This window comes from Allochromatium humboldtianum (assembly GCF_013385175.1).
Lineage (GTDB): Bacteria > Pseudomonadota > Gammaproteobacteria > Chromatiales > Chromatiaceae > Thermochromatium > Thermochromatium humboldtianum.
Map to the genome: position 1 here is coordinate 171,317 of NZ_JABZEO010000008.1, position 42,921 is coordinate 214,237.

General features: G+C 65.4%; 30 protein-coding genes and 1 pseudogene (1 of these 31 running past the window's edge). 12 read left to right on the top strand and 19 right to left on the bottom strand.

The genetic code is table 11. The features are described from left to right. The 3 genes from recB to HW932_RS13385 all read left to right on the top strand — a co-directional run. Window positions 1–2,176: the 3' portion of an exodeoxyribonuclease V subunit beta gene (recB, locus tag HW932_RS13375; protein ID WP_176976993.1), read on the top strand. The gene continues 1,661 nt to the left of window position 1, outside the view; 2,176 of the gene's 3,837 nt are visible here — the last part of the coding sequence; its start codon lies beyond the left edge, outside the window; its stop codon occupies window positions 2,174–2,176. Between the two features lie 2 nt (window positions 2,177–2,178). Beyond that, complete coding sequence (recD, locus tag HW932_RS13380) at window positions 2,179–4,359, top strand: exodeoxyribonuclease V subunit alpha (RefSeq protein ID WP_246296816.1); 2,181 nt, start codon at window positions 2,179–2,181, stop codon at window positions 4,357–4,359. A 117-nt stretch (window positions 4,360–4,476) separates the two neighbouring features. Then, window positions 4,477–5,034, top strand: coding sequence for a cytochrome b (locus HW932_RS13385; RefSeq protein ID WP_176976994.1), 558 nt, complete (start codon window positions 4,477–4,479; stop codon window positions 5,032–5,034). A gap of 11 nt (window positions 5,035–5,045) precedes the next feature. On the opposite strand, the gene HW932_RS13390 is transcribed toward HW932_RS13385, so the two are convergent. The 5 genes from HW932_RS13390 to hemB all read right to left on the bottom strand — a co-directional run bounded on the left by HW932_RS13390 (window position 5,046) and on the right by hemB (window position 12,472). Further along, a complete protein-coding gene (locus HW932_RS13390; RefSeq protein WP_176976995.1) occupies window positions 5,046–5,918 on the bottom strand; it encodes an NAD(P)-dependent oxidoreductase in 873 nt (290 codons plus the stop codon). Continuing rightward, window positions 5,918–6,745, bottom strand: a complete 828-nt coding sequence (gene aroE / locus HW932_RS13395) for a shikimate dehydrogenase (protein WP_176976996.1) — start codon at window positions 6,743–6,745, stop codon at window positions 5,918–5,920. The genes HW932_RS13390 and aroE overlap by 1 nt, the downstream gene beginning before the upstream one ends. 72 nt (window positions 6,746–6,817) lie before the next feature. Next, on the bottom strand, window positions 6,818–10,144 hold the full coding sequence (locus tag HW932_RS13400) for an EAL domain-containing protein (protein ID WP_176976997.1): 3,327 nt from the start codon (window positions 10,142–10,144) through the stop codon (window positions 6,818–6,820). An 80-nt stretch (window positions 10,145–10,224) separates the two neighbouring features. Next, on the bottom strand, window positions 10,225–11,421 hold the full coding sequence (locus HW932_RS13405; protein WP_176976998.1) for an AMP-binding protein: 1,197 nt from the start codon (window positions 11,419–11,421) through the stop codon (window positions 10,225–10,227). Between the two features lie 37 nt (window positions 11,422–11,458). After that, complete coding sequence (hemB, locus tag HW932_RS13410; protein ID WP_176976999.1) at window positions 11,459–12,472, bottom strand: porphobilinogen synthase; 1,014 nt, start codon at window positions 12,470–12,472, stop codon at window positions 11,459–11,461. A gap of 317 nt (window positions 12,473–12,789) precedes the next feature. On the opposite strand from hemB, the gene HW932_RS13415 reads away from it, so the two are divergent. Both HW932_RS13415 and HW932_RS13420 read left to right on the top strand, forming a co-directional pair. Continuing rightward, window positions 12,790–14,106: a DEAD/DEAH box helicase gene (locus HW932_RS13415; protein WP_176977000.1), complete on the top strand. Its 1,317-nt coding sequence runs from the start codon at window positions 12,790–12,792 to the stop codon at window positions 14,104–14,106. A 128-nt stretch (window positions 14,107–14,234) separates the two neighbouring features. Further along, window positions 14,235–14,516, top strand: a complete 282-nt coding sequence (locus tag HW932_RS13420; RefSeq protein WP_176977001.1) for an RNA recognition motif domain-containing protein — start codon at window positions 14,235–14,237, stop codon at window positions 14,514–14,516. A gap of 174 nt (window positions 14,517–14,690) precedes the next feature. Here the strand turns inward: HW932_RS13420 and hcp are convergent, their stop codons facing one another. The 4 genes and pseudogenes from hcp to radC all read right to left on the bottom strand — a co-directional run bounded on the left by hcp (window position 14,691) and on the right by radC (window position 19,305). Next, complete coding sequence (hcp, locus tag HW932_RS13425; protein ID WP_222932373.1) at window positions 14,691–16,319, bottom strand: hydroxylamine reductase; 1,629 nt, start codon at window positions 16,317–16,319, stop codon at window positions 14,691–14,693. Between the two features lie 116 nt (window positions 16,320–16,435). Beyond that, a complete protein-coding gene (locus HW932_RS21850; protein WP_246296818.1) occupies window positions 16,436–18,304 on the bottom strand; it encodes an aryl-sulfate sulfotransferase in 1,869 nt (622 codons plus the stop codon). Window positions 18,305–18,449: 145 nt separating this feature from the next. Then, window positions 18,450–18,704 (bottom strand): annotated as a pseudogene (locus tag HW932_RS22120) (hypothetical protein); the annotation flags it as partial. After that, the gene (radC, locus tag HW932_RS13435; RefSeq protein ID WP_176977003.1) at window positions 18,631–19,305 is read right to left on the bottom strand and encodes a RadC family protein; all 675 of its coding nucleotides are present in this window, start codon (window positions 19,303–19,305) and stop codon (window positions 18,631–18,633) included. The gene radC and the pseudogene HW932_RS22120, both read right to left, overlap by 74 nt. Window positions 19,306–19,411: 106 nt before the next feature. On the opposite strand from radC, the gene coaBC reads away from it, so the two are divergent. Then, a complete protein-coding gene (gene coaBC, locus HW932_RS13440; protein WP_176977004.1) occupies window positions 19,412–20,623 on the top strand; it encodes a bifunctional phosphopantothenoylcysteine decarboxylase/phosphopantothenate--cysteine ligase CoaBC in 1,212 nt (403 codons plus the stop codon). After that, entirely contained in the window at window positions 20,607–21,065 is a 459-nt protein-coding gene (gene dut / locus HW932_RS13445) for a dUTP diphosphatase (RefSeq protein WP_176977005.1), read from the top strand. The genes coaBC and dut overlap by 17 nt, the downstream gene beginning before the upstream one ends. Window positions 21,066–21,086: 21 nt before the next feature. Here dut and HW932_RS13450 read toward each other — a convergent pair whose 3' ends face one another. Further along, a complete protein-coding gene (locus HW932_RS13450; protein WP_176977006.1) occupies window positions 21,087–23,153 on the bottom strand; it encodes a methyl-accepting chemotaxis protein in 2,067 nt (688 codons plus the stop codon). A gap of 230 nt (window positions 23,154–23,383) precedes the next feature. Between HW932_RS13450 and argB the strand changes: the two genes are divergently transcribed. Beyond that, window positions 23,384–24,280, top strand: coding sequence for an acetylglutamate kinase (gene argB / locus HW932_RS13455; RefSeq protein ID WP_176977007.1), 897 nt, complete (start codon window positions 23,384–23,386; stop codon window positions 24,278–24,280). Window positions 24,281–24,371: 91 nt separating this feature from the next. On the opposite strand, the gene HW932_RS13460 is transcribed toward argB, so the two are convergent. The 6 genes from HW932_RS13460 to HW932_RS13485 form a co-directional block, all read right to left on the bottom strand. After that, on the bottom strand, window positions 24,372–24,770 hold the full coding sequence (locus HW932_RS13460; protein WP_176977008.1) for a hypothetical protein: 399 nt from the start codon (window positions 24,768–24,770) through the stop codon (window positions 24,372–24,374). A 73-nt stretch (window positions 24,771–24,843) separates the two neighbouring features. Then, window positions 24,844–26,283, bottom strand: a complete 1,440-nt coding sequence (gene ntrC, locus HW932_RS13465; protein ID WP_176977009.1) for a nitrogen regulation protein NR(I) — start codon at window positions 26,281–26,283, stop codon at window positions 24,844–24,846. Then, entirely contained in the window at window positions 26,276–27,355 is a 1,080-nt protein-coding gene (gene glnL / locus HW932_RS13470; protein ID WP_176977010.1) for a nitrogen regulation protein NR(II), read from the bottom strand. Before glnL ends, ntrC begins: the two co-directional genes overlap by 8 nt. 158 nt (window positions 27,356–27,513) lie before the next feature. Then, window positions 27,514–28,032, bottom strand: coding sequence for a DUF4124 domain-containing protein (locus HW932_RS13475; RefSeq protein ID WP_176977011.1), 519 nt, complete (start codon window positions 28,030–28,032; stop codon window positions 27,514–27,516). Window positions 28,033–28,073: 41 nt separating this feature from the next. Beyond that, window positions 28,074–29,477, bottom strand: a complete 1,404-nt coding sequence (gene glnA, locus HW932_RS13480; protein ID WP_176977012.1) for a glutamate--ammonia ligase — start codon at window positions 29,475–29,477, stop codon at window positions 28,074–28,076. Window positions 29,478–29,956: 479 nt separating this feature from the next. Beyond that, window positions 29,957–31,111 (bottom strand): cation diffusion facilitator family transporter, encoded by a 1,155-nt coding sequence (locus HW932_RS13485; protein ID WP_176977013.1) that lies wholly within the window; start codon window positions 31,109–31,111, stop codon window positions 29,957–29,959. 191 nt (window positions 31,112–31,302) lie between these two features. Here HW932_RS13485 and glyQ point away from each other — a divergent pair, with 191 nt between their 5' ends. Genes glyQ through HW932_RS13505 form a run of 4 tightly spaced genes read left to right on the top strand, consistent with a single transcriptional unit; the run spans window position 31,303 to window position 35,617 of the window. Beyond that, a complete protein-coding gene (glyQ, locus tag HW932_RS13490) occupies window positions 31,303–32,208 on the top strand; it encodes a glycine--tRNA ligase subunit alpha (protein WP_176977014.1) in 906 nt (301 codons plus the stop codon). A gap of 21 nt (window positions 32,209–32,229) precedes the next feature. Further along, window positions 32,230–34,305 carry a glycine--tRNA ligase subunit beta gene (gene glyS, locus HW932_RS13495; RefSeq protein ID WP_176977015.1) on the top strand — a complete coding sequence of 692 codons (2,076 nt, stop codon included), beginning with the start codon at window positions 32,230–32,232 and terminating at the stop codon, window positions 34,303–34,305. 31 nt (window positions 34,306–34,336) lie between these two features. Next, window positions 34,337–34,900: a D-glycero-beta-D-manno-heptose 1,7-bisphosphate 7-phosphatase gene (gmhB, locus tag HW932_RS13500; RefSeq protein WP_176977016.1), complete on the top strand. Its 564-nt coding sequence runs from the start codon at window positions 34,337–34,339 to the stop codon at window positions 34,898–34,900. Window positions 34,901–34,909: 9 nt separating this feature from the next. After that, the gene (locus HW932_RS13505) at window positions 34,910–35,617 is read left to right on the top strand and encodes a lysophospholipid acyltransferase family protein (RefSeq protein WP_176977017.1); all 708 of its coding nucleotides are present in this window, start codon (window positions 34,910–34,912) and stop codon (window positions 35,615–35,617) included. Window positions 35,618–35,665: 48 nt separating this feature from the next. Here the strand turns inward: HW932_RS13505 and HW932_RS13510 are convergent, their stop codons facing one another. From HW932_RS13510 to HW932_RS13520, 3 genes are all read right to left on the bottom strand, one after another. Then, window positions 35,666–39,781, bottom strand: a complete 4,116-nt coding sequence (locus HW932_RS13510) for a DNA gyrase subunit B (protein ID WP_176977018.1) — start codon at window positions 39,779–39,781, stop codon at window positions 35,666–35,668. 200 nt (window positions 39,782–39,981) lie between these two features. Then, entirely contained in the window at window positions 39,982–40,896 is a 915-nt protein-coding gene (locus tag HW932_RS13515) for a CHAD domain-containing protein (RefSeq protein ID WP_176977019.1), read from the bottom strand. A gap of 28 nt (window positions 40,897–40,924) precedes the next feature. Continuing rightward, window positions 40,925–42,793: a methyl-accepting chemotaxis protein gene (locus tag HW932_RS13520; RefSeq protein ID WP_176977020.1), complete on the bottom strand. Its 1,869-nt coding sequence runs from the start codon at window positions 42,791–42,793 to the stop codon at window positions 40,925–40,927. Window positions 42,794–42,921: the final 128 nt, after the last annotated feature.

The window sequence follows — 42,921 nt, forward strand, 5'->3', positions numbered from 1 at the left end:
CGCCGAGGCCGCCGCCCGCGCCATCGCCGATCTGCTCCGGCTCGGACAGGAGGGACGCGCCCTGCTGCCTGTGGGTCAGGACGGCGAACGTCCGCTCGAACCCAGCGATCTGGCGGTCCTGGTCAACAATCGCAACGAAGCCGACGCCATCCGCACCGAGCTGCGCCGGCTCGATGTGGCCAGCGTCTACCTCTCCGAGCGCGGCAACGTCTTCGACACCCCGATCGCACGCGATCTGGCGGTGCTGCTGCGCGCCATCGCGGACCCCTTCGACGACCGGCTGATGCGTCAGGCGCTGGCCACCCGTCTGCTCGGCCAGGGCTTGACGGATCTGGACCGGCTCAATCGCGACGAACTCCATTGGGAGACCCAGGGCGAGCGGCTACGCGACCTCAACGGACGCTGGCGTCGTCAGGGATTCCTGCCCATGCTCTACCGGCTGATCGGCGAGTTTCGGATCGCCGCCCGCCTGCTCGGAACCACGGACGGCGAGCGCGCCATGACCGATCTCCTGCATCTGGGCGAACTGCTCCAGCGCGCGAGCGAGGAGGTCGACGGCGAACAGGCGCTGGTGCGTTTTCTCGAAGAAGCGATCGCCGACAGTGACGCAGCCACCGGCGAGACATCCGAGGCGCGCCAGCTACGGCTCGAAAGCGATGCGCGTCTGGTGCGTGTCGTCACCATCCACAAATCCAAGGGACTCGAATATCCGCTGGTGTTCCTACCCTTCATCGCCGACTGCCGGCGCACCCAGTCCAAGGATCGACCGCTCAAGACCCATGACGCCGCGCATCGGCTCCAGGTGCATCTGGGCGGAGACGACGCGCTCGTCGCCCAGGCCGACCGCGAGCGTCTGGGCGAGGATCTGCGCAAACTCTACGTGGGGCTGACGCGCGCGCGTCACGCCAACTGGCTGGGGCTGGGGGCGATCTCGGATCTCGAACACTCGGCGCTCGGCTATCTGCTCGGACTCGACGGCCAGGCGGTCGAATGGTCCGGGGACGATCAGCCTGAAACCGAGGGTTCGGGGAGCGAGGCCCATGCAACCGGCAACGGCGATCTGGCCGCCCGACTGCGCCGACTGTCCTGCGTGACCCTGATCGACCCGCCCGCCGCCGATCCTGCGCCCTATCAGGCCGAGGCGGAGGTCGAACTCGAAGCCGCCCGCCCCGCGCCCGACTGGCGCCCGCGTGCCTGGTGGATCAGCAGTTACTCGGCGTTGAGCCGGGGCGCGCAGTTGGCCGAGAGCGATGGAATCGAGGACGGGGCATCCGCGACCTCCCAGCCCGTGTCACCCGTCGATTCGGTCGAAACGGCGAGCGATGAGACCGCACGCGAGGAGTCGAGCGCCGGCGAATCCCAGGAGATCCAGTCTCCCCCAGGCACCTTGCACGCCTTCCCGCGCGGCGGACGCTATGGCACCCTCCTGCATGGGCTGCTGGAATGGGCGGCGACTCAGCGCGCACCGAAGCGAACCGATCACCCCGACGCGGGCCGACACGGCTTCGCCGCCGCGCTCGCCAGAGCCGACGCACGGCGCCGGATGCTCGAACAACGCTGCACACCGCGCCGACTGGGCGACTGGGTCGAACCGCTCGACGCCTGGCTGACCGAATTGCTCGACCGCACCTGGCGCCTCGACGCCTTCGCCCTGTCCGACGGCACGGTTCCACAGCTACGACTCGCCGACCTCGATCCCAGCCGCTATCAGGTCGAACTGGAGTTCTGGATCGAGAGCCGCGCCGTCGATCTGCGCCGACTCGATCAACTCGTCACTCAGCACACGCTCGCCGGTCTCGAACGCCCCCAACTCAACACGACCTACCTGAACGGGATGCTCAAGGGCTTCATCGATCTGGTGTTCGAGCACCAGGGGCGCTATTACATCCTGGACTGGAAATCCAACCAGCTCGGCCCGGACGACAGCGCCTACACCCCGGAGGCGATGCGCGCGGCCATCGCCGAGCGGCGCTACGATCTGCAATACGTCCTCTACCTGCTCGCCCTGCACCGTCAGCTCAAGGCGCGTCTGCCGGACTACGACTACGACCGCCATCTCGGCGGGGCGATCTATGTCTTTCTGCGCGGCGGCCAAGCGGCGAGCCAGGGGCTGTTCATGGACCGTCCGCCCCGAGATTTGATCGAAGCGCTCGACCGGCTCTTTGCTGAGGCGTGACCATGGACAAGACGATGGATACCGACACCCTGCTGTCACGACTGAATGCCTGGACTGAGGCCGGCGCCCTGCGCCCGCTGGATCTGGCCCTGACGCGCTTCATCGAGAAACAGACGCCCGAGAGCGATCCGGCGGTGCTGCTGGCCGTCGCCCTGACCAGCGAGCGCAACGGGCATGGTCATGTCTGTCTGGATCTGACCGGTGCCCTGGAGCATCCGCACGCCCTGCTCGCGCACCGCAGCGATTGGCTGACGCCGCCACCCGGTCCAAGCTCCGAGCTGGCCGAACAGCTTGCGACCCTGACGCTGAATGACTGGATCGCGCGTCTGGCGCACAGCGGCGCTATTGAGGATCGGCTCGGCATTGGATCGAGTCCCGACCCGGACACGACGCCCGTGACGTCCGCAAGGCAGGAGATCGCCGCGACGCCGGAGTCCGAACAAGCCCCGCTGATCCTCGCCGGCACGCCCGAACGTCCGTTGCTCTATCTGCGCCGTTACTGGACCTATGAGCAGCGCATCCGCGCGGGCATCGAGGCGCGTCTGAGCCGACCGCTCACCCTGCCCGAGGATGCCACGCGCACCCTGCTCGACCGGCTCTTCGCCGAGCAGGACGCCGACACGCCGCCCTGGCAGCGGATCGCCTGTGCGCTGGCCGCGCGCCGTGCCTTTGCCATCGTCACCGGCGGTCCGGGCACCGGCAAGACCACTACGGTCGTGCGTCTGCTCGCCCTGCTGCAAGGACTGGCGCTGGAGGCTGGCGGACCGCCGCTGCGCATCCGTCTGGCCGCCCCGACCGGCAAGGCCGCCGCACGACTCAACGAATCCATCGCCGGTCAGGTCGCCAGTCTGCCCTTCGACCGATTCCCCGGCGGCGAGGACGCGCTACGCCCGGCGATCCCGACCCAGGCCACCACCCTGCATCGCCTGCTCGGCACCCGGCCCGACAGCCGCCACTTCCGCTATCACGCCGGTCAGCCGCTACCGGCCGACATCGTCGTCGTCGACGAAGCCTCGATGATCGACGTGGAGTTGATGGCGGCGCTGCTGGAGGCGCTACGTCCGGACGCACGCCTGATCATGCTCGGCGACAAGGACCAGTTGGCCTCGGTCGAGGCCGGCGCGGTGCTGGGGGATTTGTGTCGACACGCGCGCGAGGCCCATTACACCCCGCAGACACGCGAGTGGCTGGAGCGCGTGACCGGCGCGCGGCTTCCCGAGGATCTGATCGACCCGGCCGGCCGACCGCTGGATCAGGCCATCGTCATGCTGCGTCACAGCTACCGTTTCCGCGCCGAGGGCGGCATCGGCGCCCTGGCCGAACTGGTCAATACGGGGGTACTGGATGGTCAGCCGGTGCGCGATCCACTGACGGCGCTCGATACGCTCTTCGCCCGTCAGTCCGATCCGGCCACCCGCACCGATCCGGGTCTCGGCCACATCCGGCGGATTCGTCTGACCGGCGAACAGGACACCCAGCTCGACCAACTGGTGCGCGCCGGCTATTGGCGCGGTCCGGATCACTCGGGCTATCTCGCGGTGCTGCACGCACAGCGCCCTTCGGACGATGCGGCTCCCGAAGCCTTCGACGCCTGGGCGCGCGCCGTGCTCAAGACACAGGCGGGATTTCAGCTGCTCACCCCACTGCGTCAGGGACCGTGGGGCGTCGAAGGTCTGAACCGGCGCATCCAGCACCTGTTGAGCCAGGGCGCGAAGGCCCCCATCGCCGGCGCCGACGAGCGTCAGTGGTTCGAGGGACGTCCGGTACTCATCACCCGCAACGACTATGGTCTGGGTCTGATGAACGGCGATATCGGTCTCACCCTGCGCGTGCCGTCCCGACGCGGCGAGGGTGGCGGCGCGTCCATGGTGCTGCGCGTGGCCTTTCCGGCCGGCGACGGCACGGGCGCCATTCGCTGGATCCTGCCGAGCCGCCTGCAAGCGGTCGAGACCGTGTTCGCCATGACGGTGCACAAGTCGCAGGGATCGGAGTTCACTCATACCGCGCTCGTGCTGCCGGATGTCTCCAACCCGGTGCTGACGCGCGAGCTGATCTATACCGGCATCACGCGCTCCAAGTCGGTCTTCACCCTGCTCCACAGCCGTGATTCCGTGGTGCGCGAGGCGCTCGGGCGGCGGGTGGAGCGTGTCAGCGGGCTGTCGATGGCGCTGGACCGGGACTGAAGGCCGAACCGTTACAACCCTGAAAGATCCATGGTTTCTGCCGATTCGTATGCGATCATTGGCGCCTTAGACGCTTCAAGCGCGTTCCCATCCACCCAACAACAGGATCGACACCTCATGTCACGCCCGCACCCCCAGCATTACGACCTCATCTCCCAGCTCTTCCACTGGCTCGTGGTGGCGCTGATGATCGGACTCATCGGCACCTTCTACCTCCATGACCTCACGCCCGAATCCTCGGAGCTGCATCTGTCGTCCATCAAGCTGCACATCTCGCTCGGTCTGCTGATCTTCGTCGTCGTGATCGCCCGTATCGGTTGGTCGCGGATGGTCGGCGCACCCGAGCCGGTCTCCAGCTCGCGTCTGATGCAGCTCGCCGGCAAGGGCTTCCATGTCCTGCTCAATCTGGCGACCCTGCTGATCCCGATTTCGGGCTTCCTGCGGGTCGCCTCCAAGGGCCGGGACGCCGAGTTCTTCGGGCTGTTCCAGATTCCCTCGCCGATCGGAGAAGCGCCGGTCCTGAACGACCTCATGCACATCCTCCATGGCACACCCATGGAGATCCTGCTCTATGTGCTCGTCGGTCTGCATGTGGCCGCCGCCCTCTGGCACCAGTACATCCTGCGCGACCACGCCCTGGAGCGCATGCTGCCCTGGGCGCGCCGCGCCGCCTGAGCGGCGGTCGGCTAATCCTCCGTCCGACGCGGCGCGAGCGCTTCGTAGAGCGCCGAATAGTCCGCGTCGGCATAGCCCATGCCCTCGGCCTGGAGACAGCCGGACTCGATGGCTTCGATCAGTCGCGTATCGAGTCCCGCCTCATCGGCCACGCGCCGGAAGAGTCCGACATCCTTACGCAAATGCTTGAGCGGGAAATTGGCCGCGCCATAGTCGTGGGCCAGATACTTGTCGAGTTTCTTGTCGAAGGTCTTGGCATGGAGCGCACTGGCGCCTAACAGCTCCATGAAAGTCTCGACCTCCAACCCCTCGCGGCGCACCAATCCCAGGCTCAGCGAGAAGGTCGCCGTCAGCCCCGCGATCAACTGGTTCATGGCCAGCTTGAGCGTCGCGCCCTGCCCGACCTCGCCGATCAGGCGCGGATCGCGGCTCAGGTCGCGAAACACGGGCAGGCAGCGTTCGTAGAGATCCGGATCGCCGCCGGCCATGAGGATGAGCGAACCCTCGCGCGCCTCGGGCAGACTGCCGAGCACCGGCGCTTCCAGATACTCGCCGCCCTGCGCCGCCACATGATCGGCGATCTCCCGGCTCTCACGCGGGGCGATGGTGCCCATCTGCACCAGGATGCGTCCGGCGAGCGCGTCGGCGTCGCCCTGCTCGAACAGGGTATCGAGGATGGCGCGCGCATCGCTCAGGAGCAGCAGCGTCATCTCGGCGGCATCGATCGCCTCCCAGGCGCTCGCCGCCAGGGTCAGACCGCGCTGACGCGCGGACTCAGCCCGCTCGGTACGGCGATTCCAGCCGATGACTTCATGCCCCTGGCGCTGGAGTCGCAGCGCGATCTCCGAACCCAGAAGCCCCATGCCCAATACCGCGATCTTCATCAGTGCGACTCCGGTTGACGTAGCGATTCGATGACGGGCGCGGTATCCGGTCGCACACCGCGCCACAGCCAAAAGGACTCGGCCGCCTGCTCGATCAGCATCCCCAGACCGTCGAGCACGCGCGCCGCGCCATGCTCGCGACCCCAGCGGCAGAACGGCGTGGGCCGGTCGCCGTAGAGCATGTCATAGGTCCAGCCGCCGGCGGCGAGACAGTCGTCCGGGATCGCCGGCACGGCGTCGGCCAGTCCAGCCGAGGTGGCGTTGATGATGAGGTCGAAGCGCTCGCCCGCCAAGCCGTCGAATCCACAGCCTTCGACCGGACCAAGCTCCGAGCCGAGCCGCGCCAGCTCCAGCGCCTTGGACGCCGTGCGATTGGCGATGACCAGACGGGCCAGTCCGGTCCCGAGCAGCGGCTGGAGCACACCACGCGCCGCCCCGCCCGCGCCGAGCATCAGAACGCGCGCGTCGGTGAAGTCGAAGCCGTGGTTGTCGCTCAGATCGCGCACCAGCCCGACTCCATCGGTGTTGTCGCCCCGCAGCCGACCATCGTCGAGCCGGATCAGGGTGTTGACCGCGCCGGCGAGTTCGGCGCGCGCACTGCGCTCGTCGGCCAGCGCCCAGGCCTGTTCCTTGAACGGCACGGTGACGTTCAGCCCCAGTCCGCCGGACTCCAGGAAGCGGCGCACGTCGCCGGCGAAGTCGTCGAGTGCGCCGAGCAGGCGTCCGTATTCCAGATCCTGCCCGGTCTGACGCGCGAAGGCGGCATGGATCGCGGGCGACTTGCTGTGGGCGATGGGGTGGCCGATAACGGCGTAATGGTCGGTCATGGTCGGTGCAGGATCCTGATGTCGCATATGGAGTCTGGGCGTCTGTCGAGTCTAACGCAGACCGCGCCGGTTTCAGCCGAATTCGGCCAGCGCCTGATCGGGCGGAATCGGACGCGACCACAGATACCCCTGCCCCCAGTCGCAGCCGATCTCGGCGAGGCGTTCGAGCTGGCGCGGCGTCTCGATGCCCTCGGCGACCACCTCCTTGCCGATGGAGTGCGCCATGGCGATCATGCCGGCGACCAGGTTGCGGTCGCGCGAGGACTCGATACCGCTGATGAACTCACGGTCGATCTTGAGACTGCTGATCGGCAGCTCGCGCAGATAAGCCATGGAGCTGAAGCCGGTGCCGAAATCGTCGAGCGACAACTGGATGCCGCCACGGTGGAGAATGTTCAGCGTCGACTTCAGGCTCGGTGTCATGCGCAACAGCATCGATTCGGTGATCTCGATCTCGATGAGATCCGGCGGCACGTCGGCGGCATGCAGATCCTCCAGCAAACGACGCGCGAAGCCGCGCGCCTCCAGATCGGCCGCCGAGACGTTGATCGCCAGCCGGACCTCGGCGCCCTCATATTCGAGATGCCGGCGCAGTCGGCGGATGGCCAGGCGCAGCACGGCCGCCGTCACCGCGCCGATCAGTCCGTTGCGCTCGGCCGCCGGGATGAAGTCGCCCGGCATGATCAGGGTTCCGTCCTCGGTGCGCCAGCGCGCCAGCACCTCGAAGCGCGGCGTCCCGGCGCGAGCGGCGATGGCGATCTGCGGCTGGAGCAGGATCTCGACGGCGTCCATGGGCGAGCGCCCGAGCACGGCACGGTCGATCTCCAGACGCTTCAGCGCCCGGCGTTCCAGATCGCTGTCGAAGTGACTGGCGCGGTTGCGCCCCTCCTCTTTCGCGCGATAGAGCGCCAGATCGGCCTGCTTGAGCAGCTCGCCCGGCTCGGAGTCGGGGCCGCCCATGGCCAGCCCCAGCGAGCTGGTGATGCTGAAGCGATCCTCGCCGACGACGATGGCGCGCCGCAGCGCCTCGACGATCCGCTCGGCCTGCGTCGAGGCGACGGCCCTGTCCGTGGTATCGGGCAGCAGGAGCGCGAACTCGTCGCCGCCGAGACGCGCCACTAGTCCTGACTCGGGCAGCTCGGCGCGGATGCGCTTGGCCACGGCGCACAGCAGCACATCGCCCTTGTCGTGACCGAGGGTGTCGTTGATGGTCTTGAAGTGGTCGATGTCCATGAGCGCGACCGCAAACATCTGGCCGGTACGGCGGCTGGCTTCGATCACCTCGACGAGCGCCTCGCGAAAGCGCACCCGGTTCGGCAGCCCGGTGAGCGCGTCGTGCAGGGCGCGATGACGCATCTCCTCGCGCGACTGGTGCAACTGATCGCGCTGACTGGCCAGCGACTGGGCGAGCCGTTCGAAGTGCGCGGCATTGGCGACGATGACTCGCTGGATGAGGTTCTTGAGCGCCAGCCCGGTGGCCAGCGACACCGCCGACCAGGGCAGCGAGTGATGGGTGCGCTCCTCGCGCCAGACCTGGAAGTCGCGGGTCGGCCAGCCGAGCGGGCGCTCGCCGTCACGCATGGAGAACGGCAGTGCGGCGGGATCGCCGCCCCACTCGACCGTGTATTTGACCCGCTGGCGCCCGAACAGCAGGATGTTCTCGCGCGGCTCGTCGATGAAGATCGCCAGCACGCCGGCGAGCCGGTCCGGATAGGCGGCCGCCGGCTCGAACTCGCCGGAGAGACAATCGGTATTCCAGACCGGGCCGGGCCGGGTGCGCAGAAAGGCCAGCAATTCGGCGACCCGCTCGGGCGCGAGACTGCAATTCTGGCCGAAGAACAGCGGCTGGCCGTGACGGTAGATCTGCGCCATGTCGGCGTCGACCAGTTCGCACAGCTTGTGCTCCTTGCCGATGAAGCTGTCGGGAAAGGGCTGCTCGACGTCGATCTCGCCGACGATGGTGTTGACCCTGGACATGCCGAGCTGGGTGGCGAGGTTGCGCTCGCGCTCATCGATCAGGGCGACCCGTGCCGCCAGACAGCCGGCCAGTTCGATGAGTCGGCGCCGGACCGAGACCGTCACCGGATGGGGCGCGCGATGATGGAAGATGACCAGCCCCCAGAGCCGCTCGTCCTGGACGAGCGAGAGTGACATCGAGCCATTGACGCCGAAGCGCTGGAGATAGTTGCGATGGATGGGCGACTGGGCGCGCAGATGGGCGATGCCGATGTCGAGGCTGTCCGGGGCCGCCGACCGGCTCAGGAGCGGCACGTCGGGGTGATCGCGGCTCGGCGCATAGCGCATGGGCGTCTCGCGATAGAGCGCGCGCGCCTGACGCGGGATGTCGGTGGCTGGATAACGCAGCCCCAGGATCGAGGGCCAGGTGTCCGGCTCCAGGCTCTCGGCGATCACCACGCCCGAATCGTCGGGGTCGAAGCGATAGACCACGACCCGCTCGAAGCCGGTCAGATAGCGAAAGGCGGCGACAGCCTCCCGGCAGACCGTTTCGACAGCGTCGCTCGTGCGCAGTCGCCGCTGGAAGGCCGCGACATCGAAGCCGCGCAGACGCACGTCCATCTCCATCTCGCCGTGCGGCTCGATCTCCAGCAGCAGCCGATCCCGCCAGCGATGCAGACGCACATCGAGCGGCAGCTCGCCATGCGGTGCGCGGACCTGGAAGAAGGACGGCTGGAACTCTATCGTGTCCGGATCGGCGGTCAGGACGGCATGCAGCTCGGCGGCGTCCTCGGTCGGCAGGGCGTGCGACAGGGGGGCGTCGAGCAGGGTCTCGGCGTCGAGGCCCAGATACATCTCGGCATTGGCGCTACAGGCCAGGATGTGGTGCGTCTCGGGATCGACCACCAGCAGACAGCCGAAGGGCTGGATGGCGCCGCAGGTGCTGATGGGTTCGCGATCGCATTGCGAGAAGTCGAAGGAGACCGCCGAGAGCGCGGCCATGCGCTCGCAGAACTTGCCGGCGATCAGCTCATAGGCGACGCCTTCGTTGCGCGGCGGCAGGCGGTCCTTGGGCTGGACGATGATCCAGAACTCGCCCGGACGATCGGAGGCGCGCATGGTGATGCGCACCCGCACCGGGTCCATGTTGAAATCGAACACGAACTCGAAGGTCGTCTCCAGATGCCCGGTCAGGACGCCGCGCCGAAAGCGTCCGTAGAACTCGGGTACCACGGTGCAGGGCGCGACCTCGGAGAAGAAGTTGCGCCCAAGTACCGACTCCGCCTCGCGTTTCGAGAGCGTCGACTGCGCACGGCTGTAGAAGAGGATGCGCCCCTCGGCGTCGACACGAATGGTCCCGGCCGGCAGCCGGTCGAGCTGCTCCTCGGTGAGGGCGTCGAGCTGATGCGGGGCGTGGATGTCGATGGCGTCTTCGAGATTCATCGAATTGATCAGGCGTTGTGAGCGGTTGGGAGTCGGCGGGCCTGAACGCGCATCGCCGGTGGGCGCCGATCGATGCACACTCAATCCCAGTCGGCGAGCTTGCCGAGTGCCGAGCGCGGCAGGCTCGGGCCGAGCGTGATGGAACGGGGCCGCTCGGGAGGCGATAGATGTTCGGCGAGCCAGGCGTCGAGTCGTTGCGGCAGCCCGTCGTGGTCGGTGCAGCCAGTGCTGGGCACGACGAAGGCTTTCAGGCGAAGGTTCGGCTCACACCCATCGGGACGCACCAGGGCTTCGGCGACCTCGGGGTGGCGTTCGAGACAGGCGCGCACGTGATCGGGAAAGACGTTGATCCCGCCGACCTGGATGGCGCCATCGCGTCGACCGAGCACCAGGATGTGCTCGGGATCGAGCCATTGGACACGATCAGGCAGTTCCAGCGTCAGCGGTTCGCCCGCTGCATCCAGGCGGCGGATACATTCGGGCGAGTCCGGATCGCGTGACCAGTGGGGCAGCAATCGAAACGGCGCTCCGGGCGCCTCGCGCCAGCCGATGCCGGCCGTCTCGGAGGAACCGTAGATCTCGATCAGCCTGGAGCAACCGCACGCGCGCAGCCGGTTCCAGAGTTCGGGCGGACAGGGACTGGTGGAGCTGAGCGCCGCCACATCGGGCGCCATCTCCAGCGGTCCGCGCGTGGCCAGGTCGAAAAAGGCCGGATGTCCCAGGATCAGGTCGCCCGGACACGCCCGGCGCAGGACCGCCGCTGGCAGCGTCTGACGGGTGTCGAGCACCGGGACGCCGAGGCAGGCCGGCAGCATGAAGGCGAACAGAAAGCCGTAGATGTGATGACTCGGCACGGCGCGCAGGATACGCCGGCGATCGCCCAGGAGCGTCGCAAAATAGGTGGCCTCCTGCTCCAGCAGCTCCATGCTGTGGAGGCACAGCTTCGGCTGGCCGGTGGAGCCGGATGTCATGAAGCCGATCGATCCGTCCTCGACGGCACGACTCTCCAGTACGATCCCGACCCAGTCGGACAGGCGGCGACGGGTCGTCAAGGCCGCCTCATGTCCGGTCTCGTGCAGATGGAACTGGACGGCGACCATGGTGGCCAGATCCAGGAACTCCAGCGAATCGAGCTCCAGCGCTCCAAGGTCCGGATCGGGCGCGCGCAGACGCGCCGTGTCCTGAAGCCCAGGACGCAGACGCGCCAGCTCCGCCTGGATCAGATCGAGCAGCAGCGCGCGGACGCTGTTGGGGTTCCACCAGGGTTTCAGGGCCACCGTGACAGTCTCGCCCAGCGCCAACGCGCGTGCGACCTTACTCGGCCAGCCAGCGTGCGATGTCTTTGGCGTAGTAGGTCAGGATGCCGTCGGCGCCGGCGCGCTTCATCGACACCATGGCTTCCAGCACGACCGCTTTCTCATTCAGCCAGCCGTTCATGCTCGCCGCCTTGAGCATGGCGTACTCGCCGCTGACGTGATAGACGAAGGTCGGCGCGCCGAACTGATCCTTGATGCGGCGCACGATGTCCAGATAGGGCATACCGGGCTTGACCATCACCATGTCGGCGCCCTCGGCCAGATCGAGCGCGACCTCGTGGATGGCCTCGTTGGAGTTGGCCGGGTCCATCTGATAGGTGTACTTGTTGCCCGCACCCAGATTGGCCGCCGAGCCGACCGCGTCGCGGAAGGGGCCGTAGTAGCTGGAGGCATACTTGGCCGAGTAGGCCATGATGCGGGTGTGGATGTGGCCGGCGGCCTCCAGCGCCGCGCGCACCGCGCCGATGCGACCGTCCATCATGTCGGAGGGCGCGACGATGTCGGCCCCGGCCTCGGCGTGCGAAACGGCCTGACGCACCAGGACATCGACGGTCTCGTCGTTCATCACATAGCCGGCCTCGTCGATCAGACCGTCCTGGCCGTGGGTGGTGAAGGGATCGAGCGCGACATCGGTCATGACGCCCAGCTCGGGCACGGCCTCCTTGAGCGCGCGCACCGCGCGTTGCGCCAGACCATCGGGATTGAACGCCTCGCGCGCGTCGAGCGACTTGACCTCCATCGGCGTGACCGGAAACAGCGCCATCACCGGAATGCCGAGCTGATAGGCCTCGCGCGCCGCTTCGACCAGCAGATCGATGCTCAGCCGCTCCACGCCCGGCATCGAGGGCACGGCCTCACGCTGCCCTTGGCCTTCGAGCACGAACACCGGCCAGATCAGATCGTTGGGGGTCAGGGTGTTCTCGCGCATCAGACGGCGCGAGAAGTCGTCGCGGCGCATCCGGCGCATACGGGTGATGGGATAGGCGGAACGGGGGGTGTCGAGATCAGCCATGGTATCGAGGAACCTCGGGGGTCGGGTCCGGTGCGTCCGGGACCATCCCGGGCGCTGCACAGGCCGCCTAAAATAGCTCAGCCGTCTGCTCGGCTCCAGTCTTGGCGTTCTGTACCCATTGAACCGCGTCGAAAATAACGGTTGCATTCGCCGGGGATTCGCGTATGGTGGCGACTCTACACCACGCGCCATCCGGTCGGCGCGGCCCGTCTCTCGGTTGATCTCCCGCCCAAGGCTCACCCGTCGCGACTCTCACGTACCCTACGCCTAGACCGGCCCAGACGAGTATTCCTGGGTAGGCCGACCCAGGAGCATTCATGTCGTTTTCCGCGCTCGGCCTCTCGGCCGAACTGCTGCGCGCGATCGCTGCGCAGGGCTACACTCAGCCCACGCCGATCCAATCCAAAGCCATTCCCGCCGTTCTGGCCCGCCGCGACGTACTCGCCGCCGCCCAGACCGGCACCGGCAAAACCGCCGCCTTCACCCTGCCGATGCTGCATCTGCTGAGTCAGTCCGCCCAGCGTCAGCGTGCCCCGCGCGCCCTGGTCCTGACTCCGACCCGCGAACTCGCGGCTCAGGTCGGCGAGAGCGTCAGCACCTATGGCCAGCATCTGCCGCTGCGCGCACTCCAGATCTTCGGCGGCGTCGGCATGGTGCCCCAGACCACGGCGCTGCGTCGCGGCGTCGACATCCTGGTCGCCACACCGGGTCGGCTGCTCGACCACGTCGGCCAGGGCAATGTGGATCTGTCCAAGATCGAATTCTTCGTCCTGGATGAAGCCGACCGCATGCTCGACATGGGCTTCATCCACGATATCCGCCGCGTGCTCAAGCTGCTGCCGTCCAAACGTCAGAACCTGCTGTTCTCGGCCACCTATTCACGCGAGATCGAGCAACTGGCCGTCGGTCTGCTGCGCGACCCGCAGCGCATCGAGGTTGCTCCGCGCAACACCGCCGCCGAGACCGTGACCCAGGTGGTCCATCCGGTCGCACGTGACGCCAAACGCTCGCTGCTCTCGCATCTGATCCTTCAGGGCGACTGGCAGCAGGTGCTGATCTTCACCCGCACCAAGCACGGCGCCAACCGGCTGGCCGAACAGCTCGGACGCGACGGCATCACCGCCGCTGCCATCCACGGCAACAAGAGTCAGGGCGCCCGCACCCGCGCGCTCGCCGACTTCAAGGCCGGCTCATTGCGCGCCCTGGTCGCGACCGACATCGCCGCGCGCGGACTCGACATCGACCGCCTGCCGCATGTGGTCAACTTCGAGCTGCCGAACGTGCCCGAAGACTATGTGCACCGTATCGGCCGCACCGGACGCGCCGGCTCGGATGGCACCGCCGTGTCGCTGATCAGCCCCGACGAACGTGGACTGCTGGCCGGTATCGAGCGTCTGCTCGGACGGCGTATCGACGTCCAGCGCATCGACGGCTTCGAGGAACGCGGCTCGACCGATGAGACGCTCCAGGCCGATCTGCGCCGCCAGTCGCAATCGCCGCGCAAGCATCACGCCCGCCCGCGTTCCGACGGACGCGACCAGAACGGCAATCGCGCCCAGACCCAGCATCCGCGCAGTCATGCGCGTAAGCCCGGCGGACGTAGCGGCGGCTCGCGTCCGCGCGCGACGGTTTGAGGTAGGTTCGAGATTACAGTTTCGCGGAACGGCTCAGGCCGAACCGCTGCCACTCCAGCCGGCGGGCGCATCGGCCGGCAGCGGAGCTCCTTTTAATCGATGCGCAGTTCCCCAAGAGACCGAGACTGATGAATATTTATGTTGGCAACCTGGCCTATAGCGTGACCCAAGACGATCTGCGCGAGGCTTTTGGTGCCTACGGCAATGTCGAGAGCGCGAACCTGATCACCGATAAGTTCACTGGTGATTCCAAGGGCTTCGCTTTCGTCGAAATGCCCAGCAATTCCGAGGCCGACGCGGCCATCAAGGGTCTGAACGAGACCCCGCTCAAGGGGCGTCCGCTGCGCGTCAACCAGGCCAAGCCGCGTTCCGACCGTCCGGCACGTAGCGGCGGCGGCTCGCGCTGGTAACAGCCGGATCCGGCTCAGGCCGGACGACTGAAAAAGCCGCACTCGCCGGATGGTCCTGGACCGACGGCGGGTGCGGCTTTTTTGCGTCTGATATCTGGCTGTTTTGCAATCGGCGAAACACGCGTGCGGCGAGTAAATCTCGTGATTCACTCGCCTGTTCAGTGCGCCCTATATTCAGGCGGCCGCCATCATCGCCCGCACGTCCTCTTCCACCTCACCGATCGGCTTGATGTCGAAATTCTCGATCAACACCTTGGCCACGTTCGGCGACAGGAAGGCCGGCAGGGTCGGCCCGAGCCGGATGTGCTTCACGCCCAGATGCAGCAACGCCAGCAGCACGATGATCGCCTTCTGCTCGTACCAGGCGATGTCGTAGGAGATCGGCAGCTCGTTGATGTCGTCCAGGCCGAAGGCTTCCTTGAGCTTGAGCGCGATATAGGCCAGCGAATAGGAGTCGTTGCACTGCCCGGCGTCGAGCAGACGCGGGATGCCGCCGATGTCGCCGAGATCGAGCTTGTTGTACCGATACTTGGCACAGCCGGCGGTGAGGATCACGGCTTCCCTGGGTAGCGCCCTGGCCACATCGGTGTAATAGGAGCGCTGCTTGTGACGCCCGTCGCAGCCGCCCATGACGACAAAGCGCTTGATGGCGCCGGACTTGACGGCCTCGATCACCTTGTCGGCCAGCGCCATCACCTGCGCATGGGCGAAGCCGCCGACGATCTCGCCCTGCTCCAGCTCGGTCGGGGGCGCACAGGTCTTGGCGCGCTCGATCAGCGGCGAGAAGTCCTTGGCCCCGCCCTCGGGACGGTCGGCGATGTGCCTTGCGCCCGGCCAGCCGGCCTGTCCGGTGGTGAAGATCCGATCGCGATAGCTGTCCTTGACCGGGGTGATGCAGTTGGTGGTCATCAGGATCGGGCCGTTGAAGGAGGCGAACTCCTTGTCCTGCTCCCACCAAGCGCCGCCGTAGTTGCCCACGAAGTGCGCGTACTTCTTGAACGCCGGATAGTAATGCGCCGGCAGCATCTCGCTGTGGGTGTAGACGTCGATGCCCGTGCCCTCGGTCTGCTTGAGCAGTTCCTCCATGTCCTTGAGGTCGTGGCCCGAGATCAGGATGCCGGGATTGTGGCGCACGCCGAGATTGACTGTGGTGATCTCGGGGTGGCCATAGGTCGTGGTGTTGGCCTCGTCGAGCAGCGCCATGGCGGTGACGCCGAACTCGCCGCACTTGAGCACCCAGCCGATCAGGCTCTGGATGTCTGATTCGGTCAGGCTGGCGGCCAGGGCTGCGACCATGAAGTCATAGAGTTCGGACTTCTCGAAGCCGAGCACGGCCGCATGATCGGTATAGGCAGCCATGCCCTTGAGACCGTAGACCAGGAGCTCGTGCAGCGAGCGCACATCCTCGTTGACCTGCGACAGCACGCCGACGACCAGCGCCTTGGCCTCGTATTGGTCGGGGGCGCCGGTCCAGTTGACGGCATCCAGGTCACTGGAATAGCCAATGGCGGCCTTGAGCGCATCACGGCGCGCGATGATGGCCTGGATTCTCGCTTCCAGGCGCGCATCGTCGAAATTGGCGTTGGTGATGGTCACGAACAGCGCTTCGGCGACGAAACGCCCCACGCCCGGATCGGGCTTGCCCTGCCTGGCCGCTTCCTCGGCGACGACCGCCAGTCCCTTGAGCAGATAGACCAACAGATCCTGCAAATGGGCGGTCCTGGAATGCTTGCCGCAGACACCCTTGGTGGTGCAGCCAAAACCCTTGGACGCTTCTTCGCACTGGAAACAGAACATGCTCATGGCAAACTCACTCTCGCTTCGGATCAACAGGATCGTTCGATGGCGCGAGCATCTCATCTCGAGCCATCGGGCGACTTGATGTGAGTCAAGTGGCGCCTGCCGATGGAGACGCGCACCTACCAGGTGGACAGCCGGCGCGGATGGCTGTTCCAGGCCGGTGTATCCCAGGACGGCGGAACCGAGTAGAGGTCGCGTAGACGATAGGAGCGGTAGTGGAACATATCGAGTTCGATCCGGCGTCGCGTCGCCCCATCCGGTCCGACGTCCAGAAAGGTCGTGCGCGGCTCAGCGAAGCTGCCGAGCATTCCGGAGTTGAACCAGTAGCCGCCGTCCAGCAGTCGCTGCGCCGAACCGACCGCGAAGGCGAAGTCGCCGAGATCCTGATCGAAGACCAGCTCGGCCGTCATCGCCCGCTCGTCGATCTCCCACACCTGACCCCGACTCTGGCAGTCGGGCGGCGGGGTCTCTCCCGCGCAACGCAGATTGCTGTTGTCGTAGACCAGGATCCGGTTCTCGCTGATGAACTGCGCGTCATGGGTATGCGAGAACCAGTCATCCGCCGTGCCGCCGACCAGAGCGAAATCCCCTTCGGGTCCGAGCCGCCACAGCACACGCCCATCCCCGGCGCCGTCGGCATATTCAACCTTGACGATCCAGTCCTGATGCCTGACCGAGAGCATCAGATCGCCGTCCGGCGTATAGGCCAGACTGTTGGAGTGCATCCAGTCGTTGGCCTGCTCGGCCAGATGGAAGGGCGGACAGCCAGCCATGTCGACCAGACAGACCTCGTCGAGTGTCGCTAGCCGGGTCGGATCCAGATGATCCCAACCGTTCCAGACCCACTGGATCACGAAATTCTGATCGGTGACGAGGATCATGTCGCCGAGTACCGAGACCGTCCCCGGTCCCTGAACGTCCGTGACCAGACGCTCGACCGTCGAGATTAAGGCGATCCGGCCATCGGGCAGGTCGCGCACGTCGTGATGGATGTCGTTGATGCGATCGGCGTATCCGAGACGCGCGAGCTGGCGGTTGAGCGCCTCGATCGTGGTCTGCCTGACGACCCGCCCCAGCAGATCGACCTTGGCCAGCACGGTGTCGCGGATGCCGCTGATCGGGTCGGGCCTGACGACCCAGAGCGTACCGCCGTGGCTCGGTCGAATCGCCCATGTGGGTGTATCCAGATACCAGACCAGCCGACCCTCGAGGTCGGTCGCGTGGATGTAGGGATCGAGTCCAAGCGTCGGATTGCCGATGAGGGTCGAGTTCCAGATCAGGGGTTCGGTCGTCGCGTCCTGTCCGCTATCGAGCGACACGGGATGATGCTCCGAGATCGCGATCAGCGCCTCGCCGGTGGTGAAATCGATCGCGTCCGAACCGACCATAACCTCATCGCCCGGCGCGAGGATCTCGTGCCACATTCGATAGGTGGTCCGTTCGCGCATCCCGGCGACCAGGAAATGCAGGGGGACGCCCGGTTCACAGCGTTTCGGGCTGGTCGCCTGGATCCGCCCGTCACCCGGAGCCTCGAAACGCACGTGCATCCGTGCCGGCGGCGGACAGGGCGGCGCGACATAGAGGGCTACCAGCGGGTTTGAGGTCGGCAGGACCGCTGCCCAGGGCGTCTCCGGCGGCACGGCCGGCTCGATGTTGAAGAGCTGCTCGACGACCTGCTCTTCGCCGGTGTCGGCGTTCAGGACCGTCGCCACGATGCGATAGACGCCGGGATCGACCCGCGTCCATTCCAGGGTGTTGTCGCGCGAGCCGTCGTAGACGATCTCGGGTTGCCCCGGCCCCTGCGCCGGACCGACGCTCAGGCGGTAGAGCGCGTTCGTCGTCCCTTGCGCGTCGATGGTGAAGGTGATGGTGGTATTGGCGGGTTGCGGCGAAGGCCGGTCGGCGACGAGTGTTGCGGCCCGTGGCGCAGAGAGGCCCAACAACCACCCCAGGACCAGGTACAGCGTGAAACGAATCTGGTATCGCATCAGTCATGACTCCACAAGTGAGGTACGCGCGCGCACCGCTGTCGGGTCGGGGTCGATCAAGGATCGAGGGGCGCCTTGAACCAGAAGGTACTGCCCGGCTCTCGACACCAATCTCGCCGCCCATCCGCTCGACCAGCCGTTGGCTGATCGCCAGTCCCAGACCCGTGCCCCCATAGCAGCGCGTGCTGGAGTTGTCGGCCTGTTCGCAGACCTCGAAGATTCGCTTGCGGGCGCTCTCAAGGGCGAGTGCGACCTGTTCCATCACGAGTTCCAGTCTAATTCGTGCGAGCCCGAGCAGATTTTCAGGCACGGTGAGCGAAAGCGATTCACAGCAGACCGCGCTCGGCAAAGGACGTTCCATCCCCATCGCCGACGATGATGTGATCGAGCACGCGCACATCGATCAGGGCGAGCGCCTCCTTGAGCCGCTGGGTGATGCGCAGATCGGCCTGACTCGGCTCGGCCACGCCCGATGGATGATTATGGGCGAAGATGACGGCGGCGGCATTGGTCTGGATCACACGGCGCACGACCTCGCGCGGATGCACGCTCGCCCCGTCGATGGTGCCGCGAAACAGCTCTTCATAGACGATGACCCGGTGGCGGTTGTCGAGAAAGAGACAGGCGAAGATCTCGTGCGGTGAGCCGTAGAGCCGCAGCTTGAGATAGTCGCGCGTGGCTTCCGGACTGGTCAGCACGTCCTGGCCGCTGATGCGCGTGAGCAGATAGCGGCGGCTGAGTTCGAGCACGGCCTGAAGCTGGGCATACTTGGCGGTGCCCAGCCCTTTTCCATCGCAGAAGCGACGTCGATCGGCGGCCAGCAATCCAGTGAGACCATCGAAGTCGGTCAACAGCTCGCGCGCCAGATCAACCGCGCTCTTGCCTGGAATGCCGGTGCGCAGAAAGATGGCGAGCAGTTCGGCGTCCGACAGTGCACCGGCTCCCCGTTCCAGCAGTTTTTCACGCGGCCGTTCGCCCTCCGGCCAGTCCTTGATCGACATGCTCCCTCCCGCTGTTCGCGTTGAACCTGGCGTCATCCGTCGGCGATGGACCGGCGGATCGGTTAAACTTCCGGCTGCATTCTAGATCAAAATACACGAAAAGCTCATGGAATTGAATCCGGGGTCACGGGTGCTGCTGGGCGTCAGCGCCGGCATCGCCGCTTACAAATCCGTCGATTTGGTGCGCCGTATCAAGGAACGCGGGGCCGAGGTGCGCGTGGTCATGACCGAAGCGGCGGCCGCGTTCGTCGCGCCGCTGACCTTTCAGTCCGTGTCCGGCCATCCGGTGCGCACGACCTTGCTCGATCCGGGGGCCGAGGCCGGCATGGGGCATATCGAGCTGGCGCGCTGGGCGGACTGTTTACTGATCGCGCCGGCCACGGCCGATGTCATGGCGCGGCTGGCGGCGGGTCTGGCGAACGATCTGCTGACGACCGTGGCCCTGGCCTGTGAGGCGCCGCTCTTCATCGCGCCGGCGATGAATCAGGCCATGTGGCGTCATCCCGCAACGCAACAGAATCTGGAGACACTGCGCGCGCGTGGTGTGCATGTCCTGGGGCCGGGCGTGGGTGAGCAGGCGTGTGGGGATCTGGGGCCGGGGCGGATGCTGGAACCGCTGGAGATCGCCGAGGCGCTGTTTCCGCTGGCGGCACGTCCGCTGGTCGACGTGCGCGTGCTGCTGACGGCCGGCCCGACGCGCGAACCGCTCGATCCGGTGCGTTTTCTGGGCAATCGGAGTTCGGGGCGGATGGGATTCGCGCTGGCCGATGCACTGGAGGCGCTGGGTGCTCGGGTCACGCTGATCACCGGCCCGACGTCCCTGCCAGGGCCGCGCGTGACCGAGCGTGTGGATGTCGAAACGGCTTTGGAGATGCACGGTGCCGTCATGTCACGCGCCACCGAATACGACATCTTCGTCGCGACCGCTGCCGTCGCGGACTATCGGTCAGCCGCGCCCGCCGAAAACAAGATCAAGAAGAACGCGGATGAACTGACGCTACGCCTCGTTCGCAACCCGGACATCCTCGCCGAGGTCGCCGCCCTGCCCCTCCCGCCCTTCACAGTGGGCTTCGCGGCTGAGACCGATCGCGTCGAGGAGTACGCGCGCGACAAGCTGAACCGTAAGGGGCTGAACATGATCGCCGCCAATCATGTCGGCGGTGCGCAAGGTGGATTCGAGCGCGCTGAGAATGCCCTGACCGTGATCTGGCACGACGGCCAGCGCGAGCTGCCGATGATGGACAAGACCCGGCTCGCTCGCGAACTGGCCGCACTGATCGCTGAACGCTACCAGGAACACCATGCTGCATCGTCTTGAAATCAAGATTCTTGATTCACGGATTGGCCAGGAATTTCCACTCCCGCAGTATGCGACTACAGGCTCTGCCGGACTGGATCTGCGCGCCATGCCGGAGGCGCCGCTGGAGCTGGCGCCCGGCGGCTGCGAACTCATTCCGACCGGGCTGGCGGTGCACATCGCCGAACCCGGTGTCGCCGGGATGATCCTGCCCCGCTCGGGACTCGGGCACCGTCACGGCATCGTGCTCGGTAATCTGGTGGGCCTGATCGACTCGGACTATCAGGGGCCGCTCATGATCTCGTGCTGGAATCGCGGCGATCAGCCTTTCAGAATCGAGATCGGCGAGCGGATCGCCCAATTCATCCTTGTGCCGATCCTGCACGCCGAGCTGGAGATCGTCGAATCGTTCGAGACTTCAGTGCGCGGTGCGGGCGGATTCGGTCATACCGGACGGCATTAGGACCGCACACGCCGCTGCGCCTCACACCTTGAAGCGTCCGACGCGCGCATTCTGCTCGCTCGCCAGTTCTTCGAGCCGCTGCGCGGCCTGACGGCTCTCCATCGCATTGCCGGAGACCTGGTCGACGAGCTGCACGATGTTGGTCAGATTGCGGTCGATCTCGGCGGCCACGGCACTCTGCTCCTCGGCGGCGCTGGCGATCTGGATCCCCATGTCCTTGATCGCGGCTACGGATCGCGCAGTGGTCTCGATCGCGTCGGCGGCCTCGGCCACGGCATCCAGACTCTCCTGGGTCTTGTGCCGCCCGGTCTCCATCACCCCCACGGCCTGCCGGGTGCCGCTCTGGAGACGTTCGATCATGGCCTGGATCTCGTGCGTGGAGTTCTGGGTACGACCGGCCAGCGTGCGGACCTCGTCCGCCACCACCGCGAAGCCTCGACCCTGCTCGCCGGCACGCGCCGCCTCGATGGCGGCGTTGAGGGCGAGCAAGTTGGTCTGGCCCGCGATCTCACCGATCACGTCCAGGATGGCGCTGATGGCGTTGGCATCGTCGGAGACCCGCGCCATGGCCGAGGTCGCGGACTGCATCTGCTCCGAGAGCCGCTGCATGGCCTCCACGGCGCGCGTGACGGCGGTGCGTCCGACCTCGGTCTGCTGATCGGCCTGACAGGTGGCGTCGGCCGCCTGACTGGCATGACGCGCTACCTCGGCCACCGTAGCGGTCATTTCGTTCATGGCCGTGGCGACCTGATCGGTTTCGGACTGCTGTCGCTGAACGATGTCAGCCGTGTGGACGCTCGTTGTCGACAGCTGATCGGCCGAGCTGGCGACCTGATGCCCCCCCTCGGCCAATTGCCGGATCAATTCGCGCAGCTTGCCCTGGAAGCCATTGAAGGCGCGTGCCAGGTCAGCGAGTTCATCCCGGCCGGTCGAGTCGAGGTCGTGCGTGAGGTCGCCCTCCCCCTCCGCGATGTCGTACAGCGCCAGGCTGAGTCGACGGATAGGACGCACCATCAGACCGGCGACGAACAGCATGAGTCCCGCTCCCAGGGTCACGCAGAGCAGGGCGACCCCGATCATGGCGCCGATGGCATTCCGCCCTTCTCGAGCGGCCTCGTCCGCTTGAGCCGTGATGTGCTCCAGCGGCAGCGTCAACTGGATGCCCCAGGGCAGAGAGGCCTCACTGAAGCGCACCGGCACCACGGCCATCAGATGCACTTCATCTTCCTCGACCAGGGGTCGGGCGGCCTGGATCACCTGGAGATCCTGCTCCCAGTCTTCGTGCAGCGCCGAGAGCGGTTGACCGATGAGCTGAGGCTGACCGCTGGCAGCCACGATGCGGCCATTGTGGGCGACGAGGACGATCCGGGCCTTCCCGTCATACAGCTCCTTGGCGGCGTCGTCGATCAGACGCTGTAGATGATCGAGCGCCAGATCCACGCCGGCGATGCCTTGGAAGCGTCCGTCGATCAGGATGGGCACGACCAGCGAGGTGAGCAGCACCTCCTTGCCCTGGACGTTGTAGGCATAGGGGTCGAGCACCTGCTCGGTACGGCTGGATTTGGGCAACAGATAGTAGTCGCCGGCGCCGGGTGTTTCGTAGTCGACCAGGGGTTCGAGAGCGAGCGTGCCGTCGGCGGCCCGGCTCCAGTAGGGGATGAAGCGTCCGCTGGCATCGCTGTTCGGCTGGTTGGCGAAGTCGGCGTCGCGGCCGTCGAAGGCATTGGGCTCCCAGGCGGTATAGACGCCGAGGAAATCGGGGTGGCCACGCAGCACGGCCTGTAGCATGCTGTCGACGGCCTGACGCCCCGTCCCGTCCGTGTCGGGTGACGCCGGGGCGGTCGCCAGCGTGTACGCCAGAACCCGCGCGCTCTGCAAGGCCGGCGTCAGGGCGGCTTCGATGGTCTTGGCCTGGGTCTCGGCGCTATTCAGAAGCAGTTGCTCGAAGCGCGAAAACGCTGTCTGACGCTGCTGGGCGACCTGGCGCTCCAGAATCCAGACCGCGTAGAGCGTGAGCGCCGTACCCAGCAGAATGAGCGAGAGCGCCGATACGGCGGCGATCTTGAAGCGAAGCGAGCGAAGATTCATAGCTCCTCCAGTAGGAGTCTTCGTAAACAACCGGAACCGCTGTTCCCCCGGTCGAGCCGTGCCAGCGGTCCTAAGTGTAGCGACTGAAAACGACCGATGTTCCAACCCGGGACAAGAGGCCGGACCGTCATCGCCTGCGCACGGCCATGACGCCGGCTTGACGCCCGACATGGCCTGCCGTAGGTTCAGCGGCACAGTCCCGCTTCCGTTTTCGATGAGACCCCGACCCGATGACAATCCCAACCGAACGCGCCCAGACCATCGCCCATGTCCTGATCGAGGCGCTGCCCTACATCAAGCGCTTCCAGGGCAAGACCATGGTGATCAAATACGGCGGCAACGCCATGGTCGACGAGGCGCTGAAAGAAGGCTTCGCCCGCGACGTGGTGCTGATGAAACTCGTCGGCATCAACCCGGTGATCGTACATGGCGGCGGTCCACAGATCGGCTCGCTCCTGAGCCGGCTCGGCAAGGCCAGTGAATTCGTGCAGGGAATGCGCGTGACCGATTCCGAGACCATGGACGTGGTCGAAATGGTGCTCGGCGGTCTGGTTAACAAGGAGATCGTCAACTTCATCAACCGGCACGGCGGCTCGGCTGTGGGGCTGACCGGCAAGGATGGCGACCTGATCCGCGCGCGCAAGCTGCTCATCAAACGCGACGCCCCGGAACTGCACGCGCCCGAGATCATCGATATCGGTCATGTGGGCGAGGTCGAGAGCATCGATCCGGCTATCATCCACATGCTGACCAAGAGCAACTTCATCCCGGTGGTCGCGCCGATCGGTGTGGGCGCCGATGGGCATTCCTACAACATCAACGCCGATCTGGTCGCCGGCAAGATGGCTGAGGTGCTGCGCGCCGAGAAGCTGCTGCTCCTGACCAACACCGCCGGTCTGCTCGACGCTGAGGGCCAGCTCATCTCCGAGCTCGACGTCGGGCGCGTGCAGACGCTGATCGAGGAAGGCGTGATCCACGGCGGCATGCTGCCCAAGATCCGCTGTGCCATCGAAGCCGTGCAGTCGGGCGTGAAGTCGGCGCACATCATCGACGGGCGGGTGGAGCACGCCGTCATGCTCGATCTCTTCACGGATACCGGCGTGGGCACCCTGATTCGGGGCCGCTGACACGGCTCTACTGCACAACGACAGTCGAGCCATCCGAGCCTCTCTCCGCTGGCGGGAGAGGGGTTGGGGAGAGGGGAAAGAGGGCGGTGCCTCAGCCGGGACGCAGATGCTCGATGTATTTGGGCGTGTCGAGCATCGTCAGTCGCGCCGCACTGCCATTGGCGATCAGGCGCGCGGCCGTTCCCTCGAAGTGCAGCTCGCAGCAAATATGCCCGCGACTCTCGAAGGGAACGGGGATCATGTCGCGATAGGTGTAGATGTTCTCGTCGAGATCGCCGCCGGCACAGACCAGCGGCCCTTCCGGCGGGCGCTCGGCGACTTCAGCCCCTTCGATCACCAGACGGCCGGCCTGCCACCAGCGCGTGCGCTCGGCCGAGCCGGTCATGCTCTTGACCAGATAGGCGCGTGCGAAGCGGATCTCGACCCGATCGCCGTCATAGTCGATCGACTCGATCTCGGAGCCATTGAGTTCGATACTGCTACTGTCCAACGCGGTTCTCCCGTGTTGCTGAAAACCAATACGAGCCTCGGACCGGCCGGAAGTCCTCAGAGTCCTGTCCGAATCACTGAGACGCCTCGGAAGCCCCATCTTCATCACCCACTAGATCCGGCTCCAGACGCAATTCCTTGAGCTTACGAGTGAGAGTGTTGCGTCCCCATCCCAGGAGCCGCGCCGCATCCTGACGTCGCCCGCCGGTCTGTTCGAGCGCGGTCTGGATCAGGATGCGTTCGAAGGCCGGCAAGGCGGTGTCGAGCAGCCCCTCGCGGCCTTCCTTGAGCCGTTGTCGCGCCCAGCGGCGCAGACCCTGCTCCCAGGACTCGTCGCGGACGCTCTCGCTCAGACCGGCATTGAGTTCGGGCGGCAGATCCTCGGCATGGACGTGCTTGCCGGAGGCCATGACGGTCAACCAGCGGGCGGTATTCTCCAATTGTCGCACATTGCCCGGCCAGTCGAACTGCTGGAGCCGGTCGACAGCGTCCGGCAGCAGCACCTTGGATTCGCAACTCAGCTCGCGCGCGGCCTGAGCCAGGAAGTGACGCATCAGCAACGGGATGTCCTCGCGCCGGTTGCGCAGGGCCGGCAGCTGGATGCGGATGACGTTGAGCCGGTGGAACAGGTCCTCGCGAAAGCGTCCCTCGCGCACGAGCTGTTCAAGGTTCTGATGCGTCGCCGCGATGATGCGAACATCGACCTTGATCGGCGCCATGCCGCCGACGCGGTAGAACTCGCCGTCGGCCAGCACCCGCAGCAGTCGGGTCTGCAACTCGGCCGGCATGTCGCCGATCTCGTCGAGAAAGAGGGTACCGCCGTCAGCCTGCTCGAAGCGACCCTCACGCCTTGCCTGAGCGCCGGTGAAGGAACCGCGCTCGTGGCCGAAGAGTTCAGACTCCAGCAGATCGCGCGGAATAGCGGCCATGTTGAGCGCGATGAATGGCCGCTCGCTCCTTGGACTGTGACGATGCAGGGCATGGGCGACCAGTTCCTTGCCCGTGCCCGACTCGCCATTGATGAGCACCGTGATGTTCGAGCGCGCCAGACGCCCGATGGCGCGAAAGACGTCCTGCATCGCCGGCGCCTCGCCGATGATGTCTGGTCCGCGCGTGACACTGGCCTCCTCGGCGCGTTCCTCGCGTCCACGCCGACAGGCCCGGCTGACCTGGGAGACGGCCTCATCGAGATCGAACGGCTTGGGCAGGTACTCGAAGGCTCCGTCCTGGAAGGCCGAGACCGCGCTGTCCAGATCCGAGTGCGCGGTCATGATGATCACCGGCAGCCCCGGATAGCGGCTCGTCACCTGACGCAGCAGTTCCAGCCCGTCGATCCCCGGCATCCGGATGTCGGTGAGGATCACATCGGGCTGCTCGCGCTGGAGCGATTCCAGGATGCCGACTCCATTGGAGAAACACGTCACCTGCATCTCGGCCTTGCGCAGTGCCCGATCGAGAACCCAACGAATCGAGCGGTCGTCGTCGATGACCCAGACATTCGGTGCTCTAGTCATGGCTCGGCTCCAAGGGAAGGTAGACATGGAAGATGGTATCGCCCGGCTGACTCTCGCACTCGATCAAGCCGCCGTGCTGATTGATGAGTTCCTGGGCGATCGAGAGTCCGAGTCCTGTTCCATCCGGACGGCCCGAGACCATGGGATAGAAGATCCGATCGCGGATCTCCTCAGGGATGCCCGGCCCATTGTCCCGAACCTGGATCTGCAGAACCAGTTTGTGACGGCGGCTGCCGATGGTGAACTGTCGAAGCACGCGCGTCTTGAGTTGCAGACAGCCGTGCTGACCGGCCGCCGTCGCCGCGTTGCGCGCCAGATTGAGCAGGGCCTGGATCAACCGATCCTGATCGGCGATGAAGTCCGGGATGCTCGGATCATAGTCACGATGTACTTTGGGTCCACGCGGAAACTCGGCCAGGATGAGCGTGCGCACGTGTTCCAGCACGTCATGGATGTTCACCGGCGTGCGGCGCGGCAGACGATGCGGGCCGATCATGCGGTTCATCAGCGCCTGCAAGCGGTCGGCCTCGTCGATGATGATGCGGGTGTATTCGCGCAAGGCGGCATCCGGCAGTTCGCGCTCCAGGAGCTGGGCGGCGCCGCGCAGTCCGCCGAGCGGATTCTTGATCTCATGGGCCAGGCCGCGCAGCAGGGCCTGGGTCGCCTGGTGTTGCGACAGCAACTGTTCCTCGCGCGTGATCCTGAGCTGGCGGTCGACCTGATAGAGCTCGACCAGCACTTCCTTCTCCGCATCAAAATGGTGCAGCGGTAAGACGGTGCAGTTCACTGTTTTGGTGCGTCCGTCGCCGATCAGGATATTGATCTCGCGCTCGGTGAAGGGATGACAGGAGGCGAGCGCTTCGTTCAGGCGCTCCTCGACGCTCGCATCCGGACAGGGCAGCAGACACGCGGCCGGCTGACCCAGCAGATGGCGCGCGCTGACCTCGAACAGTACCTCGGCGGCTGGATTGAGGTACTTCAACCGCAGTTGGGCGTCGAACAGCATCACGGCCGTATTGAGATGATCGAGGATCCGGCGCTCGAGCGTCGGTCTGGTCACGTGAGTCGTCATCCATTTGATCCTGAGGGTTCTTGGCTTCGCGGGACGCAAGGCACAGGCCGTTCCCTGTGAGTACGGACGAAGGTCGCCGTTGCCGGCGAAACAAGCAAATACAGCGCCAGTCTTCGAGCCAAGCGCACGAGACCGCCATGAAACACAAGGCCGGCGGATCAGGGCAGTTGGCCGGGCGCCCTGGGCTGACGAACTTGGAAGGTGCGGGGGGCGGATTGCGCGACGATCCGATCGTCGGCGCCACGGATCTGGAACTGAAGCCGATGACGGCCGGCACCGAGTCCCGTCAGCTTGAACTGGGTATGAGCGCCCTCGACCGGAAGCGCATTCCCGTCGAGCAGCAGGAGCAGGCGATGACCGCCGATGAGGGAGGGATCGATCTGCAAACTCACCGGGATCCCCGACTCGCTCTCGGTCAGGATCTCATCGAGGCCGGGGGAGAGGATGTCGAGTGCGGCATAGGGACCGCGATAGGCTTCGTCGGGCGAGCTTGGGCCAAGCGAGGCGGACGAAGTCGAGCCGGTGGGTGCACTGAAACGCACATCGACCCGTTCAGCTTCCCGCGTCTGACGATCGGAGAAATGGACCCGTCCCTCGGCGTCGACCCAGCGATAGATCTCCGCGTTGGACGGCGAGCAGACGAGCAGCGAAAGGAGGATCGGCGCGGGTCTGAGCATGGTCTAAAGACTAGCCCAACCGCGCCGATCCGAACAGCCTTTTAGAGGCTGTAGTACATGTCGAACTCGACCGGATGGGTCGTCATGCGCATGCGCGTGACTTCCTTCATCTTGAGCTCGATGTAGGCATCGATCAGGTCATCGGTGAATACACCGCCGGCGGTCAGGAAGTCGCGATCCTGGTCGAGATACTCCAGCGCCATGTCGAGCGAATGGCAGACGGTCGGGATCGCCTTGGCCTCTTCGCGCGGCAGGTCGTAGAGATCCTTGTCCATGGCGTCGCCCGGATGGATCTTGTTCTGGATGCCGTCGAGACCGGCCATCATCATCGCCGAGAAGGCCAGATAGGGGTTGGCGGTGGCATCCGGGAAGCGCACCTCGATACGACGCGCCTTGGGGCTGGAGACGTGCGGGATGCGGATCGAGGCCGAGCGGTTGCGTGCCGAGTAGGCGAGCATGACCGGCGCTTCGAAGCCGGGCACCAGACGCTTGTAGGAGTTGGTCGAAGCGTTGGTGATGGCGTTGAGCGCGCGCGCGTGCTTGATGATGCCGCCGATGTAGTAGAGGGCCAGATCGGACAGACCGCCGTACTTGTCGCCGGCGAACAGGTTCTGACCGTCCTTGGCGAGCGACTGGTGGACGTGCATGCCGCTACCGTTGTCGCCGACCAGCGGCTTGGGCATGAAGGTCGCGGTCTTGCCATAGGCGTGAGCGACGTTCTGCACCACGTACTTGAGGATCTGGTTCCAGTCGGCGCGCTTGACCAGGGTGCTGAACTGGGTGCCGATCTCGCACTGGCCGGCGGTGGCGACCTCGTGGTGGTGCACTTCGACCGGCACGCCCATCTCTTCGAGCGTCAGGCACATGGCCGCGCGCAGATCGTTGAGCGAGTCGACCGGCGGAACCGGGAAGTAACCGCCCTTGACGCTCGGACGATGGCCCATGTTGCCGTCGGGGAAGACGCGCTCGGAGTTCCAGCCGGCTTCCTCGGAGTCGACCTTGTAGAAGCAGCCGCTCATGTCGGCGCCCCAGCGGATGTCGTCGAGGATGAAGAACTCGGGCTCGGGACCGAAGAAGGCGGTGTCGGCGATGCCGGTCGACTTCAGATAGGCCTCGGCGCGCTTGGCCACCGAACGCGGATCGCGCTCGTAGCCCTGCATGGTGTCGGGCTCGAGGATGTCGCAGCGGACGATGAGCGTGGCCTCATCGGAGAAGGGGTCCATGACCGCCGTGTCGGCCTCGGGCATCAGCACCATGTCGGAGGCCTCGATGCCCTTCCAGCCGGCGATCGAGGAGCCGTCGAACATCTTGCCGTCCTTGAACACGTCCTCATCGACGGTGTGGGCCGGCACGGAGACGTGCTGCTCCTTGCCACGGGTGTCAGTGAAGCGAAAATCGACGAATTTCACTTCATTTTCTTTGATCATCTTAATGACGTCAGTCATTCGAATTGTCTCCGCTACGTGGTATCTACGAACAGTCTGGCCGGCCAACGCGATGCACTCTAAATCGATCCGCTAAGGCTCGATGCGGGAGCCTAGCAGGTCGCGTCGCGCGTCGCACGAAATCGGTCATCCCGAATGATGGTGGTTGCCATGGTCGTTGGCATCGATCCGCGACCCGGTGGGCTCGCCATCGCCTCGCGCCCATTAAGCAACGAACAAGCCAATAAGAGGCATCCAGGATCGTCAAGTGGAGGGCGCCAGACCATCACTTCCGAGTTGGGCCATTAATTCATTAAAAAACATTGGTTTGAGTTTCGGGCTTGGTTTCGACATGGCGCGTTCGGCTTGGTGCGCCGCTCTCCAGCTTGACCAAGCCCGATCGCCACGCGAGCGATCCGCACTCTAAATGCACTCAAATGGACGGGGGCGCACTTTTTTGCACCAAAAAAGCGCGAAACTCCAGTTCACTCCAAGATGGGTCATCCAAAGTAGACCCGAACCCGACCAAAAGCCGAATCCTCACGCAGGGCCTCCGCCAGTTCGGCGCACAGCCGCTTAGGATCGGAACCCGTGCGCTGACAAGCCGTGATCGGAAAGAAGACCTCGACCTCGATTCGTCCACCCAGATAGTGCAGCAGCAGGCGCTGGCGCTCGTTGGCGGCCGGAATCGCCGACCACAGCGAAGCGAGTCGTGCCAGGGCTTCGGCACGCAACGGTAGTGGGGGCACCTCCGGCTTGCTTGCATCGTCCTCGGGATCGATATGGACGGTTACGTCCGTCATGTCCGAGATCTCGCGCTTGAGTCGCTGCTCGACCAGGACACTGATCATATGGCCTTCAGAGACGCTGATGTCGGGGTCGACCAGCACATGGACATCGGCCGAGACCTGTCCGCCGAGCCGGCGCGTGCGCAGCATATGGATGTCGCGCACGCCGCCGACCGAGCGGATGGTCTGCGCGACCTCGGTGATGCGTTCGGATTCCAGTCCGGTGTCCACCAGCTCGCTGATCGCACCCCAGCCCAATTCCCAGGCGATGCGCGCGATCATCAGCGCGACGATGAAGGCGGCGATGGCATCCAGATAGGTCAGACCCGCCATGGTGCCGGCAATACCGATCAGCACCACGATCGAAGAGATGGCATCGCTGCGATGATGCCAGGCATTGGCGCGCAGCAGATCCGAGCGCACCCGTTTGGCATAGCCGAGCGTCCACCAGTAGAGCCATTCCTTCGCGCCGATCGAGGCCAGGGTCGCGGCGAGCGCCAGGGCGTCGGGTTTCAGCAGCGCGTCCGGCTCGAAGAGTCGATGCACGGCATCCCAGCCGATGCCGAGGGCGATCAGCAGCAGCAGCGTTCCGAGGGCCAGGGTGGCGACGGTCTCGTAGCGTGCGTGCCCATAGGGATGGTTCTGATCGGGCTGCTGACTGGCATGATGTCCGGCGACATAGACCAGTACGTCCGAGAGCAGATCGGACAGCGAGTGGATGCCGTCGGCGATCAACGCCTGCGAGTGACCCAGGAGTCCGGCGAAGATCTTGATCACCGACAGCACCAGATTGAGGACGGCGCCGACGATGGAGGTGCGTGAGATCGCCTGACGGCGTTCGAGCGTGGCGGCTGAGGGGGCGTTCACGAGGCTGGATTATCTCGATCGATGACGATTGGCTCGGACGCGCAGTATACGCTGCCGGCGTCCACTGGCCCATGCGTGCGTCGTCTCCAACGAACGGATTCGACCGCGATCGGTGATCGGGTCGGGCACATCGGCGAGCGACCGAATATACTGTGCGACTTTGCCGAACAAAGCCCTCACAGGAGTCCATCTTGAGCCGCGAATCCGAGGATCTCTCGACCTTCCAGGGTCTCATCTTTGCGCTCGAGCGCTACTGGGCCGATCTCGGGTGCGTCGTCGTCCAGCCCTTCGACATGGAGGTGGGCGCGGGTACCTTCCATCCGTCCACCTTCCTGCGCTCGATCGGACCCGAGCCGTGGCGCAGCGCCTATGTCCAGCCCTCGCGCCGTCCGACCGACGGACGCTATGGCGAGAATCCCAACCGGCTCCAGCACTACTATCAGTTCCAGGTGGTGCTCAAGCCCTCGCCGCTCGACATCCAGGAGCTGTATCTGAACTCGCTGCGCCGGCTGGGCATCGATCCGCTGGTGCACGACATCCGCTTCGTCGAGGACAACTGGGAGTCGCCCACGCTCGGCGCCTGGGGGCTGGGCTGGGAGGTGTGGCTCAACGGCATGGAAGTCACCCAGTTCACCTATTTCCAGCAGGTCGGCGGACTCGACTGCCGGCCCGTGACCGGCGAGATCACCTATGGTCTGGAGCGCATCGCCATGTATCTCCAGGAGGTCGAGAGCGTCTACGATCTGGTCTGGAGCCGCTCGCCGGCGGGCGTCGTCACCTATGGAGACGTCTACCATCAGAACGAGGTCGAGCAGTCGACCTACAACTTCGAGCTGGCCGACACCGCCGCACTGTTTGCGCAGTTCGACACCCATGAGCGCATCAGCGGCGAGCTGATCGAGCGCGGTCTGCCGCTGCCGGCCTATGAGCAGGTGCTCAAGGCCTCGCACACCTTCAATCTGCTCGACGCGCGCGGAGCGATCTCGGTCACTGAGCGCCAGCGTTTCATCCTGCGGGTGCGCACACTCTCGCGTGCTGTCGCCCAGGCCTATTACGACAAACGGGAGGCGCTCGGCTTCCCGATGCTGCAATCTTGAGCGGGAGAGGTTCTTTTGGATATGTCGACGACTGATCTGCTCATCGAGATCGGGACCGAGGAACTCCCGCCGATCGCCCTGCCCGTCCTGTCGCGCGCCTTCACGGAAGGTTTTCGCGACCAGCTCAAGACCAACGGGATCGGGTTCGAGACGATCGAATCCTTCGCCGCGCCACGACGTCTGGCCCTGTTGATCCAGGGCATCCAGACGCGCCAGCCCGATCAGGAGAACGTGCGCCGGGGTCCGGCGGTCCAGGCGGCGTTTGATGCGGAGGGCCAGCCGACCAAGGCTCTGCTCGGCTTCGCGCGCTCCTGTGGGGTCGAGGTCGAGGCGCTGGGACGCGAGGAGACCGACAAGGGAAGCTGGCTGGTTCATCGCAGCGTTACGCCCGGTCGGGAGACGGCCCAACTGGTGCCGGACATGACCGAGGCCGCACTCGCGGGGCTGCCGATCCCCAAGCGGATGCGCTGGGGTGATCGCAGCGAAGAGTTCGTGCGCCCGGTGCACTGGGTCTGTCTGCTGCTCGGCACCGAACCCGTCGCGGGCACGGTCATGGGTCTGCCCGCCGAGACCCGCACCCGTGGTCATCGCTTCCATCACCCGGCGCCGATCGCCATCGGCCAGGCGTCGGACTATGCCGCGACCCTGCGCGAACAGGGCCGGGTCGAGCCGTCCTTCGAGCTTCGGCGCGAGCGCATCCGCGAGCAGGTCATGAGTCTCGCGGCTTCCAACGGACTGCGGGCGCGCATCGCCCCCGAGCTGCTCGACGAGGTCACGGCTCTGGTCGAGTGGCCGCAGGCGCTGCTGTGCAAGTTCGACGAGCGCTTCCTGGAGATCCCGCCGGAAGTGCTGATCGAGACCATGCAGAGCAACCAGAAGTATTTCCCGGTCGAGGACATGAACGGGGCGCTTCAAGCCCACTTCATCACTGTGGCCAATATCGAGAGCCGCGACCCCGATCAGGTGCGCGCCGGCAACGAGCGCGTCATCCGTCCGCGTTTCTCCGACGCCGCCTTCTTCTGGTCGCAGGATCTCAAGCAGCCGCTCGAAGCCTTCGCGCCCCGGCTGGAGACCGTGGTCTTCCAGGACAAGCTCGGCACCCAAGCAGCCAAGTGCGCGCGCGTGGCCCGACTCGGACGCGAGCTGGCCCCGACGATCGGCGTCGATGCGGCGCTGGTCGAGCGCGCCGCCGCGCTGTCCAAGTGCGACCTCATGACCGCGATGGTGTTCGAGTTCCCCGGACTCCAGGGCATCATGGGGCGCTATTACGCCGAGCGATCGGGCGAAGACGCCTGTGTCAGCGCGGCGATGGAGGATCAGTACCGGCCGCGCTTCGCCGGTGACGACCTGCCGGCCAGTCCCTGCGGCCGGGCGCTGGCGCTCGCCGACCGGCTCGACACCCTGGTCGGCATCTTCGGCATCGGACTGCGCCCGACCGGCACCAAGGACCCCTATGCCCTGCGCCGCGCCTCGATCGCGGTGCTCCGGCTGCTGATCGAGACCCCGCTCGACCTGGATCTGCGCGACCTGCTCGAACGCGCCGCCGCCGGTTTCCCGGCCGGTCTCCTGGCCGAGGACACGGTCGAGGCGGTCCTGGGCTACATGCTGGAGCGTCTGCGCGGCTATTACAGTGACCGGGTGGTCGCGGTCGATACGGTCGAGTCGGTCATCCACACGGGCGTGACCAACCCCTGGGATCTGGACCGGCGCATCGTGGCCGTCACCCAGTTCCGCCGTCTGCCCGCCGCCGATGCCCTGGCGGCGGCCAACAAGCGTATCCGCAACATCCTGCTCAAGGCCGATCCGGCTGACCTGACCGAAGGTGGACCGAACCCGGCGCTGCTGGTCGAGGTGCCCGAACAGCGGCTGGCCGAACGGATCGCCGAACTCGAAACGCGGGTCGAGCCGCTGGCCCAGGCACGCGACTATGTTGCGATCCTTGAGACCTTGGCCGAGCTGCGCGAGGACGTCGACGCCTTCTTCGACGAGGTCATGGTGATGGCGGAAGACCCGGCCACGCGGCGCAACCGGCTCCAGTTGCTGCGATCGCTGTCGGCGCTGTTCCTGCGCGTGGCCGACATCTCGCGGCTTCAGTGACGGCCGGACCACGACCAGAATCGGCGCCCACATGACCGATCGGCTCGTCATCCTCGACCGCGACGGCGTCATCAACCAGGACTCCGACGACTACATCAAGTCGCTGGACGAATGGATCCCGATCCCCGGCAGCATCGAAGCCATCGCACGGCTGTCGCATGCCGGCTTTCGGGTCGCGGTCGCCACCAACCAATCGGGACTGGCGCGCGGACTGTTCAAGCTCGAAATGCTCAACGCCATCCATCAGCGCTTGCGCGAGCGCGTGGAGGCCGAGGGCGGGCGCATCGAACTGATCGCCTTCTGTCCGCACGGACCCGACGACGGCTGCGATTGCCGCAAGCCGCGTCCGGGACTGCTGCTGGAGATCGCCGCGCGCTTCGATGTGGAATTGGCCAGCGTCCCCTTCATCGGCGACTCGCTCGGCGACATCCAGGCCGCGCGTGCTGCCGGCGCCCGACCCTGGCTGGTGCGTTCCGGCAAGGGCGAGCGCACCCTGGAACGTCTGCGTGAGCAGGGCATGGACAACGAATCGCGCGACATCCCGATCTATCCCGACCTCAACGCCGCCGCCACCGCGCTCATCGACACCCTCTAGGCTGAACTTATGACCCTGCTGCGTTCCCTGCTGTTTCAGCTGATCCTGATCGGATCGAGCCTGTTGTATTCGCTCGCGATCCTGGCGCTCGGGTCCGGCGACTCGGGCCGGCGCGCACCACGCCTGGCGCGCTCCTGGGCCAGAGTCAATCTCAAGGCGTTGAAGATCCTCTGCGGGCTGGACTATCGCGTGCACGGCCTGGAGCATTTGCCCACAGACAATGCGATCGTGCTCTGCAAGCACCAGTCCGCCTGGGAGATCCTCGCGCTCAGAGCGCTGCTGCCGCCGGAACAATCCTGGGTACTCAAGCAGGAGCTGATCCGCATCCCGGTCTTCGGTCAGGCGCTCAAGCGGTTGAGTCACATCGCGATCGATCGTGCGGCCGGACGGCGCGAGATCACCCGTCTCATCCGCGAGGGCAGCGCATTACTGGAAGGCGGGCACTGGGTGGTGATCTTCCCCGAGGGTACGCGGGTCGCGCCCGGAACCCAGGGCAGCTACAACATCGGCGGCGCCCTGCTCGCCGAGCGCACAGGGCGACCCGTGGCGCCCATCGCCCACAATGCCGGTGTCTTCTGGGGACGTCGGAGTCTGGTCAAGCGTCCTGGAACCATCGATCTGGTGATCGGCCCGAGCATCCAGACCCAGGGGCGCAAGGCCACCGATATCAACGCCGAGGTCGAGCGCTGGATCGAGCAGACCGTCGCGAGGCTCTAGCGTCGGAATGCCTGGGCCGGTTCTCGACCCAGGCCCCAACCCTGGAACTCAGATATCGAGATTGCCGACGTTCAGCGCATTGCGCTCGATGAACTCGCGGCGCGGCTCGACCTGATCGCCCATGAGGGTGGTGAAGATCTGGTCGGCCGCGACGGCGTCCTCGATAGTCACCTTCAGCAGACGACGCATCTCCGGATTCATGGTGGTTTCCCACAACTGCTCCGGGTTCATCTCACCCAACCCCTTGTAACGCTGGATGCTGTAGCCGCGTTGAGCCTCGGCCAGCAGCCAGCGGATGGCCTCGCCGAGATCAGCGATCTCCTTGATTTTCTCGCCGCGTCGCACGAAGGCGCCCGGCTGGATCAGGCCATCGAGCTTGAGGCCGAACTCACGCAGTCGGGCGTAATCGGCGGTGTTGAAGAAATCGAGCGGGATGATTCGCGTCTCGGGGATGCCGTGGATGAGCCGGATCAGCTCGAGTCCGCGTGACTGACCTTCGGTCGGCTCACTGAGGCGCAGGACATAGCGCAGGGAGACGGATTCGGCGGCATTCAGCCGTGCCTCCATGGTCCGGCACCAGTCGGCCAGTCGCTCGCTGTCGGACAGGAGCGAGGCATCGACCGGCGGCGTGCGGACCAATTCGTCCAGGAAGGTCGCGTCATAACGCGATGCCAACCGACGCACGATGTTGACCGTGACCTGATAATCCTTGGCCAGTGCCTCCAGAGCTGTATTCGCCAGCGCGGGAGCCTCAGCATTGACATGCAGTTCGGCCCCGTCGAGCGCCGATTGCAGCATGGCTCCATTGAGCGCCGCCTCGTCGAGCAGATAGTCCTCCTGCTTGCCTTTTTTCAACTTGTAGAGCGGAGGTTGGGCAATATAGATGTGTCCGCGCTCGACCAATTCGGGCATCTGGCGATAGAAGAAGGTCAGGAGCAGCGTGCGGATATGCGCTCCGTCTACGTCCGCGTCTGTATTGTGGCAGCAGATTCCACCCAGACCGGCGATGAAGTTCTCGTCGTCCTCGACCGAGAAATCGTAGACCTGGCCGTTGCTGGCCTCCACCGGAGTGATGGACTCGATCGGCAATGCGATCAGGTCGCCGTCGAGCGTCTCGAAGCGACGGTTGACCGAAGGCGCGGTACTCTGTAAGCGCTCATCCAGCGCCTCGGAGCCCGGCAGATCGGACCAGACGGCACGCAGACGCGCCAGATCCTCGCGCGCGCTGACCGTCAGGATCCAATGCGGATGGCGGGTGACACAGGGTTGACCACGGATCTCGCGCACCACGCCATCCGGTTCGTAATACGACAGCGACGCCACGACGCCGAAGGACGACAACAGGTAGGACAAGCCGCTCGCCAGATCGCGCGAGGAGGTCGCGAAGCCCAACCGTCCACCCGCGAGCGTGCCGTCACCCTGAAGATAGCCGCGTATAAAGGCCAGACGCAGCGGCTCGTCGACGCTGAACACCAGATCCGGAATGGCCTTGTCGATGGCGTTGGTATTGGTGAAACCGAACAGATGGCGCCAGGCCAGCACCGCGACCCGGTTGGTCAGACGCAATTCGGTGACGCGATCCTGACTAGTGTAGACCTGGGCTTGCAGGCCGAAAGTCTGCTCCAGCACACGGCGCAGTTCAGGCAGGATTGCCTGATTACGCGCACCGATGGCGAAACGGATGCCGCCACGCTCAGAGCAGGAACCCTCGGCCAGATAGAACCCGAGCAGCCAGAGCAGATCGGCGTTCACCTTGATGAAACGTGCCATGCCTCGATCGGCGTAGTGCTTAGGTGTCAGTTCTAGATCAGTCCGCGTACCGAAGCCGCTCACGGCCTCGCCATCGAGATCACTCAGTTTGACATAGGGACGCACCTGATTGGCCGGCGCACCACGATACTGCGTCGCCCAGGTCTGTTCCAGACGGCCCGGAACGACCTTGACCTGATCCATGATCCGGTCCACATCCGCACCGACGGCCTCCAGATAGGCGATCCAGCGGTCCAATCTCGGTCTGGATTGGCCGTTCTCCCAGGCATGGATGGTCACGGGCTGGCGGATGCCGATTTGTTTGCAAAGCGAACGCACGGTCTGACCGCTGGCACGGCGCAAGGCGGCAACCTCGGCGCCCACAGCGATCGGCAGTTCGACACGCGGCGAGACGAGTTCGGCATCGTCCGCGTACTGGGCCAGCACACGCGCCTTGTGACACTCCTCGACCGCCGCGCCACGCAACCAAATCTGCGCCGCCGCTTCAGGAATGGCATGCAGCACACTCAGGACATCGAGACGCTCCGGGGCCGTGACCGGGAACGATAGCGAACGAGGCGCGACGATCCGGTCGCCCGCGCACAGCTCATCGCCACGCTTGAGTCGGATCTGCTGATCTTCGTAGACGAAAACGCTGTGACTGGCCGTCACACGCACCGAGCGACCATAGGCCGACTTGACCTCGTAGAGCGGCTCGTGGAGCGGATGACGGATCACAGCCTTGATGGGGCGGAAGCGGGTCAGCCGATCCTCCATGCCGAAGCACAGCACTTCGCCCAAGTCGGCATCGGCGCGCTTGCAATAGTCGTCGCCAGACGCTTCAGGTAGGGCCGCGTCGATGAAGTCGCCGATACGGGTCATGCGCACGTTCCCCCCCGGATCGCGCACGAAGACGTGCTCCTCGGCATCGACGCTCATGATGATGACGCGGTGATAACGCAGATTGTCCGGGTTGTATTCCTCGCGCCCGATGCCGCAGCCGAGCGCGGTGATCAGGGTGCCGACCTCGGCCGAGGACAGCATCTTGTCGAAGCGCGCCTTCTCGACGTTCAGGATCTTGCCCTTGAGCGGCAGGATGGCCTGGAAGGCGCGGTCGCGGCCCTGCTTGGCCGAGCCGCCGGCCGAGTCGCCCTCGACCAGATAGAGTTCGGACTTGGCCGGGTCTTTCTCCTGGCAGTCGGCAAGCTTGCCCGGCAGTCCGGCGATGTCGAGCACGCCCTTGCGCCGTGTCATCTCACGCGCCTTGCGGGCGGCCTCACGCGCGCGCGCCGCTTCGAGCATCTTGCCGGCGATGACCTTGGCCTCGTTGGGCTGCTCTTCCAGGAAGGTGCCCAGATGCTCGACCACCAGCGACTCGACCACCGCCTTGACCTCGGAAGACACCAGCTTGTCCTTGGTCTGCGACGAGAACTTGGGATCCGGCACCTTGACCGAGAGCACCGCCGTCAGTCCCTCGCGCGCGTCATCCCCGATCGGGCGGATCTTCTGGTTCTTGTCCAGTCCCTCGCGCTCGATGTAGCCGTTGAGCGTGCGCGTGAGTGCTGCGCGCAGACCGGCCAGATGGGTGCCGCCGTCACGCTGCGGGATGGTGTTGGTGTAGCAGAAGATGGTTTCCTGATAGCTGTTGTTCCACTGGATCGCCAGCTCGACGCCGATGTCCTGACGCTCGGTGCTGAAATAGACGACCGTCGGGTGGATCGGCTCCTTGTTCTGGTTGAGATTCTCGACGAAGGCGCGGATGCCGCCTTCGTACTCGAACACATCGTGCCGCCCGCTGGCTTCGTCGCTCAGGGCGATGCGCACGCCCGAGTTCAGGAACGACAGCTCGCGCAGACGCTTGGCCAGGATGTCATAGTGGAAATCGAGATTGGAGAAGATCTCGCCCGAGGGATAGAAGCGGATCTCGGTGCCGGTCTCTTCGGTGTCGCCGATGACGCGCAACGGATAGACCGGCTCGCCGAGACGATATTCCTGCTCATGGAGATGACCGCCGCGCCGGATGCGCAGATACAGCCGCTCCGAGAGTGCGTTGACCACGGACACGCCCACGCCGTGCAGACCGCCCGAGACCTTGTAGGAGTTGTCGTCGAACTTGCCGCCGGCGTGGAGCACGGTGAGGATGACCTCGGCGGCCGAGCGGTTCTCCTCGGCATGGATGTCGACCGGGATGCCGCGTCCGTCATCGACGACCGAGACCGAGCCGTCGGCGTGGAGCGTCACCGAGACCGTGGAACAGTAGCCGGCGAGCGCCTCGTCGATCGAATTGTCCACGACCTCGAAGACCATGTGGTGCAGGCCGGTGCCGTCGTCCGTGTCGCCGATGTACATGCCCGGACGCTTGCGGACCGCATCCAGTCCGCGGAGCACTTTGATGTTCGTGGAGTCGTAGGTCATGGATCTGAGCCGTTCGTGATTTGAAGAGAAGCGGGACGCCCTATATCGAGCGGAAGGCGAGGCCGGGCGCATATGAGACACCAGCGGCAACGACATCAGGGGCGTGCCGGACGCTCCATTATACGGGACGGTGCGACTCGGCACCGAACCCAAAGCGCCGATTCAGCCTCACGCCGAGGGGAACGATGCTGGCGGGCGTGTCACCAAGGCCGTTCGAGGCGCCGAAACTCCCGCCACCGCTCCTCGAAGCCTTTCAGGAGATCGTAGGCTTGATGGGTGCGCCAGCCGATCAGGGCGCCCGAATAGCGGATGACCTCGACATCGGATTCATCCGCGAGCAGCTCGGCGAGCAGATCGGACATGACCGCCACGTCGTTGAGTACGCCCAGTAGATCCTGGAGTCCTTTCAGGCGACTGATGAAGTCGTCGAGACCCGGAACGATGGGGGCAAAGAACTCGGCGGCATACCGCAGTTTCTTGCATTCGATGCGCAACAGATGCATCTGCTCCGGATCGCTCCGATCCATTCCCAGACCCGCCTCCAGCACATGGCGCATGAGACGATCCAGCCGCTTGCGCGCGTATTGCACGATCGGTCGTTCGAGCGTGCGACGCTCCTGCCGTGACAACTCGGCCCGATTCCAGGCGGCCTGTCCGAACCAGTCGGGAAAGTCGAGCTTGAAGGTCATATAGCGCTCGCTGTCGAGCATCGCGCGCACCGGCTCATAGGCCGCTGCCCGGCGCCGTTCGGCGAGCGCCGCCAGATGCGCGCCGCCGGACAGCGGCAGCCGGTTGCGAATGGCCGCCAGACCCTCATCGATGAGGACGTCGAGATCCCGTGCCGGACCGAGCTGGTTAGCGATCCAGCGCAGTTCATCGCTCCAGGGTTGGCTGACGGTCTTGGGCACCGCCGTGCGGAAGGCCGACAGCGCGGCGCGCATCCGTCGCGAGCTGACCCGCATCTGGTGCACGCCCTCGGTGTCGTCCCAGGAGCGGGCCTGCTCCTCCCACGACAGCATGGCCTGGAAATCGTGGCACAGGATCTCGGCCAGCGCCTCGCTCACCGTCAGACCCGTATGCACGGGGGCCGGTTTTTCGCTCTTGCGCCTGTTCATGGAATCTCCCGTCGTTCACGCATCGCCATCAGTTGAGCCGGAAGTAGGCCACTTGCTCGCGCAGTGTATGCGAGAGACCGCTCAGATGCTCGCCCTGCCCGAATCCCGACTCAGCCGCCTCCGCATGATCCTGCGCCAGGGTCGCGATTTGATTGATGGCCACGGCGATCTCCTCGGCCATGCGGCTCTGTTCCTCGGCGGCGCCGGCGATCTGATGGGTCATGTCGGTCAGGATCGACACGGACTCGGAAAAGGCATCCAGGTTCTGAACCGCCTGACCATAGTGATCGATGCTTTGTCGGGCGCGGTCACGATTGGCATGGATGACCTCGACAGCCGCACTGGAACTACTGCGTAGCGCGCCGATCAGGGCTTCGATCTCCTCGATCGAATGCTGGGTGCGTTGCGCGAGCTGACGCACCTCGTCGGCGACCACGGCGAAGCCGCGACCATGCTCACCGGCGCGCGCCGCCTCGATCGAGGCATTCAGCGCCAGCAGGTTGGTCTGGCCGGCGATCTCGCGGATCACACCGAGCACGTTGCCGACCGACTGGCTGCGATCGGCCAGACTCAGAACCACCTCGGCGGCCTGGTCGATCTCATGGGCCAGGGCTTCGATCACTTGTGTGGTCTGATCGAGAATCCGGCGACTGTGCTCGATGCGCCGGCGAGCGTCGCTGGTGGCGTCGACCGCGCAACTGGTGTGGTTGGCGACCTCCTGCGCCGCCTTGGCCAGCTCAGTGACCGCGTGATCCACATGGCCGGTCTCGGCTTTCTGGCGGTCGAACTGGATCTTGCTGGTCTCGGCCAGACGCACCATGCGCCCGGCCGAATCATGCAGATCGCCGCTGGCCACATGCAGATGCCCGATGATGTGACGCAGGCGCTCGGCCATGCTCTGCAGGGCACGCATCAATTTGCCGACCTCGTCCCGGCGTCTGGTGTCGAAGGAGACGTTCAGATCGCCCTCGGCCAGCGTGGACACCGTGTCGATGGCGGCGTATAGGGGGCGCAGGGCATGGCGCATATAGTAGAACAGGCCCAGGGACGCCAGAATCAGCAGCAGGGCGACCCCGCTATAGGCGATGAGCTCGAAGCGACGCTGTTCAAGATGCACAGCCGTATCGTCGGCGACGCTGACCAGATGCGCCAGCGGCCGTCCGTCGACGCCGGGCAGCGGCAGCAGCGTGGCGGTATAGGTGGCTGTATCGACGGTTCGGGTCTGGCGCTCGATCTGGCCCAATGTCGGCCAAGTCAAGCCCAGACGTTCGAGGAGTTCAGGGCGGGTGCCCTCGAACAGTGCGCCTTCGGCGCTGACCACATAGACCTCGGCGCCCTGGATGCCCTTGAACCGTTCCAGGACCGTGCTCAGTGATTTCTGGAACACGACCGTACCAATAGGGTCATGGCGTACCAGCAGCCTGAACACCAGCAGAGCGGCGGGCTCACCCCGAGCGTCATGCCCGAGGCCATGCCTTGGCTGGTCGTCGTCGGCCACGGCCTCGACCAGAGCTCGTAAATCATTGGAGACCGCCGAGGCGTCGTCGCCATACAGCAGTTCGCCGTTGACGCCGAACACGGCGAGCCGATCGAAATAGCCCTGTTCGCCGACCAGATTGACCAGGGACTCGACAGCCTGACGTGCCGTCTCGGCATCGCCGCTCCTGAGTGCCTGCCGCAGTGCGAAGTCGCGCTCGAAGTCGACCATGCCCGTGTTCATGTGTTCGAACAGGCGTTCCAGACTTTGATCCCAGACCAGAGTACGGCCTGAGGCGGCTTCCTGAGTCAGGCGTTGTTCGAGTCGGAGGTTGCCGGCATGAGCGACCAGGATCAGGGCGGCGGCGACCGTCAGAGTGACGAGGATCGCTGCGAGGGTAACACTTTTTCGGATAGTCATGAGTCGCTCGGCGTCTCGGTGGCCGATGGAGAGGGAGGCGCGATGGATGCAACAGCTGGGCGGTTGGAGGGCTGCATTACAGCAGACCCATGTGACCGGCTGATGACGACTGAGGACGGGGCAGAACC

Coding starts and splice junctions, on each gene's coding strand:
- glnA (WP_176977012.1), bottom strand. CDS start 29,477: ATGACTGACGTCATTAAGATGATCAAAGAAAATGAAGTGAAATTCGTC.
- coaBC (WP_176977004.1), top strand. CDS start 19,412: ATGGAATTGAATCCGGGGTCACGGGTGCTGCTGGGCGTCAGCGCCGGC.
- glnL (WP_176977010.1), bottom strand. CDS start 27,355: ATGACGACTCACGTGACCAGACCGACGCTCGAGCGCCGGATCCTCGAT.
- HW932_RS13475 (WP_176977011.1), bottom strand. CDS start 28,032: ATGCTCAGACCCGCGCCGATCCTCCTTTCGCTGCTCGTCTGCTCGCCG.
- radC (WP_176977003.1), bottom strand. CDS start 19,305: ATGTCGATCAAGGACTGGCCGGAGGGCGAACGGCCGCGTGAAAAACTG.
- HW932_RS13400 (WP_176976997.1), bottom strand. CDS start 10,144: ATGAATCTCGAAGACGCCATCGACATCCACGCCCCGCATCAGCTCGAC.
- hemB (WP_176976999.1), bottom strand. CDS start 12,472: ATGGCTGATCTCGACACCCCCCGTTCCGCCTATCCCATCACCCGTATG.
- gmhB (WP_176977016.1), top strand. CDS start 34,337: ATGACCGATCGGCTCGTCATCCTCGACCGCGACGGCGTCATCAACCAG.
- argB (WP_176977007.1), top strand. CDS start 23,384: ATGACAATCCCAACCGAACGCGCCCAGACCATCGCCCATGTCCTGATC.
- dut (WP_176977005.1), top strand. CDS start 20,607: ATGCTGCATCGTCTTGAAATCAAGATTCTTGATTCACGGATTGGCCAG.
- glyS (WP_176977015.1), top strand. CDS start 32,230: ATGTCGACGACTGATCTGCTCATCGAGATCGGGACCGAGGAACTCCCG.
- HW932_RS13510 (WP_176977018.1), bottom strand. CDS start 39,781: ATGACCTACGACTCCACGAACATCAAAGTGCTCCGCGGACTGGATGCG.
- HW932_RS13505 (WP_176977017.1), top strand. CDS start 34,910: ATGACCCTGCTGCGTTCCCTGCTGTTTCAGCTGATCCTGATCGGATCG.
- ntrC (WP_176977009.1), bottom strand. CDS start 26,283: ATGACTAGAGCACCGAATGTCTGGGTCATCGACGACGACCGCTCGATT.
- HW932_RS13415 (WP_176977000.1), top strand. CDS start 12,790: ATGTCGTTTTCCGCGCTCGGCCTCTCGGCCGAACTGCTGCGCGCGATC.
- recD (WP_246296816.1), top strand. CDS start 2,179: ATGGACAAGACGATGGATACCGACACCCTGCTGTCACGACTGAATGCC.
- HW932_RS13385 (WP_176976994.1), top strand. CDS start 4,477: ATGTCACGCCCGCACCCCCAGCATTACGACCTCATCTCCCAGCTCTTC.
- HW932_RS13420 (WP_176977001.1), top strand. CDS start 14,235: ATGAATATTTATGTTGGCAACCTGGCCTATAGCGTGACCCAAGACGAT.
- HW932_RS13515 (WP_176977019.1), bottom strand. CDS start 40,896: ATGAACAGGCGCAAGAGCGAAAAACCGGCCCCCGTGCATACGGGTCTG.
- HW932_RS13450 (WP_176977006.1), bottom strand. CDS start 23,153: ATGAATCTTCGCTCGCTTCGCTTCAAGATCGCCGCCGTATCGGCGCTC.
- hcp (WP_222932373.1), bottom strand. CDS start 16,319: ATGAGCATGTTCTGTTTCCAGTGCGAAGAAGCGTCCAAGGGTTTTGGC.
- HW932_RS13390 (WP_176976995.1), bottom strand. CDS start 5,918: ATGAAGATCGCGGTATTGGGCATGGGGCTTCTGGGTTCGGAGATCGCG.
- HW932_RS21850 (WP_246296818.1), bottom strand. CDS start 18,304: ATGCGATACCAGATTCGTTTCACGCTGTACCTGGTCCTGGGGTGGTTG.
- aroE (WP_176976996.1), bottom strand. CDS start 6,745: ATGACCGACCATTACGCCGTTATCGGCCACCCCATCGCCCACAGCAAG.
- HW932_RS13520 (WP_176977020.1), bottom strand. CDS start 42,793: ATGACTATCCGAAAAAGTGTTACCCTCGCAGCGATCCTCGTCACTCTG.